The organism is Martelella mediterranea, assembly GCF_021021415.1.
Classification (GTDB): Bacteria; Pseudomonadota; Alphaproteobacteria; order Rhizobiales; family Rhizobiaceae; genus Martelella; species Martelella mediterranea_C.
In genome coordinates this window covers 1-47,601 of the sequence record NZ_JAINWJ010000056.1, presented here as the reverse complement: position 1 = coordinate 47,601, position 47,601 = coordinate 1, and the positions used below count along the sequence as shown (strand labels likewise).

Sequence of the window (47,601 nt, the reverse complement as noted above, 5' to 3'; positions counted from 1 at the left end):
TTTACGTGCGGCTTGCTCCGCTCAAACTTTGCTTTTGCCATTTTAGGCTCCTATTCCTGTCGAACCCGCGACGGGGTTGATCTCGTTATCTTTACGGCCGTGCTCCGGTCACTTCTGACCGGAGTATTTCGCCTGAATTTCCTGTGCAACGTTCGAAGGCACCGGCGCATTGTGGTCGAAGACCATCGAATACTGGGCGCGGCCCTGCGACATCGAGCGCAGCGTATCGACATACTTGAACATGTTGGCGAGCGGAACCTGGGCTTCGATCACCGTCGCGTTGCCGCGCGGTTCCTGACCCTGGATCTGACCGCGACGGGAGTTCAGGTCGCCGATGACATCGCCGACGTAATCCTCAGGCGTCACGACCTCGACCTTCATGATCGGCTCGAGAAGCTGTGCGCCGGCCTTGCGGGCGGCTTCACGGAAGCAGGCGCGCGATGCGATTTCGAAGGCGAGAACCGACGAGTCGACATCATGGTAGGCGCCGTCAACCAGCGTGGCCTTGATGCCGAGCATCGGGAAGCCTGCCAGCGGACCGGAGGACAGAACGCTTTCGATACCCTTCTGAACGCCAGGAATATATTCCTTCGGAACGGAACCGCCGACGATCTTGGATTCGAATACGAAATCCTCGCCATCCGGATTGGGTTCGAAAATGATCTTGACGCGGGCGAACTGGCCCGAACCACCCGACTGCTTCTTGTGGGTGTAGTCTTCCTCGTGGGCCTGCGTGATCGTTTCGCGGTAGGCCACCTGCGGCGCGCCGACATTGGCCTCGACCTTGAACTCGCGCTTCATGCGGTCGACGAGGATGTCGAGGTGAAGCTCGCCCATGCCGGCGATGATGGTCTGGCCGGATTCTTCGTCGGTGGCAACGCGGAAGGACGGATCCTCGGCGGCCAGACGGTTGAGGGCAAGACCCATCTTTTCCTGGTCGGCCTTGGTCTTCGGCTCGATCGCGATCCGGATAACCGGCTCGGGGAATTCCATCCGCTCCAGGATAACAGGCTTCAGCGGGTCGCAGAGCGTGTCACCGGTGGTGGTCTCCTTGAGGCCGGCAAGCGCGACGATATCGCCGGCATAAGCCACGTCGATGTCCGAACGCGAGTTCGAGTGCATCTGCAGCATGCGGCCGACGCGCTCGCGCTTTTCCTTGACCGTGTTCATGACGCCCGAACCCTTTTCGAGCGTGCCGGAATAGACGCGGCAGAAGGTCAGCGAGCCGACGAAGGGGTCGTTCATGATTTTGAACGCCAGCATCGACAGCGGCTCGTTGTCATCGGCCTTACGCGAGATTTCGGCTTCGGTCTTGACGTCGATGCCCTTGATCGCGGGAATTTCGACCGGCGACGGCAGGAAGTCGACAACAGCGTCGAGCAGCGGCTGAACGCCCTTGTTCTTGAACGCCGAGCCGCACAGCATCGGGAAGAACTCGACGTTGATCGTACCCTTGCGGATGAGTGCGCGGATCTTGTCGTTATCGGGCATGTTGCCTTCGAGGTAGGCTTCCATGGCTTCCTCGTCGATATCGACGATCGTCTCGATCATCAGCTCACGGTACTCTTCGGCCTTTTCCTTCATGTCAGCCGGGATGTCGGTGACCTCCCACTGCGCGCCAAGATGTTCGCCGTCCCAGACCAGAGCCTTCATCTCGATCAGGTCGATCACGCCGGCGAAGTCGTTTTCAGCGCCGATCGGCAGCTGGATGACAACCGGGGTCGCGCCGAGACGGGACTTGACCATGGAGACCGAGCGATAGAAGTCGGCGCCGATCTTGTCCATCTTGTTGCAGAAGATCATGCGCGGAACATGATACTTGTCGGCCTGACGCCAGACGGTTTCCGTCTGCGGCTCAACGCCGGCATTGGCGTCGAGAAGCGCAACGGCGCCGTCGAGCACGCGCAGCGAACGCTCGACTTCAATGGTGAAGTCGACGTGGCCGGGGGTGTCGATGATGTTGAAGCGGCGCTTCTTGCCGTCGCGACCTTCCCAGAAGGTGGTCGTCGCAGCGGACGTGATCGTGATGCCGCGCTCCTGCTCCTGCTCCATCCAGTCCATGGTAGCAGCGCCGTCGTGGACTTCGCCGATCTTGTGAGACTTGCCGGTGTAGAACAGGATGCGCTCGGTCGTCGTGGTCTTGCCAGCGTCGATATGCGCCATGATCCCGAAATTGCGGTAGTCTTCGATTTTGTAGTCGCGAGCCATGATATCAGGCCTTCCTCGGTGTTCTAATTACCAGCGGTAATGCGAGAATGCGCGGTTGGCGTCGGCCATCTTGTGCGTGTCTTCACGCTTCTTGACAGCAGAGCCGCGATTGCTCGAAGCATCCATGAGCTCGCCGGACAGGCGCTCGATCATGGTGGTTTCGTTGCGCTTGCGCGCGGCAGCAATCAACCAGCGAATGGCGAGCGCCTGGCGGCGCTCGGGACGGACGTCGACCGGCACCTGGTAGGTGGCGCCGCCGACGCGACGGGAGCGAACCTCAACGTGCGGAGCAACGTTGTCGAGCGCCTGATGGAAAACCTCGACCGGGTTCTGCTTCAGCTTGCCCTCAACAGCGTCGAGCGCGCCGTAGACGATCGATTCGGCGACCGACTTCTTGCCGTGCAGCATGACGGCATTCATGAACTTGGTGATCACCAGATCGCCGAACTTGGGATCCGGGTTGATCTCACGCTTTTCTGCACTGTGGCGTCGTGACATGTTCTTTGTCTCTCAACAGTTGTGGCGCTTATAACGCGGAGAACCTCGCGCAGCGCCAGAGAAATGAAAACCGAATTACTTCGGACGCTTCGCACCGTACTTCGAACGACGCTGCTTACGATTCTTGACGCCCTGGGTATCGAGCACGCCACGGATGATGTGGTAGCGAACACCCGGCAAGTCCTTCACGCGGCCGCCGCGGATCATCACGACGGAGTGTTCCTGCAGGTTGTGGCCTTCGCCCGGAATATAGCCAATGACTTCAAAGCCGTTGGTCAGGCGGATCTTGGCAACCTTACGAAGCGCCGAGTTCGGCTTCTTCGGCGTCGTGGTGTAGACGCGGGTGCAAACGCCGCGCTTCTGCGGGTTCTGCTCCAGAGCCGGAACCTTATTCCGCTTCACCTGGGGCTGACGCGGCTTGCGGATCAATTGGTTTACGGTAGGCATTCAACCATCCCTTGATTTCGTGTCTCATCGCCCTTCTGGGGCATATTTTATGCCGTCGCCGGCGAAAAGAAGCACATCCAGCGCTATATGCGCACAAGCACGGCCCAAGCCGCCTTTCCGGCGGATGGACCTAAAAGCAGAGGACACAGGCGCTTTGCCGCGTCATGCGTGCAGCATTTTGATCTTCAACGTGCTGTATGAGAACCTAGTCTGAGGTGAACTCCGGGACATTTGGCTTCCCGAACGGCCAGACCTCACATGGGTTCCGTTGGCGCGGACATACTCGGTTCCCCGGCTACCGTCAAGCCTGAAGCCCGGAATTTCTTTACCAAAACCCTTGAGGGGCGGCGGTTTGCGGGCCGATATCGCCGAAGCGGCAAGTTTTGGCAACAACCGGACCGCCCGGCGCAATAAAATGACTCACCGCTCATGACGCCCGCCTGCCAAGGTCGATCGTGCGCGCGACGCCGATTCTCTCAAGGAACGTCGCATCGTGGCTGACCACCAGGATCGCACCGTCATAGGCATTGAGTCCCGCCTCCAGCGTGGCCAGGCTCTCAAGGTCGAGATGGTTGGTCGGCTCGTCGAGAATCAGCAGCTCGGTCGGCCGCGTACCGCCGATCGCGGCGGCGAGCCCTGCCCGCAACCGCTCGCCGCCGCTGAGCGTCGAGACGGACTGCAAGGCGGCATCAGCGCGGAACCGGAATCGCGCGAGCGCGGCCCGGCAGGCATTTTCATCATCATCGGGATTGAGGCGGCGGAAATTGTCGCGGACGGTCTGGTCCGGATCAAGCAGCGACACCGTCTGGTCGAACAGCGCATGGGTCACATGGATTTCGGCGCTGCCGCCAAGCGGCGCGAGTTCTTTCGTTAGGATGGCGATCAGCGTCGATTTGCCCGCCCCGTTGCGACCCGTGATCGCCACCCGTTCGGGGCCGGTCATCTCGAAGGACAGATCGCGAAACAGAGGCTGCTCCGGATGATAGCCGCCGGCAAGACGGTCCGCCGCAGCGACCCGCCTGCCCGATGCCAGCCCCGAATGCGCAAGCGTTACCGTGAACGGCGCGACCACGTCGATCCTGGCGCGGGCGCTCGCCAGTTCCGAAGCCGCCTCCTGCTGCTGGCGTTCGGACAAGGCCCTGTCACGCGCGCCGGTCCCCTCCGCTTGCGCCTTCATGCCGTCGAGCACCATTTTCGGCTGGTCGCGGCGTGCGCGTAGCCGGCGTCCCATGGCATCGCGGCGCGCCTTGCGCTCGGAACGCTCGCGCACGGTGCGTGCGACCTTGCGGACATCCTTGCGCGCATCACGCAGCTCATGCTCCAGCGCCAGCCGCTCGGCCTCCTTCTCGGCTTCATAGAAACTGAAATTGCCGCCATAACGCGTCATGCCGAGCGATGTCAGCTCGACGATCGCGTCCATGTGTTCCAGAAGCGCACGGTCATGGCTCACCACCAGCGCGCCGCCGCCGAAGTCCAAGAGGAAGCGGACAAGGGCAGCCCGCCCGGCGACATCGAGATTGTTGGTGGGTTCGTCGAGCAGGATGAAGTCCGGCGCTTCGAAAGCCAACGCCGCCAGCCGGGCGCGGGTGATCTCGCCGCCGGAAAGCCTTGCCAGAGGCGTAGAGAGCGGCACGGCGAGGTCCAGCCGGGCAAGCGCGGCAACCGCCCTCTCCTCCGCCGTCCAGTCGATCGCGGCGAGCGTTTCGGCATCGGCCTCGCCGCGCTCCGCCCTGTCGATCGCCGCCAGCATGGCATGAATGCCGAAAAGCGTGGCGAGCGTCTCGCCTTCGCCGGCCGAAACCGCCTGGTCGAGTACGGCGATGCGCCCGGCAACCTCGACGCTGCCGGAGGACGGCGTCAGTGTGCCGGCAATCAGCTTGAGCAGGGTCGTCTTGCCAACGCCGTTGCGACCGACGAAGCCCGTCAGCCCGGCGTTGAAAACCGCGGAAATGTCTTTGAAAAGCGAGTGGCCGTCAGCAGTGCTGTAGGACAGGCCGGAAAGCGTGATGGTCGCATGCATGGATGGTATTCTCCCTCGAAGCCAGAATCTGTGCCGTCTTGAGGTGAGAAATCATCGTCCTGCGTGTCCCTTTCGATTGATGTGAGCCCTAGATACGCGCTTCTCCCGCCCGTTTCAAGGCCGTGACCGGTGGAACGGAACGGAGGATTTGCCGGATCAGGAAACCGGCCCGCTGCCAAGCGTAAACTGGCCGAAATTCGGAAATGCCGAGGAGGCGGTATTTCCGTCGTGAGGGAGAGGCTTGTTGATATCCATCTCGCTCTGGAACAGCGCCCATTTGTCGGTGGCAAGCATCTGCTCTGTGCCGGACCAGCCGGTCGAACCCGCGAGCCAGATCAGTTCGGCATGGCCCGCGCCCACCACGGCGGAGGCCACGGTTCCGGAGCCATAAACCCCGAGCCGGTATGCGCCCTTCAGCGCCTTGGAAACGGCGGCGAAATAGGATTCCACGGTCTGGAGATCGGCGCTCTCATAATAGTCATAGTCCACGGAGAAATAGATCGCGGACCCATGCGGCTGCCCGATCGCGGCCGCAAGCTTCAGCGCCTGCGCCGCATCACGGCTTCCGTTTGCCAGGTCGAGATCGCCGATCTTTCCGTCCGCGCCGCCGGTCTGCTCGAACACGACCGCCATCGTAAGACCGGCCGCGGCGAGCGCGCTGGCCTCTTCCGGCTGAAACTGCTTCTGCGGCAGGGACGAGGAATCCTCGAGATTGTAATAGCGGATGACGGTCTCGACGCCGCCGCTTTTCAGTTGGGGAATATAGGCCGTCGTGTTCCACGGCGTATCAATGATCCTGTACATAGCGCTCCATCCTCGCCAAACTCGATTACACAACCTATGGTATAGTAAATATCGAACAGCAACCAGATGGAAAATCTATGGTCGCATTCAAGGCCCGGATCGCGATATCATGTGACGAAGCAGGCTCCGCGCCATACCGGAAAGCGCCCCTTATCCCCGGCATCTGCTGATGCGGATCGGGAGCGACATCACAGAAAGGCCCGACATGATTGCCATACCCGGCTACACCAGCGACGGCGAGCGCATGGTCTTCATCATCACCGGCAAGGTCTACCATGAGTGGAACGGCGATACCGAGGTCCACGTCCTGATCGCCGCGCCGGACGAGGACACCGCCGTGCGCAACACGCTGAACGCGCTGGCAAACGAGGGCTATTCGGAGGCCGATCTCGACCAGATCGGCATGATCTCCGAAATCCCCGACGAGGAACCCCATGCGTCAGCCTATCAGACGGCGCTCGAAGGCGAAGTGGCGATCGTGAAGCTCGGCGGCAGCGACGACGCCGGCTTCTGAAGCTGGCGCTCGGACGCTTTCAATGGGTATTCGCGGGCAAGACAACGCAGATACGCCGCTCAGCCGGCGCTCTCGCTCGGCGATGGCGTCCATGCATGATGGTTGGCAGGAAAGGCGCGCGAGAACTGTCGGGCGGGCATTGGCCGGCTGATCAGGAACCCTTGAATGCAGATGTCGGGATAGATGGCGACGAGATGGTCGGCCTGGCCTTTGGTTTCCACCCCCTCGCAGATCAGGGTCACCTCGAGCGCGGCGGCAAGTTCACAGACCTTGCTGACGATCACCGCGCCGATCGCCTGCTGATCGAGCGCCTGGGTGAACATCCGGTCGATCTTGATGCCCGCGATCGGCATGCGGGCGATATAGGCGAGGTTCGAATAGCCGGTGCCGAAATCGTCGATGAGGATGCGATAGCCGCGTCTGCTGAAAGCCGCCATCGCCTGGGTCAGGCTGTCCTCGCTCGCCGTCGAACGCTCCGTCAGCTCCAGCGCGACCTGACCGGCGGAAAGCCCGTGGGTCCGGGTTTCGGTCTCGAGAAAATCCAGAAACTCCAGGCTCAGTATGTCCTCGGAGGCAACATTGATGCTGACATAGAAATTCGGATCGGCCGCAAAATGCGCCGCCATGTCCGTGAATGCCCGCCTGACGACGCTGCGGGTGATCCGCCCGATGAAACCGCAGGTCTCCGCCGCGGGAATGAAATGATCGGGCGGAATCAACGTCCCGTCGAAATCGACCAGCCGCGCAAGGGCCTCCGCCCCGCATATTCTATTGTCGGAAAGACTGACGATCGGCTGATAATGCGCCGTCAGTCGATCGTCGTTCAGCGCCCGCTCCAGCTTCTGCCGCCAGGACCGGCCTTCACGATAGAGATGGGCATGCCAGAGCCCGAGGCACGCGCCGGCAGAAACACCGCCGGCCAGGACAAGCAGGAAATCAAGCGGCGCCGTCTTCAAAAGGGCGGGCGCGTCATAGGTGGCGACGACGCAGACATCGGTCTTGTCATTGCAGCGCGAATAGACCCTGCGCTTCGCAATGCGATACCAATCACTGTTGCTTCCGAGCAAAGGCGCGAGCCCTTCGGTATCGCCGAAGGATTGATAGCTGTAGCTGGCGTCGCTGGTCAGCACCAGGGCGGCCAGGCGCTCGGCGGGGTCTTCGTAGCGCGCGAAGGCGGACGGCGCCGTCATCACCACGCTGTTGCCAAACGACGCCATGTCGGCCGCAAGCCCAGCCGGCGCGATGCCTCTTGTGCCCTTCCAGAGCGTGGCCCCGTTAACGCCCACGACCTGGGAACGCGACGGCATCTTCACCGGCATTGCCAGTTCGCCCCATATGCCGGTGCAGATCAGGTACCCGTCCCGCAAGCGACCGACATCGGTAAGATACGGAGCGGCGAACACGACGCCGCGCATCGCCTCCAGGTCCTCCGGTGAACAGGGCGCGTTGTCAGATCGATCGAGGGTGCGCAATACCGTCAGGCTTGTTTCGGCGACGGAGACCGCGTTTTGAAAGACATCGGAACCGTAATAGTCGACATACTCGTCGGCGTTATGGTTGCGGATGAACTCGGCGATCACCAGCGAACATATCCCGCCCAGAAAGACCCAGACAAGACAGATGATCCAGATACTCCGTCTACCCGCCTCCATAGCGCTTCCTTTCCGCCGCCGCGCTAATGAGGGGACCCGTCAGGTCTGCCCCTTTGAAGCGCAAATCGCCCCGACGATCCCTCCCAGATCGACCGTCGACGACAAGACCGCGTAACCAGCAAATGCTATCGCTAGCATTTTAGCAGTAAATGTTAAAGACCGCCAAAAGTCGGTAGCCTCTTACACAAAAGCTTGAAGACGGTCGGGCGGAAGTCCGAAGCCTGCTCGCCCGGCTGCGGCTCACTTTCCGGGTTCATCGCGGAGACCATCGGGGCCGCCTCGCCGGCGCGGAAAGCCTCGCGGCGGGCGTCGATGATGAGGTCGTCGCGGGCCGCGCCGCGACGACCATCCACCTCATGAACCTGGCGCCCCGTCCCGACTTTGTTATCAGAACGCACGAAGCGTTCCATTCTTCCGTGCGAAGCAAAGGCAGGAAACCCCTGATCGCCGCTCACCCCGCAACCACCTCAGTGTGTGCGTCTGCCTTTGATTTGGCTAATGATATTTCAGTTGGACCCAAAAATGGTCCAGCGCGGAAAGCCGAAGCGAAGGTACGGAACGCAGAAAGGCCCGCTGCTCCCACACAGGGCCTCCTTTCTGTCAACTCCGCAAGTGCCTACTCATCCAGCTTCGGCGAGTTCGACGCAATCGGCCGCGAGTTACGATCCTACCAGGTAAGGCTGTGAGGGTTAAGACACCGGGCCTGGCTGCGGGCCATCCAATATCTTGGTAGCAATCGCGGAGCAAGTGTTTCCCACAGCTGGCGGATCGTCGGCGACCAGGCTCCACTGCCCATCAACAACAATTGCCGACTTCATTGATACTTCAGAACCTTTGTTTCTATTGTAGACCATGACAGTGGTATCGGCCGTAGCCTCGGTCCCAAAAAGACATCATCCGAATAGCCGGTTATAACAGGAGGTGCCACGTGAGGAGTCTTTGACGACATTGGATCTCTCCATGAGCGTGGTTTCCACGTAGTTTTGCAGGCAGCGAACGCCCTGTCCTGCCTCTTTGAAAACCACTAAACACAACCCATAATTGCAAAACCTTTCCTTATAGTTGACCGTACTGCCCTTCGTGAAAGGCTGTCGAAACACTCGCCTTGGAAAGGGATGACACACCGATAGAACCCAGACGGAACGTCGCACACCTTCAAGAAACAACAAGGCCGCCGGCATTGCCACCGACGGCCTTGCGTTCACGACGCAGAAATCCCGTTCACCCAGATGCAGCAGATCATCTCAATCAACTGCGGATTTACGATCCTACCGGGTAAGGATTCGAGGGTTGAGATGTCGGGCTTAGCGAGCCAGCCGTTAACAGGGTAGCAATCGCGTAGCAGTTGCTCCCAACTACGGGCGGAAGGTCGGCAGTCAGGCTCCATTGTCCATCAACAACAATGGCCCACTTTTGCGACACCGTCTGCCCCGTGCTTGTAGTGTAGACCATGACGATGGTATCGGCCGTAGCCTCGGTCCCAGTGAAGACACCATCTGAGTAGCCGGTTATTACAGGCGCTGCGATGCTAAGAATGTTTGACGACATTAGATTTCTCCATGGGCGCGGTTCAATGTTATTTCACAGACAGAGAGCACCCCTTCCTGCCTGATAAAACACTAAACACTTCTACCATAGGTTGCAATAATCTCGTTATTGTCGCCTATACTGACATTGGTAAAGGGCTGCCGAAACAATCGCCTCGGAAATGGACGGTACGCCGAGGGAACCCGACTGAACGCGGCAAACCTTTCGAAAACAAAAAAGACCGCCGGCATCACTGCCGGCGGTCGAATATCTATCGAGCTATAGTAGGCTTATTCGCCCGGCTGCGGCTCGCTTTCCGGGTTCATCGCGGACAGCATCGGGGTCGCCTCGTCGGCGCCAGAAGCCTTGCGGCGGGCGTCGATGATCAGGTCGTCGCGGGTGGTCGCGATGCGACGAACCTGCGACATGGCGCGACCCGTACCGGCCGGGATCAGACGGCCGACGATGATGTTTTCCTTCAGGCCCTGCAGGGTATCGACCTTGCCGGCGATCGCCGCCTCGGTCAGCACCTTGGTGGTTTCCTGGAAGGACGCCGCCGAGAAGAAGGACGGCGTCTGCAGCGAGGCCTTGGTGATGCCGAGCAGCACCGGTTCGCCTTCCGCAGGCTTCTTGCCCTGCGCGACCAGTTCCTCGTTGAGATTGTCGAAGGCGATCGCCTCGACAATATCGCCGGAGATGTAGCCGCTGTCGCCCGAAGCCGTGATCTCGATCTTCTGCAGCATCTGGCGAACGATCACCTCGATGTGCTTGTCGTTGATCACAACGCCCTGCAGACGATAGACTTCCTGGATCTCGTTGACGAGGTAGGAGGCCAGCGCCTCGACGCCCTTGATCGCAAGAATGTCGTGCGGAGCGGGGTTGCCGTCGAGGATGTAGTCGCCCTTCTCGATGTAGTCGCCGTCCTGCAGATGGAACGGCTTCGACTTCGGAATGAGATATTCCACCGGCTCGACACCGTCTTCCGCAGGCTCGATCTGGATGCGGCGCTTGTTCTTGTAGTCGCGGCCGAAGCGGATCGTACCGTCGATCTCTGCGATCACGGCATGGTCCTTCGGACGGCGGGCTTCGAACAGTTCGGCCACGCGCGGCAGACCACCGGTAATGTCCTTGGTCTTGGCGCTTTCCAGCGGCGAACGCGCAAGCACGTCACCCTGGCTGACCTTCTGGCCGGGCTCGACCGAGAGGATCGCGTCAACCGAGAGCGGCAGGCGGGCTTCGCCGCCGCGCGGCAGCTTCAGCACTTCGCCGTCCTCGCCGCGAATGACGATGGCCGGCTTGAGGTCCGCACCGCGCGGGGTCGAGCGCCAGTCGATGACCGAACGCTTGGTGAAGCCGGTGGCCTCGTCCGTCGTTTCGGTAACCGAAAGACCTTCGACCAGATCCTCGAAATCGACCTTGCCTTCGACTTCCGTCATCATCGGGCGGGTATAGGGATCCCACTCGGCCAGACGCTGACCGCGCTTGACCGTGTCGCCATCGTCGACGAACAGCTTCGAACCGTAGGCGACCTTCTGCGAAGACCGCTCCTGATCGCGCTGGTCGAGGATCTGGATCGCCATGTTGCGGCCCATCGCCACCAGAACGCCGTCGGAATTGCGCAGAACATTGCGGTTCTTGATGCGCACCGTGCCCTCATAGGAGGATTCCAGGAACGACTGGTCGACCACCGTTGCCGTACCGCCAAGGTGGAAGGTACGCATGGTGAGCTGCGTGCCGGGCTCGCCGATCGACTGCGCGGCGATGACGCCGACAGCCTCGCCGAGATTGACCGGCGTACCGCGTGCAAGGTCGCGACCGTAGCAGACCTGGCAGACGCCCGTCTGGACTTCACAGGTCAGCGCCGAACGGATCTGCACCGACTGGATGCCGGAGGCTTCGATCCGCGCCACATCCGCCTCGTTGATCTGACGCCCGGCCTCGACGATCAGTTCGCCGGTGGTCGGGTCCTCGATGTCAACAAGGGCGGCACGGCCGAGAACGCGCTGACCGATGGAGGCCACAACCTGACCGGCATCGACGATGGCGGTCATGGTCAGGCCCTTGTCGGTCCCGCAATCGGCCGTGTTGACGATGCAATCCTGCGCAACGTCGACCAGACGACGGGTCAGGTAACCCGAGTTCGCGGTCTTCAAGGCGGTATCGGCCAGACCCTTACGGGCGCCGTGCGACGAGTTGAAGTACTCGTTCACGGTCAGGCCTTCCTTGAAGTTCGAGATGATCGGCGTCTCGATGATTTCGCCCGACGGCTTGGCCATCAGGCCGCGCATCCCGCCCAGCTGACGCATCTGGTTCACCGAACCACGCGCGCCGGAATGGCTCATCATGTAGATCGAGTTCATCTGCTTCTGGCGGCCGGTTTCCGGATCGAATTCGACCGCGCGAATGCGGGCCATCATCTCTTCGGTAACCTTCTCGGTCGCCTTGCCCCAGGCGTCGACGACCTTGTTGTACTTTTCGCCCTGGGTGATCAGGCCGTCATTGTACTGCTGCTCGTATTCCTTCACGAGCGCTTCGGTCTCGGCAACGATGGTGTGCTTGGCGTCCGGAATGACCATGTCGTCCTTGCCGAACGAAATGCCGGCCTTGCAGGCGTGGCTGAAGCCGAGCTGCATGATCCGGTCGCAGAAGATCACCGTGTCCTTCTGGCCGCAATGACGGTAGACCGTGTCGATCATCTTGGAGATGTTCTTCTTGGTCATTTCCTGGTTGCAGGTGTCGAACGGCACGTTGACGTTCTTCGGCAAAAGCTCGCCGATGATCATCCGGCCCGGCGTGGTTTCGTGGATCTTGGAAACGACATTGCCGTCCTCGTCCACGGTCTTGAACCGGCCCTTGATCTTGGCATGCAGCGTGACGACCTTGTTTTCCAGCGCGTGATGCAGTTCGCCCATATCGGCAAACACCATGCCCTCGCCCGGCTCCTTGTCGTTCATGATCGACAGGTAATAGAGGCCGAGAACCATGTCCTGCGACGGCACGATGATCGGCAGACCGTTGGCCGGGTGCAGAATGTTGTTGGTCGACATCATCAGGACGCGCGCTTCCAGCTGGGCTTCCAGCGACAGCGGAATGTGAACGGCCATCTGGTCGCCGTCGAAGTCGGCGTTGAAGGCGGTGCAGACCAGCGGATGAAGCTGGATCGCCTTGCCCTCGACCAGGATCGGTTCGAACGCCTGGATGCCGAGACGGTGCAGCGTCGGCGCGCGGTTCAGCAGAACCGGATGCTCGCGGATGACCTCGTCGAGGATATCCCAGACTTCCGGACGCTCCTTCTCGACCAGCTTCTTCGCCTGCTTGACGGTAGACGAGTAACCCTTGGCGTCGAGACGGGCGTAGATGAACGGCTTGAACAGTTCCAGCGCCATCTTCTTCGGCAGGCCGCACTGGTGCAGCTTCAGCTCGGGACCGGTCACGATGACCGAACGGCCGGAATAGTCGACGCGCTTGCCGAGCAGGTTCTGACGGAACCGGCCCTGCTTGCCCTTCAGCATGTCGGAGAGCGACTTCAGCGGACGCTTGTTGGCGCCAGTGATGACGCGGCCGCGACGGCCATTGTCGAACAGGGCATCGACGGATTCCTGCAGCATCCGCTTTTCGTTACGGATAATGATGCCCGGCGCGCGCAGCTCGATCAGCCGCTTCAGACGGTTGTTACGGTTGATCACGCGACGATAGAGGTCGTTGAGGTCCGACGTCGCGAACCGGCCGCCATCGAGCGGCACGAGCGGACGCAGATCCGGCGGGATCACCGGAACGATCTTCATGATCATCCATTCCGGACGGTTGCCGGAATCGAGGAAGTTCTCAACGATTTTGAGACGCTTCATCAGCTTCTTCTGCTTCAGGTCCGACGTGGTGTCGGCAAGCTCGGCGCGCAGGTCGCCCGCGATCTTTTCGAGATCCATGCTGGCAAGCATCTCGTAGATCGCTTCCGCGCCGATATTGGCCGAGAACTGGTCCTCGCCGAACTCATCGACGGCCATCATGTATTCTTCTTCCGAAAGGAGCTGGTTCTCCTTCAGGTCGGTCAGGCCCGGTTCGGTGACGATGTAGTTCTCGAAATAGAGAACGCGCTCGACATCCTTCAGCGTCATGTCGAGCAGCGTGGAAATGCGGCTCGGCAGCGACTTCAGGAACCAGATATGGGCTACGGGCGCGGCGAGCTCGATATGGCCCATGCGCTCGCGGCGAACGCGCGACAGCGTGACTTCAACGCCGCACTTTTCGCAGATAATGCCCTTGTATTTCATGCGCTTGTACTTGCCGCACAGGCACTCATAATCCTTCATCGGGCCGAAGATGCGCGAGCAGAACAGGCCGTCGCGCTCCGGCTTGAAGGTGCGGTAGTTGATCGTTTCCGGCTTCTTGATTTCGCCATAAGACCAGGAAAGGATCTTCTCCGGGCTGGCGATCGAGATCCGGATCGAATCGAAGACCTGCGCCGGCGCCTGCGGATTGAAAAGATTCATGACCTCTTGGTTCATGCCTGTCTCCTTGACTGGGCGGCATCGCCCTTGCTGGCAGTCGATCCGGTCAAAACCCCGATACCGGACGACCTGCCTTTAAAACGGTTGTGGCCGCGAAATGCGGCGAAACTGACACTTGAGGCTTACTTTCTAAGCATCGAGCGCCGGCGACGCGCCCGCCCTTGAAGGGGGCGCGTCGGCTCTCAACTTTATTCCGCGGCGTCCGGAAGCTCGACGTCCGGCTGCGGCTCCTCGGCGGAGTTCTCCAGTTCGACCGAAAGACCGAGCGAGCGCATTTCCTTGACGAGAACGTTGAAACTCTCCGGAATACCGGCCTCAAACGTATCATCGCCGCGGACGATGGCCTCATAGACCTTGGTACGACCGGCAACGTCATCCGACTTCACGGTCAGCATTTCCTGCAGCGTGTAGGCGGCGCCGTAGGCTTCGAGCGCCCAGACCTCCATTTCGCCGAAGCGCTGACCGCCGAACTGCGCCTTGCCGCCCAGCGGCTGCTGGGTAACGAGCGAGTACGGACCGATCGAGCGTGCATGGATCTTGTCGTCAACCAGGTGGTTGAGCTTGATCATGTACATATAGCCGACCGTGACCTTGCGGTCGAACTGCTCGCCGGTACGCCCGTCGTAAAGCACGGACTGGCCGGACGGGTCGAAGCCCGCACGCTCCAGCATTTCCGAAACGTCGCCCTCATGGGCGCCGTCGAAGACCGGCGTTGCGATCGAGACGCCGCGCTTGGCCTCTTCGGCCAGACGCACCAGACCGTCATCGTCGAAATATTCGACCTCGTTACGGGCTTCCGACGAATAGACCTCGCTCAGCGTTTCCTTCAGCGGACCGATGTCGTTGGTCTCTTTATAGGCCTCGAGCATCTCGCCGATGCGCTTGCCCATGCCGGCACAACCCCAGGCCAGATGCGTTTCCAGAATCTGACCGACATTCATGCGGCTCGGCACGCCAAGCGGGTTCAGCACGACATCGACATGGGTTCCGTCTTCCAGGAACGGCATGTCTTCGGCGGGCAGAATGCGGGAAACCACGCCCTTGTTGCCGTGACGGCCGGCCATCTTGTCGCCGGGCTGGATCTTGCGCTTCACAGCCACGAAGACCTTGACCATCTTCATCACGCCCGGAGGCATTTCGTCGCCGCGCTGGACCTTTTCGACCTTGTCCATGAAGCGCTGTTCAAGGCGGTTCTTGGAGTCGTCATACTGGCCGCGAAGCGCTTCGAGCTCGCCCTGAAGGTTCTCGTCCTCGACGGCGAACATCCACCACTGCGAACGCGGATAGGCCGAGATAACCTCATCGGTCAGCACAGCGCCCTTCTTGAAGCCCTTGGGGCCTGCAATCGAGGTCTGGTCGCGCAGCATGTCGGCAAGACGCGCGTAGACGTTGCGGTCCAGAATGGCCTGCTCGTCGTCACGGTCCTTGGCGAGGCGTTCGATTTCCTCACGCTCGATCGCCATGGCGCGCTCGTCCTTTTCGACGCCGTGACGGTTGAAGACGCGGACTTCAACCACGGTGCCGAACGTGCCGGGCGGCATGCGCATCGAGGTGTCGCGAACGTCCGAAGCCTTCTCGCCGAAAATCGCGCGCAGAAGCTTTTCTTCCGGCGTCATCGGGCTTTCGCCCTTCGGCGTGATCTTGCCGACGAGAATATCGCCCGGATGCACTTCGGCGCCGATATAGACGATGCCGGCTTCATCGAGGTTCTTCAGCGCTTCTTCCGAAACGTTCGGAATGTCGCGGGTGATTTCTTCCGGGCCGAGCTTGGTGTCGCGGGCCATGACCTCGAATTCTTCCAGATGGATCGAGGTGAAGACGTCATCCGAAACGATCCGCTCGGACAGCAGGATCGAGTCCTCGTAGTTGTAGCCGTTCCACGGCATGAACGCGACCAGCGCGTTGCGGCCGAGCGCCAGGTCGCCGAGGTCGGTCGACGGACCATCGGCAATGATGTCGCCCTTGTTCAGAACGTCGCCGACGCGCACCAGCGGACGCTGGTTGACGCAGGTGTTCTGGTTCGAACGCTGGAACTTCATCAGCCGGTAGATATCGACGCCCGACTTCGAGGCATCGAGATCTTCGGTGGCGCGGATAACGATACGGGTCGCATCCACCTGGTCGACGATCCCGCCGCGCTTGGCGGCGATCGCGGCGCCCGAGTCACGGGCAACGATCGGCTCCATGCCGGTGCCGACGAACGGCGCCTCGGCGCGCAGAAGCGGCACGGCCTGACGTTGCATGTTCGAGCCCATCAGCGCGCGGTTGGCGTCGTCGTTTTCCAGGAACGGAATCAGAGCGGCGGCAACGGATACGAGCTGCTTCGGCGAAACGTCCATCAGGTTGATGTTTTCACGCGGGGCCAGCATGACCTCGCCGGCGTGACGGCAGACGACAAACTCATCCTCGAACTTGCCATCCTCGGTCATCACCGAATTGGCCTGGGCGATATAGTACTTCGCCTCTTCCATGGCGGACAGGTAGATCACCTCGTCGGTGAGCTTGCCCTCGTCCGAAATCTTGCGATACGGGCTTTCGATGAAGCCGTACTTGTTGACGCGGGCGAAGGTCGCGAGCGAGTTGATCAGGCCGATGTTCGGGCCTTCCGGCGTCTCGATCGGGCAGATACGGCCGTAATGGGTCGGATGCACGTCGCGGACTTCGAAGCCCGCCCGTTCACGCGTCAGACCGCCCGGACCCAGCGCCGAAAGACGACGCTTGTGGGTGATTTCCGACAGCGGATTGATCTGGTCCATGAACTGCGAAAGCTGCGACGAACCGAAGAACTCGCGCACGGCGGCGGCCGCCGGCTTGGCGTTGATCAGGTCCTGCGGCATCACGGTGTCGATCTCGATCGAGGACATGCGTTCCTTGATCGCGCGCTCCATGCGCAGGAGACCCAGACGATACTGGTTCTCCATCAGCTCGCCGACGGAGCGGACGCGACGGTTGCCGAGATTGTCGATGTCGTCGATCTCGCCCTTGCCGTCACGCAGGTCCACCAGCGTCTTGACGACAGCCAGGATGTCTTCCTTGCGCAGCACGCGAACCGTATCCTCGGCATCGAGATCCAGACGCATGTTCATCTTGACGCGGCCGACGGCCGACAGGTCATAGCGCTCGCTGTCGAAGAACAGCGAGTTGAACATGGCCTCGGCCGATTCCATGGTCGGCGGCTCGCCCGGACGCATCACGCGGTAGATATCGAACAGCGCGTCCTGACGGTTCTCGTTCTTGTCTGCGACCAGCGTATTGCGGATATAGGCGCCGACATTGACGTGGTCGATGTTGAGGATCGCGATCTCGTCGATGCCCTGATCGATGATGCCGGCGAGATTCTTCTCGTCCAGCTCTTCGCCGGCCTCGAGATAGATTTCGCCGGTTTCCATGTTGACGAGGTCTTCGGCGAGGAAGGTGCCGTAAAGCTCCTCATCGCTCACCTTGAGCGCCTTGAGGCCGCCTTCCGACAGCTTCTTCAGCATGCGCGGGGTCAGCTTCTTGCCGGCCTCGACCACCACTTCGCCGCTGTCGGCGTCGATCAGATCGGAAACCACCTTCTGGCCGCGCAGACGCTCGGGCGAGAACGGCACTTTCCAGCCCTCGCCATCACGCTCATACGTAGCCTTCTCGTAGAAGGTCTCGAGAATTTCCTCGGTGTCCATGCCAAGCGCCATCAACAGCGACGTCGCCGGGATTTTGCGGCGGCGGTCGATACGGGCGTGGACGATGTCCTTGGCGTCGAATTCGATATCGAGCCAGGAACCGCGATAGGGGATCACGCGGGCGGCAAACAACAGCTTGCCCGACGAATGGCTCTTGCCCTTGTCGTGATCGAAGAACACGCCCGGCGAACGGTGCATCTGCGAAACGATGACGCGCTCGGTACCATTGACGATGAAGGTCGCGTTGTTGGTCATCAGCGGCATGTCGCCCATATAGACCGACTGCTCCTTGATGTCCTTGATCGACTTCGCGCCCGTGTCCTCATCGATATCAAACACGATCAGGCGCAGCTTCACCTTCAGCGGCGCGGCATAGGTCAGGTCGCGCTGGCGGCATTCCTCGACGTCGAACTTCGGCTGTTCGAACTCGTAGGACACGAATTCGAGCATCGAAGCGCCGGAGAAATCGGTCATCGGGAAGACGGACTTGAACACCGCCTGCAGCCCCTCGTCGGGACGTCCGCCCTTGGGCTCGTCAACCATGAGGAACTGGTCATAGGAGGCCTTCTGAACCTCGATCAGGTTCGGCATCTCCGCGACTTCCGGGATCTTTCCGAAAAACTTGCGTACGCGCCTGCGACCGTTAAAGGAAAGGGTCTGAGCCATTCAGGTAGCTCCTTCAATCTGCATCCGGGCCTGCAACAGACGGTCACCGATGGCCAATTGGCTCCGTCATCATTTAAGGGTCTTCTTGAGAACCCATTACCCAAAGGCCCGAAAAGGGCCTTTGGGTAATGGTTTCGGGTCAGTTGTCGTTGCGCGGGCGGTCCAACCGCCCGCGCAACAAAAAGCAAAGCTTACTTGAGCTCAACCTTGGCGCCGGCTGCTTCCAGCTTGCCCTTGAGTTCTTCGGCTTCGGCCTTGGAAACGGCTTCCTTGACCGGCTTCGGAGCGCCTTCGACGAGGTCCTTGGCTTCCTTGAGGCCGAGACCGGTGATGGCGCGGACTTCCTTGATGACGCCGATCTTGTTGCCGCCGGCTTCCGCCAGGATGACATCAAATTCGGTCTTTTCTTCAACGGCTTCAGCAGCAGCGCCAGCGCCGCCGGCAGCAGCAACGGCTACCGGTGCAGCGGCGGAAACGCCCCACTTTTCTTCGAGCATCTTGGAAAGCTCGGCGGCTTCGAGAACCGTCAGCTCAGAGAGTTCTTCTACGATTTTGGCGAGATCAGCCATGTTCATATTCCTTCAGTGTTGGTTCGAACTGGTTCGAAATTTTGTAAACAGCGAAAAACCGCATCAGGCGGCTTCGTCCTTCGTGGCGTAGGCGTTGAGCACGCGCGCAAGCTGGCTTGCGGGTGCCGAAGCAATCGTCGCGATACGGGTAGCCGGGGTCTGGATCATACCAACCAGCTTCGCACGCAGCTCGTCCAGCGAAGGCATCGTCGCAAGCGACTTCACACCTTCCGCGTCGAGCACGGTTGCCCCCATGGCGCCGCCGATGACAACGAGCTTGTCGTTGGTCTTGGCGAAGTCCATGCAGACCTTCGGAGCCGTCACCGGGTCATCGCAAAATGCGATGAGCGTCTGACCTTTGAAAAGGTCGGACATTCCCTCGGACTCCGTACCCTGAAGGGCAATTTTGGCCAGGCGGTTCTTCGCGACTCTGACAGTGCCGCCCGCTTCACGCATCTTCGAACGAAATTCGTTCATCTGCGCAACGGTGACACCGGCATAGTGGGCCACGACAACCGAACCGGAAGCCTTGAAGACTTCGTTCAGTTCCGTGACGAATTCGCGTTTTTCCGCTCTTTCCACTGCCTATCTCCAGTTGACAGATCCATTCTCGGACCTGTCGGTTTGCCTTTGCCGCAAGGGGCTTCTTGTTTTTATCCAAGATCCCAAGCGACGCTCGAGGATCCTGCCCCCATCGGCGCGCGATTTCTCAAGCGCCTAGGCACAACCAGGTTCGAACCAGTTAAACCGCCAAAGGTGACTTGCGTCGCCAACGGAAAAATTGGTCTCACCCGTCTCATGCAGGCATAATTAAGGTTGCCCACCTGCAATCTCGGACAGGAAACCGGGTTTTATCCCGGGTTTTTCCGGGCCCTGGAGCCCGGAAACTTGTCACCGGAAGCGCACTTCCGGAAATTCTTTACTACGCGCTCAGGCGTTGACCGACGAGAAGTCGATCTTGACGCCCGGACCCATGGTCGACGACAGCGCCAGGCGCTTGACGTAATTGCCCTTGGCGCCGGCCGGCTTTGCCTTGATGACGGCATCGGCGAAAGCGCGGATGTTTTCTTCCAGCGCGCTCGCGTCGAACGAGGCCTTGCCAACGCCGGCGTGAACGATACCGGCCTTCTCGACGCGGAACTCGACGGCGCCGCCCTTGGAGGCTTCAACAGCCGCCTTGACGTCCATCGTGACGGTGCCAACCTTCGGGTTCGGCATCATGCCGCGGGGCCCAAGCACCTTGCCGAGACGACCGACGAGCGGCATCATGTCCGGCGTGGCGATGCAACGATCGAAATCGATGTTGCCGCCCTGGACGGCTTCGACCAGCTCTTCGGCGCCAACGACGTCCGCGCCGGCTTCCTTGGCTTCATCGGCCTTGGCGCCACGGGCGAACACGGCAACGCGCACGGTGCGGCCCGTGCCGTTCGGCAGGTTGACGACGCCGCGGACCATCTGGTCGGCGTGACGCGGATCAACGCCGAGGTTCATCGCGATCTCGATGGTTTCATCGAACTTCGCGGTGGCGCGTTCCTTGACCATCTTCACGGCTTCCGACAGGGCGTAGAGCTTGTTGACGTCTACGCCTTCGCGGTTCTTCTGAATACGCTTTGCAATCTTGGTCATGGCAATCAACCCGTCACTTCCAGGCCCATGGCGCGGGCGGAGCCCTCGACCATGCGCATTGCGCCTTCGATATCGGCGGCGTTCAGATCGCTCATCTTGGCTTCCGCGATCTTGCGGACCTGCTCAGAGGTGATCTTGCCTGCCGATGCGCGACCCGGAGTCTTCGAACCGGACTTCAGCTTCGCTTCCCGCTTCAGGAAGTAGGAAACCGGCGGCTGCTTCATCACAAAGGTGAAGGACTTGTCCTGGAAATAGGTAATGATGACCGGGATCGGCATACCCTTTTCCATTTCCTGCGAGGCGGCGTTGAACGCCTTGCAGAATTCCATGATATTGATGCCACGCTGACCAAGCGCGGGACCGATCGGCGGGGACGGATTTGCCGAACCTGCCGGGACCTGCAGCTTGAGCTGGCCTGCAACTTTCTTAGCCATTACTCTGCCTTTCACGTTGTGGACCGGAACCCCGGCCCGACTGCCGGTGCATCACCGGCGGCTGCGGTTGCGTGGTGCGAACATCCGGGCGCCGGCTAAGCGTCCTGTTCTTCCACGCGCAATGCCCCCGAAGGGGCAAATCATCAAACTTTCTCGACCTGGGCGTATTCCAGCTCGACCGGGGTGGCGCGACCGAAGATCGAGACCTCGACCTTCAGGCGGGAGCGCTCCTCATCGACGTCCTGCACCACACCGTTGAACGATGCGAACGGACCATCGGAAACCCGAACCTGCTCGCCGATTTCGAAAAGCACGGTCGCCTTCGGACGCTCGACGCCTTCCTGCACCTGACCGAGAATGTGCTCGGCCTCGGAATCCGGAATCGGAACCGGCTTCTGGTCGCTGCCGAGGAAGCCCGTCACGCGGGGCGTGTTCTTGATAAGGTGAAACACCTCGTCATTGAGCTCGGCCCTCACCAGCACGTAGCCGGGAAAGAACTTCCGCTCCGAATCGACCTTGCGGCCGCGACGCACCTCGACGACCTTTTCGGTCGGCACGAGAATGCGGTCGAAATACTGGTCGAGACCCTTCTGGCGGGCCTTCTCCTCGATCGCCTCTGCCACCTTCTTTTCGAAGTTGGAATAGGCGTGAACGATATACCAACGCATAGCCATCTGCTTCCCCTTCCCCGATCAGGCGCCGAGATTGAGGATGAAATTCATCAACAAGCTCATCAACTGGTCCGCAGCAAAAAAGAAAAACGCCGCGATCACGACCATCACGATCACCATGAGGGTCGAAATCACAGTTTCGCGCCGGGAAGGCCAAACGACTTTGGCCGTCTCAGCGCGCACTTGCTGCAGAAACGTGAATGGATTGGTTTTAGATGCCATAAATGCCCACGCCTTTACGGCACGTAAAGCGGAAGATCCAGCTCCACGCGCCGCGAGTCTGTTTTTCACTACATATCATCGTTTTTCGTTGACACAAGAGAAAAACGTATTTTTGTTTTCACATTCACGCGAGCCGACCACTGATTTGCGTGGCAGGATCGCCGTGCTGGCAGGGGCAGAGGGGCTCGAACCCCCGACCTGCGGTTTTGGAGACCGCCGCTCTACCAACTGAGCTATACCCCTTCATCCTCAACAGGCGACAGGCGTTTCCGCGCGCCAGCATCAGACATGGCGCTCATTTACGGGGATGAGGCGCGCTTTGCAAGAGTGTTTTTCATGAATGCCTGTGAACATTGCGCAATCTGGCCCGTTGCCCGGTTGGTGGCGGCGTGACTCGCTCTACCCCCTGTCGCCGCAAAGTCATGGCGCGCGAAAACCTGCCACGTTTTCCGCGCTGCCCTGCATGCCGGTTCAAGTCCGGCATAACGTAGAAAGAGAGGTGCGGCGGGTCTACGCCCGCAGCGCCTCGTTTTCCGGATCGAACGGGCTCTCCTCCACGACGGTCGCGTCATAAAGGTCGCCGAGGATCCTGATCTTCAGCTTTGTGCCCGGCGTCGCGTAGTCCGGCTTCAGCATCGCAAGCGCGATCGACTTGCCGATTCGCCAGCCGAAACCGCCCTGGGTGGCGCGGCCGGCGAGGTTGCCGTCGCCGTCATAGATCGCCTCCGAGCCGCGCGCGTCACAATCGGTGACGCCCTCGACGATCAGCGTTGCGAACACCGAGCCAAGCCCCGCCTCCTTCTTCGAAAGCAATGCCTCCTTGCCGATAAAATCCTTCTTCGGCTTGATGAAGCGGTCGAGGCCCGATTCGTAGGCGGTATATTCGATCGACATTTCCCGCTGCATGGCGCGGTAGGATTTTTCGAGCGCCATGGCGCCCATCGCGCGAATGCCGAACGGTTTTATGTCGAATTCGGCACCGGCTTCCATCAGCTTGTCGAAGATGTAGGTCTGCATCGCGATCGGGTGATGCAGTTCCCAACCGAGTTCGCCGACGAAATTAACGCGCAGCGCATGGCAACTTGCCGCCCCGATCGAGATCGGCTGACCGGTGAGCCAGCCGAAATCCTCGTTTGCAAGCGAGGCGCGCGTCAGCTTCTTCAGAAGTTCGCGCGACCTAGGCCCGGCAACCACGAGTACGCCCATTTCCATGGTCAACGGCCGGAGCGTGACCGAGCCGTCGGTCGGCGCAAGTTTCATCAGCAGGTCATGGTCGTGGCTTTCCAGCCCCGCGCCCGAGACCAGATAGAAGCGGTCGGGCGCCCATTCGTAAAGCGTGAACTCCGCCCTCACCCCGCCTTCCTGGCCCAGCAGGTGGCAGAGCGCGATCCGGCCGCGCTTCTTCGGGATTGCATTGGCGAAAATCGAGTCGAGGAAGGCGCGCGCGCCAGGGCCGGAGACTTCCATCTTTGCAAACGGCGTCATGTCAAGCACGCCAACCTTTTCGTGGACGTGCTTCACCTCGTTGCCGACATGCTCGAAATAGTTCGAGCGCCGGAACGACCATTTTTCCACGATCCGGCCGTCTTCCAGCGGCGGAGCGTGGTTATGGCTGGTCAGCACATCCGCGCCGACGCCAAGTTCGCTCTCGTCCAGCGCATAGCCGTCCGGCGCATACCAGTTGGCCCGCTCCCAGCCATAGACCGACCCGAATACGCCGCCAAGCGCCTTCAGCCGTTCATAGACCGGGGATGTCTTCAGCGGCCGCGCCGCACCACGCTCCTCGTCGGGATAATGCATGGTGAAGACATTGGCATAGGCCTCTTCGTTCTTGGCGATCAGGTAGCCTTCGGTGGCGTAGGGGCCAAAGCGGCGCGGATCGACGCCGGCGAGATCGACGGTCGGCTCGCCATTGACGATCCATTCGGCCAACTGCCATCCGGCCCCGCCGGCCGCCGTGATGCCGAAGGAATGACCTTCGTTCAGCCAGAAATTCTTCAGCCCCGGCGCGGGCCCGACGATCGGGTTGCCATCGGGCGTATAGGCGATCGCGCCATTATAGACCTTCTTGATGCCGACTTCCGCGAAGGCCGGAACGCGCGCCATCGCAGTCTCGATATGCGGCATCAGCCGGTCGAGCTCTTCCTGGAACAGCTCGTATTCGCTGTCGTCGGAAGGCCCGTCGACATAACAGACCGGCGCGCCGGTCTCATACGGCCCGAGGATCAGCCCGCCGGCCTCCTCGCGCATGTACCACGCGCTGTCGGATTCGCGAAGCACGCCCATTTCCGGCAGGCCCTGCTTCTTGCGCTCCAGAATGGCCGGATGCGGCTCGGTGACGATATACTGATGCTCGACCGGGATCACGGGAATGTTGAGCCCGACCATCGCGCCGGTCCTGCGGGCAAAATTGCCGGTGCAGGAGATCACGTGGTCGGCGGTGAACGCCTCCTTGTCGGTCTCCACATGCCAGGTGCCATCCGTGTTCTGGCGGATTTCGGTAACCGTGGTGTTGCGCATGATCCGCGCGCCGTTGTCGCGCGCGCCCTTGGCCAGCGCCTGCGTCAGATCGGCCGGCTGGATGTAGCCGTCGCCGAGGTGCTGGATCGCGCCGAGCAGGCCGTCGGTTTCGCACAGCGGCCAGACCTCCTTGACTTCTTCGGGCGTCAGGAACCTGAAATCGACCCCGATGGTCTCGGCGATGCCGGAATAATAGAGATATTCATCCATCCGGTCCTTGGTCATCGCGAGGCGGATGTTCGACACCTTCGAGAAGCCGACATTCAGCCCGGTCTCTTCCTCCAGCGCGGAATAGAGATCGACCGAATATTTGTGCAGCTGTCCGACGGAATAGCTCATGTTGAACAGCGGCAGCAGGCCGGCGGCATGCCAGGTGGAGCCGGAGGTCAGTTCCTTGCGCTCGATCAGAACCGCGTCCGACCAGCCCTTTTTCGCCAGATGATAAAGCGTCGATACGCCAACAACGCCGCCGCCGATCACCAGTGCCCGAGTTTTCGTTGTCATCCGTTCCGCCTCTAAGGATAGCGTGTGTGCCCGCCTTCGGCGCATCAGTCTGATGACAAGGTTCCAATCCCTTTATGCGTCATGCTCGGGCTTGACCCGAGCATCCAGGCCCCACGGAGAAGGCTGCCTGGACCCTCGGATCAAGCCCGAGGGTGACCCCAAGAAGGTGGAGTCTGTCCGCAAACTGGCTCGCTTGTCTACGGGCCGTTCTTCACCTGACTATGCAACGCGCGCAGCCCCGCCAACAGCCCGTTTGCGACATGCAGTCTTGTGGCCGCGACGCGCTGAAAATCATGCGCTCGCGCGCCGGTCAGCGCTCGCCGCCGTCGTCGTTTCCGGCATCGGGATGGTCGAAGGATGGGGCGGTTTCGCTTTCGACCGGCGCGGGCGTTGCCTTGCGCATCTGCTTGCGGATCGAGTTGGCCAGTTCGTCGTGGCGCTCTTTCTGCGGAATGATGTGCAGGTCGCGCTGGGGATAGGGGATGGTGATGCCCTCATCGCGGAAGCGCTCGAAGATCGCCACTCTTATATCGTTGCGCACGGAAATGCCGTTGAAGACGTCGGCGAGATAGACGCGCAGCTCGAAATCGAGTGTCGATTCGCCGAATCCCATGAAGATCACCATCGGTTCCGGGTTTTGCAGCACCAGCGGGTGCGAGGTTCCGATCTCCATCAGGATGTTCATCACGGTGCGGGGATCGCTGTCATAGGAGACGCCGACAGCCACCTCGGAACGTCCCATCTGGTTGTGGTGCATCCAGTTGCCGACCGAGGCGTTGATCAGCTCCGAATTCGGCACGATGATCGACTGGCGCTGGAAGGTCTCGATCTCGGTGGCGCGCACCGAGATGCGCTTGACGAAGCCCTCCGTGGTGCCGGACACGATCCAGTCGCCCACCTTGAACGGCCGCTCCGCCAGCAGGATAAGGCCCGAGACGAAGTTGGAGACGATCGTCTGCAGCCCGAAGCCGATGCCGATGGAGAGCGCCGAGGCGACAAGCGCAAGGCTCGACAGATTGACACCGGCGGCCGAAATCGCCAGCAGGCCGGCAAGCACGATGCCGAGATAGCTGATGCCGGTCTTGACTGAATTTCTGACGCCTGCGTCGGCCTTGGAGCGCAGCAGCACATTGTTGTCGAACCAGCCCTGGAACCAGCGGGTGCCGAGATAGCCGCCGACAAACAGCAACACGCCGATCAGGATGCCGCCAAGCGAGATGGTGATCGATCCGACGGTGACGGAGGTCAGATTGTTGCCCGCCCAGAGCTTGATCTCCTCCCAGCGCACGCCCCATGACAACAGGATCATCGGAATGCCGAGAAAAAGCGTCGCCGCGTAGGTCACAAGTCCGAGAACGAGCGAGATCTGGTCGCTGCGCACACTCGATATGCCAAAGCGGTTGACGAAATGCCTGCCATAGCCGGTTCTCGCGAAACTGCCCGGCTGCGACACGGCCTGCCCGAGCAGCATGCCGAGATACATCGTTATCAGTACCCCGCCCGTCAGCACCACCTGATTGGCGGCGAAACGAGCGAGCGCCACATAGCCGATCAGCGCCGCCAGCACGATGAAAATGCCGACGAGCCGGGTCAAAGCGGCGATGATGGAAGGAAACAGAATCTTGAACGAACGCTTCTGCGCCGTCTTGCCGCCCATCGGCGCGCGGGGCCGGATAAACGACACCGCAATGAGTATGCCGCCGATCAGCACCGAGGAGACCAGGCTGCGCGCGACATCGAGGCGCAGGTCGGCATCGAGCGTGTCGTTCAGGACGTCGAGCAGGATATCGATCCAGTTGATCGCGGCAAGCGCGGTGAAGGCCAGCGTCAGGTTGCGCGCGGCCGGGTTGCTGACCGGCACCAGCCGCCATTGCGGGCGAAGCGGCGTCAGCACGTTGCGCGACAGCAGGAACACGAAAATGATGATGGCGGCCGAAACATAGGCCGCGCGCACGAAGCGCTCCACATCTGGCAGGAAGATGTTCAGACTGATGAACAGGACATAGGAAACGATAAGAAAGGCAAGCAGCGCCAGGCTCGGGATCGCCGTGGTCCAGAAACTCGCCAGAAGCCGGGCCACGTAATCGGGTTCCTGCTCCTCCAAATCAAGCTTGGTGCGCTCCAGGTAGCGGCTGGAGATGCGATAGGAGAACACCGCCGCCAGCAGCGAAAGGAACATGGCGGCCAGGAAAGGCAGCCGCTTCGCGTTCCAGATATAGTTCAGCCATCCGCCGTATGAGACCCTGAAAGCCGTGATCTCGGCGGCCAGCAGACGGCTGAAATCGGAGGAGAACAACTGCGTCAGTTCGGTGTGGGCAAACAGTGTTTCGGCGAATTGCTCGCGCCTTATGCGACTGATATCGGCAGAAGCCTGATTGGCGGCGGTGCTCAGCTTCTGGGCCTGATCGGACAGCGCATTGATTTCCGAACGCTGGGCCAAAAGCTTGTTGCGCTCGTCCGTGGTGACCGCCGGTTCCGGGGTCTCGCCCGGCCCTGGCGCGGAGCCGAGTTCGGCAAGCTGCGCGCGCACTTCCGTCAGCCGGTCCGAGGTCGCGCTCAGCGTTTTGGCAAGTTCGATCTGGAGCTGGTCCACCTCGGTCTGCAGTTTCACAAGCGCATCGGTGCCCGGTGGTCGACCGCTAAGCGAGTTGGTGACTGTCGAGAGCGTCTGCGAAAACCCGCTCAGCCGGTCCTGCATGTCCTGAACGAACGGATCGGTCGGCGTCGCGTCCGCCGCCGCTGGGCTGCTTGCTTGCGGCGCTCCCGCAGCCGGCGCAGCGGAAGCGTCGCTTGCCGTCGGCGTTGCGGTCTGCTGCCCCGTCGCAGGGGCGGCAGCCTGGCCGGTTTCCTGGGCATAAGCGCCCACCGCCGGCAATGCGAAGACGAGCGCCAGCGCCAGATACAGAATGCCGAAAGTCACCGTCCTTGCGCCGCCTCGCCAAATCAAACTGCTGGCCCTTTCACGTGTCCTGCACCGGTGCTCTTGACGAGCAGCGCGTCAATTTCAAGGCAGCGACCCTTGCCGCCGCCCCGGTTTTGTCACTTCTGGCCCCAGCCGGTGTTTTCATCGCTCGAAAGATAGGTCCGCTCGGCAGGGGTGGAGCGGCGCTTCAGGATCGCGTTGCGGTGGGGAAAACGGCCGAATTCGGCGATCACATCGCGATGGCTTTCGGCAAAGCGGGAGTATTCCTCATTGCCGAGCGCCTTGAACAGTTCGACCGAGCGTTTCTGGTCCTTCAGCTTTTCGGAATGTTCGAACGGCATGTAGAAGAAGGCACGCCGGTCCGCCGGCACCGCCTGGTCCGCGCCGCTGGCCACCGCGAACTTGGCTTCCCTGAGCGCAAGCCGGTCTGTGGCAAAGGCCATCGGCGTCGCGCGGTAGATATTGCGGGGAAACTGATCGAGCACGATCACGGCGGCAAGCTGCGCCTCGGGCGTTGCCCGCCACGGACCTTCAATCTTCTGCGCCAGAGCCCGGTGGGTGGAAAAGAAGCGGTAGAGGATTGTGCGGTCGAGCGCCGCCACATCGTCGGGCTGGAACCAGTCCTTGGGGGTCACCTCCTCGAACCAGAATGCAAGCACCTGTTCAGGGCTCGCCGCCTCGTCGATGAATTCGCTCATGTCGCCTCTCCTCGGCTTATGCAGTTCTGCTTGCGCATGACAGACGGGGACGATACATTTTCATATAGCTCCGCTCAAGCAAGACATTTGCGAGACATATATGCCTGAACCAGCCGGATCGCGGCGCGGCGTCACCGTCGTCACATCGTTGATCTTCGTGATCCTGTTGTTGCTGGCGATCCGCGGGGCGGCGGGATTCCTCAAGCCGGTGGCGCTGGCGCTGTTCATCATCGCCGTCACCTGGCCGATCAAGAACGCGCTGCAGAGATTCATGCCGGCGCTGGCGGCGCTGGCGCTTACCGTCATTTCCACGATCGTCGTGTTCGTGATCTTCGCCACGCTGGTGATCTGGGGCTTCTCCCGCGTCGCGACGTCGTTCATCGAAGCCGCGTGGCAATTGCAGGCCGCCTATCAGGACGCCGTCGCCTGGTTCGACGGTCAAGGAATTGCGGTTGCTAGTTCCCTGTCGGACGTCTTCAATGTCGGGCTCGTGGTTCGCACTGTCAGGCAAATTACCGGGCAGGCCAGCACCACGCTCAGCTTCTGGCTGATTGTTCTCGCCTATGTCGTGCTCGGCCTGACCGAGGTGGACAAGCTGCGCACCAAGCTCGATGCGATCAACCAGCCCGGTTTCGCGACTTCAGCCGTCAGAATTGCCCATGAAACGGCTCGTAAATTCGGCCGCTATATGCTCGTCAGAACCGAAATGAGCGCGATCACCGGCTTCCTGTTCTGGGGCGCGGCAACCGTTACCGGGCTCGACTTCCCCATCGAATGGGGCGTGATCGCCTTCGCGCTAAACTACATCCCGTTCATCGGCTCGGTGATCGCCACCGTGTTTCCCTCGCTCTATGGCGTCATTCAGTTCGAGTATTGGGAAACGGCGCTGGTTCTGTTTGTCTCGCTCAACCTCATCCAGTTCATCATCGGCAATTATGTCGAGCCGATGGTCTCGGGATCGACGCTTTCGATCTCACCCTTCGTGGTGGTGTTCTCGATCTTCTTCTGGACCTTCATGTGGGGCCTGTTCGGCACCTTCCTTGGCGTGCCGATCACGATCGCGCTCCTGACCGTGTGCGAGAACATTCCTTCACTGCACTGGATCGCCGACATTCTCGGCGGCAAATCGAGACCGAAAAAAGCCAGGGCGCTGCTGGCCGCGCCGCGCCAGGAATAAGGCTTCAGCGCGGCCGCTCGGCCCGGTCGCGGGTCATGCCCTTTGCGGCAAGCTCCGCCTCGTAGTCGGCGAACATGCGCGCGCCGTCCTCGCCCAACTCACGCAGATAGGTCCAGGTATAGATGCCGCTGTCGTGCATATCGTCGAAGCCGATGCGGATCGCGTAATTGCCGGCGGCCGCGACCGTCATGATCTCGACATTGCGCTTGCCCGGCACCGTCACCGCCTGGCCGGGACCATGACCCTTGACCTCGGCGGAAGGCGACAGGACCCGCAGCATCTCGGCCGGCAGCGCGTAGCGGGCGCCGTCGTCAAACGTCACGGTCAGGCTTTTGCGGTCCTTCGAGACCCTGATCTCCGTCGGTGTCGCTGTCAAAACCGGCTCCCTTTTCCGTCCAATTCACAGAGCTTTGTTTGACACCGGACTTGACGCTTGCCAACCCGAAGAACATCTTCCCGGCAAGGAGATTTTGCGTGAACCGGCATTTCAGCGAGATAGCGGACGAAAAACCCGCGCCGATGATCGACCCTTTCGGGCGCGCGATCACCTATCTGCGCGTCTCGGTGACCGACCGCTGCGATTTCCGCTGCACCTATTGCATGGCGGAAAACATGACCTTCCTGCCGAAACGCGACCTGCTGACGCTGGAGGAACTCGAACGCCTCTGCAACGCCTTCATCGACAAGGGCGTGCGCAAGCTGCGGCTCACTGGCGGCGAACCGCTGATGCGCAAGAATGTGATGCATCTGATCGAGGCGCTCGGCCGCCGCATTGAGGACGGCGCGCTTGACGCGTTGACGCTGACCACCAACGGTTCGCAGCTTTCGCGCTTTGCCGACGATCTCTATGCCGCCGGCGTGCGCCGCATCAACGTCTCGCTCGACACGCTCGACCCGCAGAAATTCCGCGAGATCACCCGCTGGGGTGATTTTCACAAGGTGATGGCGGGGCTTGAGGCCGCGCGCGCCGCCGGGCTGAAGGTCAAGCTCAACGCCGTGGCGCTCGCCGGCTTCAACGAGGCCGAAATCCCCGACCTGCTGCGCTTTGCCCATGGCGAGGGCATGGACCTGACCCTGATCGAAGCGATGCCGCTCGGCGAGGTCGATACCGATCGCTCCGCGCAATATCTGCCGCTGTCGAAGGTCCGCCGCGACCTTGAGGAGCGCTTCACGCTCACCGACATCCCGCTCGACACCGGCGGGCCGGCACGGTTCGTCAATGTGGCCGAGACCGGCGGCAAGCTTGGCTTCATCACCCCGCTCAGCCACAATTTCTGCGCAAGCTGCAACCGGGTGCGCCTCACCTGCACCGGCATGCTCTATATGTGCCTCGGCCAGGACGACAATGCCGATTTCCGCGCCGTGCTGCGCGATAATCCGGATGATGACGCAGCGCTCCACCGCGCCATCGACAATGCCATCGCCCGCAAGCCGAAAGAACACAATTTCGAGCTCGACGAGAAAACCTCCCGCGTCGCCGTCGCCCGCCACATGAGCATGACCGGCGGCTGAAAATATAAAGCATCAACGCGTCTTCCCCCACACTCGGTTCGGCGATATGAACCGAATGATCAAAATATGGGCGAATGATGCGTATTTCCTCAAATCTTTCCGGCGCGCTGTTCATGATCGCGGGCATGGCCAGCTTTTCGATCAACGACGCGATCGTGAAAAAGCTGACCGAGGAGATCGGCGTCGGGCAGATCATGTTCTTCCGCGGCCTGATCGTCATGTTCATCGCACTGATCATCGCCTGGCGGGCGGGCGTGTTTTCGCACATGCGGGCGGTGTTCGAGCCGCGGGTTCTGATCCGCAGCGCATGCGAGCTTGTCGCCGCCATCGCCTATCTCGAGGCGCTGAAGGCGATGCCGCTTGCCAATGCGGCGGCGATCCTGCAATGCCTGCCGCTCGCCGTAACGCTCGGCGCGGCGCTGTTCATGGGCGAGCCCGTCGGCTGGCGACGGTGGAGCGCGATCATCGCCGGCTTCATCGGGGTGATGATCATCATCAAGCCAGGACCCGCGGGCTTTGAGAGCGGCGCGCTCTACGTCGTGATCGCCATGCTTTTCGCCACCGCCCGCGACCTGCTCACCAAGGCGATCCGCACCGATGTGCCGGCGATCGTGATCACCCTGTCGACCTCCGCTTTGCTCACCATCGGCGGCGCCGGGCTTGGCACCATCGAACAGGACTGGGACCTGATGCGCTGGCCGCTCGTCGGCCTGCTGGTCCTTGCGGCAGGCTTTCTGCTGATCGGCTACCAGTTCATCGTGTTTGCCGTGCGCAAGGCCGATATCTCCTATGTCGCGCCGTTCCGCTACACCGGGCTGTTGTGGTCGACCATCCTCGGCATGATCATGTTTGCGACCTATCCGGGCGTGAACGTGCTGATCGGCGGCGCGATCGTCGTCGGCGCGGGCCTTTACTCGTTCTACCGCGAACGCCAAAAGGGTATCGAGCCGCTCAGCGAAACCACCCAGCCCGGCGGCCCGCAGGGCGGCGGATTGCTGGCGCGCGCCGAAGAGGAGGTCTTGCGCGATTGACGAAACCTGACCGCATTCCGGCCGTCATTCTCGCCGGTGGCGCCTCGCGGCGCATGGGCGAAGACAAGGCGATGCTCGCCTTCGGCGGTGGCACGCTGCTTTCCCATGCCCTTGCCCGTATTTCCGCACAAAGCGGACCGGTGGTCATCAGCCGCCATGATGGGGCGATGGCGGAATTCGCCGGCGCTCCCGTCGTCACCGATGGCGTCGGCGAGCACAAAGGTCCGCTCTCCGGCATCCTTTCGGCGCTTCGCCATTTCGAGGGCGGGTCGGCATCCCATATCGCCTCGATCGCCGTCGACACGCCGTTTTTCCCGGCGGATTTCGTCGAGCGGCTAGCCGCAGCAGCCCCCACCCCCAGCGAAATCATTGCCGCGCGCTCGAACGGCCGCGTCCATCCCGTTTTCGCCCTCTGGCCGCGCCTGCTTGCCGATGATCTTGCCGCCTGGCTTGCGGGCGGCAACAGGAGGCTGATGGGCTTTCTGGAGCGCCACCCGCACCGGTTCGTGGATTTCGAAATGACCGGCGATAGCGATCCGTTCTTCAACATCAACACCCCGGAAGAGCTCGAACAGGCCCGAATACAGTTCGGTTCGCTGTAAATCGGCTGTTGCGCCATCCCGCGACCCGGCATAGAGCGTAGGCCGAAAGACACGAGGCTGAGGCGATGGCGCGCAAGATCGACGAGAAGAAGCTGGCAAAGGCCTATAACCGGGCGCTGGCGCTGGAAAAGGAAGGCAGGCTTGCCGAGGCCGCCGAGGCCTATCGCGAGGTGCTGGCGATCGACCCGGAAGACCATGGCGGCGCTGCGGTGCGCCTTGCCGCAACCGGCTTCGGCGATACGCCGCTGAAAGCGCCCGGCGCCTATGTCGAGACGCTGTTCGACCAGCATGCCGATGATTTCGAGGATATTCTGGTGGAACAGCTTGGCTATTGCGTGCCGATGACCATCCGCCAGCGGTTCCAGGCGCTTGCGCTCGGCCCGTTCCGGCGGATGCTGGACCTCGGTTGCGGCACGGGCCTTGGCGCGGACGCGCTCAACGATATGGCTGACGATATCACTGGCCTCGATATTTCCGAGAACATGGTCGAGATCGCCTACGAAAAGGGGCTCTACGACACCCTGTTCGTTGCCGAGGTCGAGGAATTCCTCGAGGAAAGCGACGAGACGCCGTTCGATCTGGTGATCGCAGCCGACGTGCTGCCCTATCTCGGCACGCTCGATGCGCTGTTTCAGGGCGCTGCCGCCAATATGGAGACCGGCGGCATCTTCGCCTTTTCCGCCGAGACCCTGCCGGAGGAACGGCTGAAGGGTGCCGGCTATGCCGTCGGCCCGCATCACCGCTTCGGCCACAGCCTTGCCTATATCGAGACCGGCCTGAAGAACGCCGGTTTTGAAACGGTCGAAGTCACCGACATCAATGTCCGGATGGAAAACGGTCAGCCGACGCCCGGCTATCTGGTCATCGCCCGGCTTCAGGAGGCGTGACGGCGTCCCGCCTGATAAAACCGCCAGGGCGTATACCAGTGCCAGCGCGGGTCCAGCTTTTCCGGCACCGGGTCGAAGCCGCAAGTGCCGCCCGGCCCGCAGCGCCCGACGCGAAACAGGGTGAGAAACCCGCCCGTCCACAGCCCGTGGCGGGCGATCGCCTCATAGCCATATTCCGAACATGTCGGCAGATGCCGGCAGGACTGGCCGATCAGGCTTGAAAAGGTGAGCTGGTAGAACCGGATCAGGCCGAGACCCAGAAGCCGGCCCGGCGTCTTCGGAAAGGGTCCGCTGTAATTGCGCGAATGCCCGCTACCCATCGCGCCCGACGGCCTCGGCCAGAGCGGGGCCGCGTTCCAGCGCATCGAGCGCCTTGACGGTGGCCTCGAAGGTGAGCATCACCGAGCCGTGACGGGCGGGATAATCCTTCACCGGTAAGAGACAGCGCATCTCGGCAAAGCGGCCGTCCGGCCCCTCCCCGCCTTCCTTCAGCATGGCGCGCATCTTGTCCCGGGCATCGCGGATTTCCGCCGGCGTCGCGCCGATGATGGTCTCGGCCATGATCGCGGACGACGCCTGACCGAGCGCGCAGGCCTTCAACTCGTGGGAAAAGCCGCTGACGCGGCCATCCGCGAGGTCGAGATAGACCGTCAGTTTCGAACCGCACAGTCGCGAATGCGCCGAGGCCGATGCGTCGGCACCCTCGATAATGCCAAGCCGGGTCACATTGCCGGCATGCTGCAATATTTTCGCGGAATAGATATCGTCCATCGGTCACCCTGCGGCGCGTCTTTTCAATGCTTCATCCGGAAGATGGGTTTTCGGCGCTGTCGCAACAAGCCCGCAGCACACGATTGCCAAGGTTCCGATCCGGGTCTATTTAAACCGCCGGAAACGGGAAAAGCCATGCTGAATTTCGAAAAGCCGCCGCAGGACAAGGCCCTGCTCGATGAATCGCGCGACTTCACCCCGCGTTTTGATGAAAACGGTCTCGTCACCGCCGTGGTCACCGACGCGCGCGACAACGCCGTGCTGATGCTCGCCCATATGAATGCCGAGGCGTTGGCGCTGACGCTCGAGACCGGCTTTGCCCACTATTACAGCCGCTCACGCAAGGCGATCTGGAAGAAGGGCGAGACCTCGGGCAATCTTCAACGCGTCGAGACGGTGCTTACCGATTGCGACCAGGACGCGGTTCTGATCAAGGTGACCATGGCCGGCCACGCCGCCGCCTGCCACACCGGCCGCCGCTCCTGCTTCTACCGCTCCGCCTCGATCGAGGGCGGCAAGGCCGTGCTGACCAGCATCGACGATGACAGGGCGTTCGATCCGAAGGACGTGTATGGCGGGGAATAGGGATTTTCGGGAGGGAGATGTTCACCTCCCATTTCCGCGAATCTCAGTACATTGAAGCGTCCGGTTTTACCGCAGCCTCGCAGCCCACAATCTCCCCCCTTGAGGGGGAGATGTCGCGAAAGCGACAGAGAGGGGTAAAGGGCGCAAGCCCTAAAAGCCGAGTTCGCAGAAAGGGTTCACCCCTCTCGGGGCATCTCTCCCTCAAGGGGAGAGATTATTGGCTGAAAGGCCCGAGAAAGAAGGCGTTCCCCTCATCCGGCAATATACGACTTGATGTGCTCGGCTTCCTGCTCGACCTCGCGGATGCGGGATTTGACGACGTCGCCGATCGAGATGATTCCGGCGAGACGGCCGTCGACTTCGACGGGAACGTGACGGAAGTGGCGCTTGGTCATCACCTCCATCAATTCGTTGACGCTCACGCCCTCGTCGCAGCGATAGACATTCTCGGTCATTTCCGTCGAAACCGGTTGGGAAAGACATCCCGCGCCGTGCTTGCTGATCGCGCCGACCAGATCGCGCTCGGTGAAAATGCCGACAATGCTGTCATTTTTGCCGACGATCACGACCGCGCCGATGCGGTTTTGATGCAGGATCGTCGCGACTTCCGAAATCGACGTATCGCCCTTCGCGGTCACGACCGCGCGGCCCTTCTCGGCAAGTATCATTCTCACGGTAATGGACATCGAAACCTCCTCGTTTACGGCGCCGACGCGTGTCCGCCTCCGGCCGGCCACGCAAAGTCGAATGGTGCATGAGGTTTAGGGCGATTGCAAGGAAACCGTGACCGGGTCAGAAAACCAGGGTGCGCGGCCGCTTGACGTCGAACAGCGGGAAGGTGAGGAAACCGAACAGAAAGCCGCCGATATGGGCCTGCCAGGCGATTTCGCCGGCACTGACGCCTGCAAAGCTGACGCCGATCGCGATCAGCAGATTGCCAGCCAGCCAGACCAGCACGAAGGCGCGCGCGGTGCGATCGCGGAACACATCGGTAATGGCAAGCCGCGGCCCCAGATGCGCCTGCGGCAAGAACCGGCCGCCGGCGAACACGAAGCGGCAGGCCGCCCCCATATAGGCCGAGACCACGCCGGACGCGCCGATCAGCACGGTGACCGCGCCCCAATCCGTGGCGGCGAAGAAAAACGCAGAAGCCGCCGCGCTCGCTACCCACAGGATCAGGAACCGCACGGCCCCGATGCGCCGGGCGACGGGCGCACCGAAGATCGCCAGCCAGATGGCGTTGAAAACGATATGCGTCCAGCCGCCATGCAGCAGCGAATAGGTAAGCGGCGACCACAGCCACGCCCAGCCCTGTTGCGAAAGACTGTGGGCATAGCGCACCGGCAGGAACCCGAATTCCTGCCAGATCATCACATTGGTGCGATAGGAAAGCAGGAATTCCTGCACCAGGAAGATCGCAAACAGAACGGCCAGCGCGCCGACCACCACCGGCGGCAGGTTGATGGCTGGCTCGCGATGCCGTTCATGATCCATCCGGCCGCCGCCCGTTCGCGGTGTCTGCATGATCGCACTCCTGTTTGCGGGTGTGATATCCGATCGGCCGGGACTTGGAAAGAAGGCTTTGCATATGCGTGCCTTCTTAAATAAACCACGCCAATCGCCCGCGGATTTAATGGGATATTAACCCCGATTTGCGCACACTCACCGACAGTCTAGCAATGTGCTTTCCGGGCCGGTATCATCCGGCCACGGAACCGCCAGCAAACATCAACCGCCAGAATTCGCAAGAGTTTTTCGTATGCAGAGACAGGCAACAAGCCGATTCCCCAAGAGCCGGTTTTCAGCGGCCGCGATCCTTCTCGCGGCCTTCACGATTCTGCTGACCGGTTTTGCCCCAGCGCGCGCCGACAGCAATGACGCCGCCATCGTCATCGACGTCAACACCGGCAAGGTGCTTTACGGCGAAAACCCCGACGCGCCGCGCTATCCGGCCTCGCTGACGAAGATGATGACGCTCTACCTGACCTTCGAGGCGCTGGACGACGGCCGCATCACGCTCGACACCAGAGTGCCGTTCTCCAAGAACGCAGCCGCGGAGCCGCCGACCAAGCTCGGCATCGGCGCCGGCAATTCGATCAGTGTCGAGACGGCCATCTATTCGCTGGTGACCCGCTCCGCCAATGACGCGGCGACCGCGCTTGGCGAACTCCTCGGCGGTTCGGAATCCAATTTCACCAAGATGATGACCAACAAGGCGCATGCGCTGGGCATGACGAAGACGACCTACCGCAATGCCCACGGCCTGCCGAACAGCGCGCAGAAGACCACGGCGCGCGACCAGGCCCGTCTCGGCATCGCGCTGCGCCAGCATTTTCCGCAGTACTACAAATATTTCGGCACCCGCAGCTTCAAGTTCGGCAAGACCACGATCGGCAATCACAATCGCCTTCTCGGCAATGTTCAGGGCGTCGACGGCATCAAGACCGGCTACACCAATGCTTCCGGCTTCAACATCGCGACCTCGGCCATTTCCGGCAATCGTTCGATCGTTGCCGTCGTCATGGGCGGCGCGACCGGCGCCAGCCGCGACAAGTGGGCGACCCGGCTGATCACCACCTACCTGCCGAAGGCCTCCAATGGCCGCAAGCAGTTCGTGATCGCCCGCACCAAGAGCAGCGGCGGCCCGATCGTCGCAGCCGCCATGGTGTTCCCCAAGACCGGACCGATCCCCTATGCACGGCCCACGAGCCAGACCGGCGGCGTCGCGCTTGCCTATGCCAACGACAACACAGCGGCCGCCGCCCCGGCAGTCCTCTCCGGCCCCCAGGCCGAGCTGATCGCCAATGTTCCGGTGCCGAGCGCGCGTAGGGCGGCCGACAATGACGATGGTCTGAGCGTCGAGGACATTCTCGAAACCGCCGACGGCGTTGCCGATGCGGTGGGCGAAGCGATCGTTCCGGCCGCCGAGGCTTCGCAGCCCGACACCTCGATCAAGACCGGTTCGGTGCGTGCGTCGCGCGGCTGGGTGGTTCAGGTCGGCACCGCCGCCACGCCGGAAGCCGCCAGGGCGCTTCTCGCCAACACCAAGGGCAAGGCCGGCGGCGCGCTCGACAGCACCGAGCCCTTCGCGCTCGCCTACAATACCGGCGGCCAGTCGGTCTACCGCGCCCGTTTCGGCGGCTTCTCCGATCAGGAAGAGGCCGTGCGCGCCTGCCGGACGTTGAAGCAGAACGGCGTGAGCTGCTGGGCCAGCCTCCAGTAGACGCCATGAATTGACGGCATATTTCGGCTGTTTACGACAATAAAACGCCGGCCCCGATAACGGGCCGGCGTTTTTCGTAAAGGCTTTTGAAAGGTTTCCGCCTTACGCTCCAGAGTAAGGTTTTGGAAAGCAAGAACAGCGAAAGTTCGAATAGCCGCACCTCGCCCCAACGCGCTCCAAACCGCCGGTAAATCCTTGAGTGTCTTGCGTATGAGGATAGACGTGACCAGGAAACAGCGTTTAGGTATGATGTCAGGCCAATCATCTCTCTCCATCGATCGCCGCAGCAGCCTCAACCCGCTGCAGGAAGCCGCCCAGAAGCTCGCCGACTACGCCCGCTTCCAGGGGCGCTACAAGGCCCGCGAACTGGTCGGACTGCTCTCCAGCCAGAGCGAACGCGCCGCCCGCTCGATCGCGCCCGCCGTGAAGATCCATATCTATATCGCCGGCGAGCCCGAAGGCAGAATGCCCGTCAATCTCAGGCTGCGGTAAAATACAAAAAAAGGCCGCGCCGGGCGCGACCTTTTCTCATGACATGCAAAGCCAGGAAGGCGGCCCGACGGCCGCCTTTTGCCGTTACATCTTGACGGCGGAGATCTGAACCTCGACGCGGCGGTTCTGGGCGCGGCCTTCCGGCGTCGCATTCGAGGCGACGGGGTTGGACGGGCCGAAGCCGACGGCGGAAATGCGGTTGCCGCCAACACCGGACCGGATCAGGTAATTCGCCACGCTGTTGGCGCGCTCTTGCGAAAGCCGCTGGTTATATTCGAGCGAGCCGGTCGAATCGGTGTAGCCGTTGACGTTGACAGCGGTGCGGTCATATTTGCGCAGCACCGTCGAAACCGCATTCAGCGTCGAGTAGAAATTCGGCAGGATCGAATACTCGTCGGTCGGGAAGGTGACGTTCCCGGGCATGATCAGCGTCAGCATGTCGCCGTTGCGAACAACGGAAACGCCGGTGCCGGCGAGCGCCTGGCGGAATTCGCGTTCCTGGTTGTCCATATAGGCGCCGATGCCGCCGCCGGCGATTGCGCCGAGCGCGCCGCCGATCGCGGCCCCCTTGGCATCGCCACCCACGGCAAGCCCCGCCAGCGCGCCGAGCGCGCCGCCGGCGAGCGCGCCGGTGCCGGTGTTGTTGTTGACGGTCTGGCCCGAATACGGGTCGGTCGTCGTGCAGCCGGCAAGAAAGGCAAGGCCTACGGCTGCAATCGTGATTTTCTTCAGCATGGTGTCCCTCAGAGTTGAAAGCTTCGCCAATGTTGAAGCCGTTTCTTTGCGGCAATCATATGGCGCGAATGTGCGGCTTCTCGGGGGTAATCCCACAATCAGCCGCACCTGTTGTCAAGATAGCGCAGCCGCCTCAATTGGCCATGGGCGCCGCGGTCACGGGCGCGGCAGCCGTGGTGGCGGCGGCCGGCGGCGCGATCCGGATTTCGACACGGCGGTTCTGGGCGCGGCCATCTGCGGTATCGTTGCTCGCCACCGGATCGGCCTTGCCATAACCAACCGGCAGGATGCGCTGCGGGCTGACGCCGCGCTGGATAATGGCGCCGGCGACCGCATTGGCGCGCTGCTGCGACAGCTTCAGGTTATAGGCATCCGAGCCGGTGGAATCGGTATAGCCGTTCACGTCGATATCGGTGGCGCTGTACTTGCGCAGCAGCGCGGCAATGGTATCGAGCGCCGGCGTGAATTCGGGAACGATGTCGTATTTGTCGGTCTCGAAGGTGATCGAGGACGGGAACACCAGCGCGATATATTTCGGCGTCCGGATGATCGTCACGCCGGTGTCCTTGAGCTGATCACGGAACGCCTGCTCCTGGCTGTCCATATAGGCGCCCGGATCGGAAACGGAAATATTCGTCACCGACACTTCCTGCGGCGCGACGTCTTCGCCGCCGGTCGAAGAGCATCCGGCAAGCAGCAGCAAGCCTGAAAGAGCAATAGCGATGGTCCTGATCATGGTGTTCCCCTCTGTTCGCAAAATGCCGGAGCTTCCGGCTGGTCTCCATAACAACAGCATGGCGGATGATTCCGCAAGCTGCGCCCGACGGATTTCCCGGTAGCGCTAATGATGCCCCAGCAATGTCGCGTCGTGCATCTCGGCGTTCAGGCGGCGCTCCTCATCGACCTTCGGCTTGGAGAAGCGGGCGAGGATCAGATAGGCGACCGGGGTGATGTAGAGCGTCACGATGGTCGCGAAACCGAGCCCGCCGACGATCACCCAGCCGAGCGCGATGCGCGCTTCCGCCCCCGCACCTGAGGCCAGCACCAGCGGGATGCCGCCGAGCACGGTGGAGATCATCGTCATCATCACTGGCCTCAGCCGCAGAAGCGTGGCATGCTCGATCGCATCGCGCACCCCCTCGCCCCGGTCGCGAAGCTGGTTGGCGAATTCGACGATCAGAATGCCGTTCTTGGCCATTACCCCGATCAGCAGTACAAGGCCGATCTGGGAGTAAATGTTGAGACTGGTGCCGGTCAGAAGCATCGCGATCACAGCGCAGCCGATGCCGAACGGCACGGTCGCCAGAATGATCAGCGCGCTCCAGACGCTTTCGAACTGGGCCGACAGCACCAGGAACACGATGATGATCGCGAAGCCGAACACCATGGTCATGCCCGAGGCGTTCTCATCGAGCGCGGCGGCTTCCGCCTGTGCCTCGACATGGGCGCCGGGGGGCAGAAGCGGTTCCGCGATCTCGACCAGCCGCTGATAGGCCTCGCCCAGCGCGACGCCTTCCCCGAGGCTGGATGACAGCGAAACCGAAGGCTGCTGGTTTTCGCGCTCCAGCGTCGGCGCGATCGATTTTTCCTCCAGCGTGGCGATGGTGGACAGCGGCACGATGCGGCCGTCGCCTGCCTTCAGGAATATATTCCTGAGATCGGTCGGGTCATCGACCTTGCGGGTGTCGGAGCGAAGCTGCACGTCATAGGATTCGCCGTCGATAAACACCTCACCGACCGAGCGTCCGTCGAGCAGCGCCCTCAGCGCCTGCGACAATCCGGCGATATCGATGCCGAGATCATCGGCCCTGCGGCGGTCGAGCGTGAGGGCTAGCTGCGCCTGCGAGGCGTCATTGCTGAGACGCGGCGCGGAAAACATCGGATCCGCCTCCATCGCCGCCACGATTTCGGACGCTGCAACCGCGAGCTTCTCATGGGTCGAGCCGACCAGCGCGACGCTGAGCCCGTTGCCACCGCCCCTGATATTGAGCGAATTGGGCTGGAAGGCGAAGGCGCGCACGGCCGGTATCTGGCCGGCGGCCATGTTGACATCGCCGGCAATCGCGCTCTGCACCCGCTCGCGCTCGCCCCATGGGGCGAGCGTCATCACCATGAAGCCGCTGTTTGTGTTGCTGCCGAAGCCGGAGATCGAGAACACGCTTTCAATCTCGCCGCTGTCGAGCAGCGGCTGCAGGCGCTCTTCCACCTGCTGGATGCGGTCGCGGGTATAGTCCAGGCTGACGCCCTCCGGCGCCGATACCCGCATCATCAGCATCGAGCGGTCCTCGCTCGGCAGGAGTTCGTTGGTGATGTTGGCATAGGCGAGATAGGCGCCGAACATCAGCAACGCGCCGAAGGAGAGCACGACCAGCGGGGCGGCGAGCGCGAAGCGCAGCGTATGCGCATAGAAGCGATTGAAGCCGTTGCCGAGACGCGTCGCAAGCCCGGGCTTACCCTCCTTGTGCTGGACCAGGATGCGCGAAGCCAGCATCGGGCACAGCGTCAGCGCCACGAAGGACGACAGCATCACCGCGAAGGCGAGCACGAAGCCGAATTCGCGGAACAGGCCGCCCGCCTGTCCCGGCAGGAAGGACAGCGGCACGAACACGGCGGCAAGGGTGGCCGTGGTGGTGATCACCGCGAAGAAGACCTGTCGCGTGCCGAGCACGGCCGCCGCACGCGGACCCATGCCGAGCGCGCGCAAGCGCACGATGTTTTCGAGCACCACGATCGCGTCATCGACCACCATGCCGGTGGCGAGCACGATTGCGAGCAGCGTCAGGATATTGACCGAGAAGCCGGCGAGATAGATCGCGGCGAGCGTGCCGACGAGGGCCACCGGTAGCGTGATCGCCGGAATGATGGTCGCCCGCCAATCGCGCAGGAACAGGAAGATGATCGCCACCACGATCAGCGCGGCAAGCGTCAGCGAGCGGACCACCTCCTCGATCGAGCCCGAGATGAACACCGCATCGTCGCTCGAAACCTTGATCGTTGTGCCTTCCGGCAGGTTGGGCCTGATCTCGTCGATGACCCTGTGCACACCCTCTGATATTTCCAGCGTATTGGATTTGGCCTGGCGCACGATGCCGAGACCGATGCCCGGCTGGCCATTGTAGCGCAGCGCCGTCGCAGCCGTATCCGGACCGAAGACGACGGTCGCCACATCGCCGAGGCGGACATTGTCGGCGACCTTCAGATCGGCGAATTGTTCCGGCGTGGTGAGGTCGGCGGTGGCGCGCACGCCGAGCGCCTGGGTAGTGCTGGTGAGTGAGCCGGCCGGCACGTCCCACGACATGTCGGAAAGCGCATTGGCGAGATCGGCGACCGTCAGGCCGCGGCTGGCAAGCGCTGCCTGATTGAGGTCGATGCGGAAGATCTTGTCCCGGTCGCCATAGACCGCGACATCGGCGACGCCGGAAACGGCGGCAAGCCTGTCCTCGATATTGTCCGATACATATTTGGTCAGGTCATCGATATCGAGCGTGGACGAGGTGACCGCCAACCGCAGGATCGGCTGCGCGTCCGAATCCGCCTTGACGATGCGCGGTTCGTCGGCGTCGTCCGGCAATTGCCCCTCGACCCGGCCGACCGCGTCGCGCACATCCATCGAGGCGACGTTGATATCGGTGTCCTTGCTGAACTCCAGCGTCACCCGGCTGGAGCCGGTCTGCGACTGCGACGACATCGATTGAAGGCCGGAAACCCGTGCGACCGCGCCTTCGATGACATCGGTCACCTCGCGGTCAACGGTTTCCGGCGAGGCGCCGGTGAAGGTGGTGCGCACGGTGATCACCGGCTGGTCGACATCCGGCAATTCACGCACCTCGACGCCGAAATAGGCGGCAAGGCCGGCGACCACGATCAGCGCGTTGAACACCAGCGCCATGATCGGCCGGCGCACGAAGAGCGCGGTGAAGCCGTGCTCGGTCGAATGATCTACAGCGATCTCGTCGCGCTTTTCGCCGGGCGGGGTCTCCTCGCTCATGACGACGCCTCCGCGTTCGCCTCACGCACCGCGCCACCCTCGCGCAGGCGCTGGATGCCTTCGATGATCACGGGGTCGCCTTCCTCCAGCGCTGCATCAACCAGCACCACATCCGGGTCGCGCTGGATCACGCGGACCCGGACCTTCTCGGACGCGCCGTCGACGATACGCCACACGAAGGCGCCTTCCGAATCCCACTGGATCGCCAGCGGATCGACGCCCGGATATTCATCGCCGGGAAACCGCATGGTCACGTCGAAGGACATGCCCGCTCTCAGCGCATCATTTTCATTATCGAGGCGTGCGCGCACGGTGAAGGTACGGCTTGCGGAATCGATCCGGTTGTCGACCGCCTCGACCACGCCGTCAAAGCGCTTCTGGGGGGCTGCGACCAGGCTTGCCTCCACCGGCGTGCCGGGCGCCACCGCCGTTGCAAAGCGCTCCGGAACGTCGAAATCGACGAGGATCGCCGAGCGGTCGTCAATGGTGACGATCTCTGAAGAGGTGGTGACATAGTCGCCGACATTGACGCCGACGATGCCGGCGACGCCCGAGATCGGCGCGACGATCTGCCGGCGGGCAAGGTTCAATTCCGCCGTCTCGAGATCGAGTTGAGCGGATTTCTCGGCGATCTCGGCGTTGTAGACTTCGAGATTGGAGATCGAGGAACTGATCTTGCGATTGATCTCGGCCTGCCGGGCGGCGCTTTCGAGCGCGACCTCGGCCAGGTTGCGCGCCAGTACCTGCTCGCGGTCATCGAGCTGGACGATGACGTCGCCCTTCTCCACCCTGTCGCCGGAGGATATGCTGATCTCCGTGATCGTGCCGGCCTGCTCGGGCAGCAGCGTCACCGACTGGATCGCAGCACTGCTGCCGATCGCCGTGAGCTGATCATTGACCGTGCCGATCGTGACCGGCGCGGTAACGACCTGAACGGCGCCGCCGAAACCGCCGCCGCGGCCGCCGGACGGGGCGCTGGCCGTCTCGTTATTGCCGGCAATGCCCATCGAGGCCAGAAGTGCGCGGCCATCCGGCGCGAAATAGAGCCAGGCCGCGGCCCCGACTGCCAGAACGCCGAGACTGACGGCAAGCTGTTGATAAAGACGCATTCATGACCTCGGACTGGCAACTGGGGCGGGATTCCTGTCACCGAAGTATCGTTATCGGTTCCGCCTCCGCAAGTCGCCAGATCAAACCTCACCAAATTGTAATGTTACCTCCGTCTGGCGGCACATAATCGGTGGCCGGCATTGCCGGGGATGTGCTTTTTTTGTTCTCATTTCCCGCGCCGCCTTCACCTTTGGCATGCAAGCCACTAGATTGGCCTCATGAATCAAGGTGACGACAATATTCCGTTTTTCGACGAAGACGACGCGCCGCAGCCCGCGGCACCCGCCCGCTCCGGCCTTGCCGCGCGAGCGATGGCCGCGCGCCGCGCGCCGGATGCGCCCGATTATCTTTCTGGCCTCAACCCCGAGCAGCGCGATGCCGTGGAAACCACGGAGGGGCCGCTTCTGGTGCTCGCCGGCGCGGGCACCGGCAAGACCCGGGTTCTGACCACCCGCATTGCCCATATTCTTGCTTCCGGAAGGGCCTATCCCAGCCAGATCCTCGCCGTGACCTTTACCAACAAGGCCGCGCGCGAGATGAAGGAACGGATCGGCGCGCTGGTGGGCGGCGCGGTCGAGGGCATGCCCTGGCTCGGCACGTTTCACTCGATCGGCGTCAAGCTCCTGCGCCGCCATGCCGAGCTTGCCGGGCTGCGCTCCGACTTCACCATTCTCGATACCGATGACGTGCTCAGGCTGCTCAAGCAGTTGATCCAGGCCGAGGGTCTCGATGACAAGCGCTGGCCGGCGCGCCAATTCGCCGGCATGATCGACAACTGGAAGAACAAGGGCCTGACGCCGAAGACGATTGCCGAGGGCGATGCCCGCGCCTTTGCCAATGGCCGCGGCCGCGAACTCTATCAGGCCTATCAGGACCGGCTGAAGACGCTCAACGCCTGCGATTTCGGCGACCTGCTGCTGCACCCGATCGAACTGTTCCGTCAGCATCCGGATATCCTGAAGGAATACCACAAGCGCTTCCGCTACATTCTGGTGGACGAGTATCAGGACACCAACACCGCGCAATATATGTGGCTCAGGCTCCTGGCCCAACGCCCCGCCGGCGACGAAGGACCGATCAATATCTGCTGCGTGGGCGATGACGACCAGTCGATCTATGGCTGGCGCGGCGCGGAGGTCGACAATATCCTGCGCTTCGAGAAGGATTTCCGGGGCGCGAAGGTGATCCGGCTGGAGCGCAACTATCGCTCGACCGCGCATATTCTGGGCGCCGCCGGCAATCTGATCGCGCACAACGAAGGCCGCCTCGGCAAGACGCTGTTCACCGAACGCACCGATCCCGACGACAGCAAGGTGCAGGTCCATGCCGCCTGGGATTCCGAGGAGGAAGCCCGCGCGGTCGGCGAGGAGATCGAGCAGTACCAGAAAAGGGGCGAGGCGCTGAACGATATGGCGATCCTGGTGCGCGCCTCGTTCCAGATGCGCGAATTCGAGGACCGCTTCGTCACGCTCGGCCTCAACTACCGCGTCATCGGCGGCCCGCGCTTTTACGAGCGCCTCGAAATCCGCGATGCCATGGCGTTTTTCCGCCTCACCTGCCAGCCGGCCGACGATCTGGCGCTGGAGCGGATCATCAACACGCCGAAGCGCGGCCTTGGCGATGCCAGCGTGCGCAAGGTCCACGACTATGCCCGCGAGCGCAACATTCCGATGCTGGCGGCCGCCCGCGAACTGATCGACACCGACGAGCTGAAGCCGAAGCCGCGCAAGGCGCTGTTCGACGTCGTCACCCAGTTCGACCGCTGGCAGGATCTTCTGGAAACAACGCCGCATACCGAGCTTGCCGAGCAGATCCTCGACGAGAGCGGCTATACCGAGATGTGGCAGAACGACCGGTCGGCGGAAGCGCCGGGCCGGCTCGAAAACCTGAAGGAGCTGATCCGCTCCATGGAAGGTTTCGAGAGCATGCGCGGCTTTCTCGAGCATGTCTCGCTAGTGATGGACACCGAAAACAACGAAGATCTCGATGCCGTCTCGATCATGACGCTGCATTCGGCCAAGGGGCTGGAGTTCAAGACCGTGTTCCTGCCCGGCTGGGAGGAAGGCCTGTTTCCGCACCAGCGCGCGCTCGACGAAAGCGGCCGGGCGGGGCTCGAGGAAGAGCGCCGGCTTGCCTATGTCGGCATCACCCGCGCCAAGCGCCACTGCCATATCTGGTTCGTCTCCAACCGCCGGATCCACGGGCTATGGCAATCCACCATGCCGTCGCGCTTTCTCGATGAGCTGCCGGAAGACCATGTCGAGGTCGGCGAGACCGAGGTGTCCTATGGCGGCTACGGCCAGTCGCGTTTCGACCGCGCCGAGCCGTTTTCCAACACCTATGCCACGCCCGGCTGGAAGCGCGCGCAGGGCAACCGCTCTGACGCCACCCGCGACAATTGGGGCACCCGCTCAGGCCACGCGGTGGAGCGGATCGGCTACGGCGAAAGCGGGCCGCGCGGGCGCACGATCGAGGGCGAACTGGTGGCGCGCTCGACCGGCGAGGAGGACTCGGCCTACGCCATCGGCGACCGCGTCTTCCACATGAAATTCGGCAATGGCAACATCACCTCGATCGAAGGCAACAAGCTGACCATCGATTTCGACAAGGCCGGCCGCAAGCGCGTGCTCGACGGATTCGTAAAACCCGTCTGAACGCCGGAAGACAGTAATCGGACTGCCGAAGGGTCCTCCGTCATGCTGCTTTCCGGTTTAACCACTAGCATCCACGTTTCCTTGGGATTTTGGTTCCTTGATGGTCGCTCAGCCACCCACCTGCGTCATCAACTCTGTTTGATGGTTTGGTCTCTGATCCT

Annotated in this window: 37 protein-coding genes and 1 tRNA gene; 10 read left to right on the top strand and 28 right to left on the bottom strand. The window is 61.9% G+C overall.

Annotated features, from left to right (window positions below):
• Nucleotides 1-108 precede the first annotated feature (108 nt).
• From fusA to K7H91_RS22760, 5 genes are all read right to left on the bottom strand, one after another.
• Entirely contained in the window at nucleotides 109-2,208 is a 2,100-nt protein-coding gene (gene fusA / locus K7H91_RS22780) for an elongation factor G (protein ID WP_230722484.1), read from the bottom strand.
• A gap of 27 nt (nucleotides 2,209-2,235) precedes the next feature.
• Nucleotides 2,236-2,706: a 30S ribosomal protein S7 gene (gene rpsG / locus K7H91_RS22775; protein WP_018065616.1), complete on the bottom strand. Its 471-nt coding sequence runs from the start codon at nucleotides 2,704-2,706 to the stop codon at nucleotides 2,236-2,238.
• A gap of 75 nt (nucleotides 2,707-2,781) precedes the next feature.
• Nucleotides 2,782-3,153 carry a 30S ribosomal protein S12 gene (gene rpsL / locus K7H91_RS22770; RefSeq protein WP_018065617.1) on the bottom strand — a complete coding sequence of 124 codons (372 nt, stop codon included), beginning with the start codon at nucleotides 3,151-3,153 and terminating at the stop codon, nucleotides 2,782-2,784.
• Between the two features lie 427 nt (nucleotides 3,154-3,580).
• Nucleotides 3,581-5,173, bottom strand: a complete 1,593-nt coding sequence (locus tag K7H91_RS22765; protein WP_230722483.1) for an ABC-F family ATP-binding cassette domain-containing protein — start codon at nucleotides 5,171-5,173, stop codon at nucleotides 3,581-3,583.
• A 156-nt stretch (nucleotides 5,174-5,329) separates the two neighbouring features.
• Entirely contained in the window at nucleotides 5,330-5,977 is a 648-nt protein-coding gene (locus K7H91_RS22760; protein WP_230722482.1) for a glycoside hydrolase domain-containing protein, read from the bottom strand.
• 205 nt (nucleotides 5,978-6,182) lie between these two features.
• Between K7H91_RS22760 and K7H91_RS22755 the strand changes: the two genes are divergently transcribed.
• Entirely contained in the window at nucleotides 6,183-6,491 is a 309-nt protein-coding gene (locus tag K7H91_RS22755; protein ID WP_230722481.1) for a transcriptional regulator, read from the top strand.
• Between the two features lie 59 nt (nucleotides 6,492-6,550).
• On the opposite strand, the gene K7H91_RS22750 is transcribed toward K7H91_RS22755, so the two are convergent.
• The 14 genes from K7H91_RS22750 to K7H91_RS22685 form a co-directional block, all read right to left on the bottom strand.
• A complete protein-coding gene (locus K7H91_RS22750) occupies nucleotides 6,551-8,143 on the bottom strand; it encodes an EAL domain-containing protein (protein ID WP_230722480.1) in 1,593 nt (530 codons plus the stop codon).
• Between the two features lie 152 nt (nucleotides 8,144-8,295).
• Nucleotides 8,296-8,553 (bottom strand): hypothetical protein, encoded by a 258-nt coding sequence (locus tag K7H91_RS22745; RefSeq protein ID WP_230722479.1) that lies wholly within the window; start codon nucleotides 8,551-8,553, stop codon nucleotides 8,296-8,298.
• 1,407 nt (nucleotides 8,554-9,960) lie between these two features.
• Nucleotides 9,961-14,175, bottom strand: coding sequence for a DNA-directed RNA polymerase subunit beta' (rpoC, locus tag K7H91_RS22740; protein ID WP_230722478.1), 4,215 nt, complete (start codon nucleotides 14,173-14,175; stop codon nucleotides 9,961-9,963).
• Nucleotides 14,176-14,366: 191 nt separating this feature from the next.
• Nucleotides 14,367-18,506 carry a DNA-directed RNA polymerase subunit beta gene (gene rpoB / locus K7H91_RS22735; RefSeq protein ID WP_230722477.1) on the bottom strand — a complete coding sequence of 1,380 codons (4,140 nt, stop codon included), beginning with the start codon at nucleotides 18,504-18,506 and terminating at the stop codon, nucleotides 14,367-14,369.
• Nucleotides 18,507-18,697: 191 nt separating this feature from the next.
• Entirely contained in the window at nucleotides 18,698-19,075 is a 378-nt protein-coding gene (gene rplL / locus K7H91_RS22730) for a 50S ribosomal protein L7/L12 (RefSeq protein ID WP_026173615.1), read from the bottom strand.
• A gap of 63 nt (nucleotides 19,076-19,138) precedes the next feature.
• Entirely contained in the window at nucleotides 19,139-19,657 is a 519-nt protein-coding gene (rplJ, locus tag K7H91_RS22725; RefSeq protein ID WP_230722476.1) for a 50S ribosomal protein L10, read from the bottom strand.
• Between the two features lie 348 nt (nucleotides 19,658-20,005).
• Nucleotides 20,006-20,701: a 50S ribosomal protein L1 gene (gene rplA, locus K7H91_RS22720; RefSeq protein ID WP_230722475.1), complete on the bottom strand. Its 696-nt coding sequence runs from the start codon at nucleotides 20,699-20,701 to the stop codon at nucleotides 20,006-20,008.
• Between the two features lie 5 nt (nucleotides 20,702-20,706).
• Complete coding sequence (gene rplK / locus K7H91_RS22715) at nucleotides 20,707-21,135, bottom strand: 50S ribosomal protein L11 (protein ID WP_018065629.1); 429 nt, start codon at nucleotides 21,133-21,135, stop codon at nucleotides 20,707-20,709.
• A 143-nt stretch (nucleotides 21,136-21,278) separates the two neighbouring features.
• On the bottom strand, nucleotides 21,279-21,809 hold the full coding sequence (gene nusG / locus K7H91_RS22710) for a transcription termination/antitermination protein NusG (protein ID WP_026173617.1): 531 nt from the start codon (nucleotides 21,807-21,809) through the stop codon (nucleotides 21,279-21,281).
• An 18-nt stretch (nucleotides 21,810-21,827) separates the two neighbouring features.
• The gene (gene secE / locus K7H91_RS22705; protein ID WP_026173618.1) at nucleotides 21,828-22,028 is read right to left on the bottom strand and encodes a preprotein translocase subunit SecE; all 201 of its coding nucleotides are present in this window, start codon (nucleotides 22,026-22,028) and stop codon (nucleotides 21,828-21,830) included.
• Nucleotides 22,029-22,195: 167 nt separating this feature from the next.
• Nucleotides 22,196-22,271, bottom strand: a tRNA-Trp gene (locus K7H91_RS22700).
• A 267-nt stretch (nucleotides 22,272-22,538) separates the two neighbouring features.
• On the bottom strand, nucleotides 22,539-25,052 hold the full coding sequence (locus K7H91_RS22695) for a GcvT family protein (RefSeq protein ID WP_230722474.1): 2,514 nt from the start codon (nucleotides 25,050-25,052) through the stop codon (nucleotides 22,539-22,541).
• A gap of 310 nt (nucleotides 25,053-25,362) precedes the next feature.
• Complete coding sequence (locus K7H91_RS25775) at nucleotides 25,363-27,972, bottom strand: mechanosensitive ion channel family protein (RefSeq protein ID WP_230722473.1); 2,610 nt, start codon at nucleotides 27,970-27,972, stop codon at nucleotides 25,363-25,365.
• A 119-nt stretch (nucleotides 27,973-28,091) separates the two neighbouring features.
• Nucleotides 28,092-28,673, bottom strand: a complete 582-nt coding sequence (locus tag K7H91_RS22685) for a DUF924 family protein (protein ID WP_230722472.1) — start codon at nucleotides 28,671-28,673, stop codon at nucleotides 28,092-28,094.
• Nucleotides 28,674-28,773: 100 nt separating this feature from the next.
• Here K7H91_RS22685 and K7H91_RS22680 point away from each other — a divergent pair, with 100 nt between their 5' ends.
• Entirely contained in the window at nucleotides 28,774-29,850 is a 1,077-nt protein-coding gene (locus K7H91_RS22680; RefSeq protein WP_230722471.1) for an AI-2E family transporter, read from the top strand.
• A gap of 4 nt (nucleotides 29,851-29,854) precedes the next feature.
• Here K7H91_RS22680 and K7H91_RS22675 read toward each other — a convergent pair whose 3' ends face one another.
• Nucleotides 29,855-30,226, bottom strand: coding sequence for a gamma-butyrobetaine hydroxylase-like domain-containing protein (locus tag K7H91_RS22675; RefSeq protein WP_230722470.1), 372 nt, complete (start codon nucleotides 30,224-30,226; stop codon nucleotides 29,855-29,857).
• A gap of 143 nt (nucleotides 30,227-30,369) precedes the next feature.
• Between K7H91_RS22675 and moaA the strand changes: the two genes are divergently transcribed.
• From moaA to K7H91_RS22655, 4 genes are all read left to right on the top strand, one after another.
• Nucleotides 30,370-31,362: a GTP 3',8-cyclase MoaA gene (gene moaA / locus K7H91_RS22670; RefSeq protein WP_230722485.1), complete on the top strand. Its 993-nt coding sequence runs from the start codon at nucleotides 30,370-30,372 to the stop codon at nucleotides 31,360-31,362.
• 77 nt (nucleotides 31,363-31,439) lie between these two features.
• Nucleotides 31,440-32,393, top strand: a complete 954-nt coding sequence (locus tag K7H91_RS22665; RefSeq protein ID WP_230722469.1) for a DMT family transporter — start codon at nucleotides 31,440-31,442, stop codon at nucleotides 32,391-32,393.
• A complete protein-coding gene (mobA, locus tag K7H91_RS22660; RefSeq protein ID WP_230722468.1) occupies nucleotides 32,390-32,995 on the top strand; it encodes a molybdenum cofactor guanylyltransferase MobA in 606 nt (201 codons plus the stop codon). Before K7H91_RS22665 ends, mobA begins: the two co-directional genes overlap by 4 nt.
• Before the next feature lie 65 nt (nucleotides 32,996-33,060).
• A complete protein-coding gene (locus K7H91_RS22655) occupies nucleotides 33,061-33,882 on the top strand; it encodes a methyltransferase domain-containing protein (protein ID WP_230722467.1) in 822 nt (273 codons plus the stop codon).
• Here K7H91_RS22655 and yidD read toward each other — a convergent pair.
• Both yidD and K7H91_RS22645 read right to left on the bottom strand, forming a co-directional pair.
• On the bottom strand, nucleotides 33,870-34,202 hold the full coding sequence (gene yidD / locus K7H91_RS22650; RefSeq protein WP_230722466.1) for a membrane protein insertion efficiency factor YidD: 333 nt from the start codon (nucleotides 34,200-34,202) through the stop codon (nucleotides 33,870-33,872). The genes K7H91_RS22655 and yidD overlap by 13 nt on opposite strands.
• Nucleotides 34,195-34,653, bottom strand: a complete 459-nt coding sequence (locus K7H91_RS22645) for an iron-sulfur cluster assembly scaffold protein (protein WP_230722465.1) — start codon at nucleotides 34,651-34,653, stop codon at nucleotides 34,195-34,197. The genes yidD and K7H91_RS22645 overlap by 8 nt, the downstream gene beginning before the upstream one ends.
• Before the next feature lie 135 nt (nucleotides 34,654-34,788).
• Here K7H91_RS22645 and hisI point away from each other — a divergent pair, with 135 nt between their 5' ends.
• Nucleotides 34,789-35,238: a phosphoribosyl-AMP cyclohydrolase gene (hisI, locus tag K7H91_RS22640; protein WP_230722464.1), complete on the top strand. Its 450-nt coding sequence runs from the start codon at nucleotides 34,789-34,791 to the stop codon at nucleotides 35,236-35,238.
• A 251-nt stretch (nucleotides 35,239-35,489) separates the two neighbouring features.
• Here hisI and K7H91_RS22635 read toward each other — a convergent pair whose 3' ends face one another.
• Both K7H91_RS22635 and K7H91_RS22630 read right to left on the bottom strand, forming a co-directional pair.
• On the bottom strand, nucleotides 35,490-35,924 hold the full coding sequence (locus K7H91_RS22635; protein ID WP_230722463.1) for a CBS domain-containing protein: 435 nt from the start codon (nucleotides 35,922-35,924) through the stop codon (nucleotides 35,490-35,492).
• A 106-nt stretch (nucleotides 35,925-36,030) separates the two neighbouring features.
• Entirely contained in the window at nucleotides 36,031-36,762 is a 732-nt protein-coding gene (locus K7H91_RS22630) for a rhomboid family intramembrane serine protease (protein ID WP_230722462.1), read from the bottom strand.
• A gap of 235 nt (nucleotides 36,763-36,997) precedes the next feature.
• Here K7H91_RS22630 and K7H91_RS22625 point away from each other — a divergent pair, with 235 nt between their 5' ends.
• Nucleotides 36,998-38,461: a D-alanyl-D-alanine carboxypeptidase gene (locus tag K7H91_RS22625; protein WP_230722461.1), complete on the top strand. Its 1,464-nt coding sequence runs from the start codon at nucleotides 36,998-37,000 to the stop codon at nucleotides 38,459-38,461.
• Between the two features lie 246 nt (nucleotides 38,462-38,707).
• A complete protein-coding gene (locus K7H91_RS22620) occupies nucleotides 38,708-38,953 on the top strand; it encodes a hypothetical protein (RefSeq protein WP_230722460.1) in 246 nt (81 codons plus the stop codon).
• Between the two features lie 84 nt (nucleotides 38,954-39,037).
• Here the strand turns inward: K7H91_RS22620 and K7H91_RS22615 are convergent, their stop codons facing one another.
• The 4 genes from K7H91_RS22615 to K7H91_RS22600 all read right to left on the bottom strand — a co-directional run bounded on the left by K7H91_RS22615 (nucleotide 39,038) and on the right by K7H91_RS22600 (nucleotide 44,785).
• On the bottom strand, nucleotides 39,038-39,688 hold the full coding sequence (locus tag K7H91_RS22615) for an OmpA family protein (RefSeq protein ID WP_230722459.1): 651 nt from the start codon (nucleotides 39,686-39,688) through the stop codon (nucleotides 39,038-39,040).
• A 133-nt stretch (nucleotides 39,689-39,821) separates the two neighbouring features.
• Nucleotides 39,822-40,424, bottom strand: coding sequence for an OmpA family protein (locus tag K7H91_RS22610; RefSeq protein WP_230722458.1), 603 nt, complete (start codon nucleotides 40,422-40,424; stop codon nucleotides 39,822-39,824).
• 105 nt (nucleotides 40,425-40,529) lie between these two features.
• Nucleotides 40,530-43,676, bottom strand: coding sequence for an efflux RND transporter permease subunit (locus K7H91_RS22605; RefSeq protein ID WP_230722457.1), 3,147 nt, complete (start codon nucleotides 43,674-43,676; stop codon nucleotides 40,530-40,532).
• The gene (locus K7H91_RS22600) at nucleotides 43,673-44,785 is read right to left on the bottom strand and encodes an efflux RND transporter periplasmic adaptor subunit (protein WP_230722456.1); all 1,113 of its coding nucleotides are present in this window, start codon (nucleotides 44,783-44,785) and stop codon (nucleotides 43,673-43,675) included. Before K7H91_RS22600 ends, K7H91_RS22605 begins: the two co-directional genes overlap by 4 nt.
• Nucleotides 44,786-45,004: 219 nt before the next feature.
• Between K7H91_RS22600 and K7H91_RS22595 the strand changes: the two genes are divergently transcribed.
• Nucleotides 45,005-47,440 carry an ATP-dependent helicase gene (locus tag K7H91_RS22595; protein ID WP_230722455.1) on the top strand — a complete coding sequence of 812 codons (2,436 nt, stop codon included), beginning with the start codon at nucleotides 45,005-45,007 and terminating at the stop codon, nucleotides 47,438-47,440.
• Nucleotides 47,441-47,601 lie beyond the last annotated feature (161 nt).

Bases quoted from the DNA above. Each gene is read 5' to 3' on its own strand.
- fusA (WP_230722484.1), bottom strand. From the start codon at position 2,208: ATGGCTCGCGACTACAAAATCGAAGACTACCGCAATTTCGGGATCATG.
- rpsG (WP_018065616.1), bottom strand. From the start codon at position 2,706: ATGTCACGACGCCACAGTGCAGAAAAGCGTGAGATCAACCCGGATCCC.
- rpsL (WP_018065617.1), bottom strand. From the start codon at position 3,153: ATGCCTACCGTAAACCAATTGATCCGCAAGCCGCGTCAGCCCCAGGTG.
- K7H91_RS22765 (WP_230722483.1), bottom strand. From the start codon at position 5,173: ATGCATGCGACCATCACGCTTTCCGGCCTGTCCTACAGCACTGCTGAC.
- K7H91_RS22760 (WP_230722482.1), bottom strand. From the start codon at position 5,977: ATGTACAGGATCATTGATACGCCGTGGAACACGACGGCCTATATTCCC.
- K7H91_RS22755 (WP_230722481.1), top strand. From the start codon at position 6,183: ATGATTGCCATACCCGGCTACACCAGCGACGGCGAGCGCATGGTCTTC.
- K7H91_RS22750 (WP_230722480.1), bottom strand. From the start codon at position 8,143: ATGGAGGCGGGTAGACGGAGTATCTGGATCATCTGTCTTGTCTGGGTC.
- K7H91_RS22745 (WP_230722479.1), bottom strand. From the start codon at position 8,553: ATGGAACGCTTCGTGCGTTCTGATAACAAAGTCGGGACGGGGCGCCAG.
- rpoC (WP_230722478.1), bottom strand. From the start codon at position 14,175: ATGAACCAAGAGGTCATGAATCTTTTCAATCCGCAGGCGCCGGCGCAG.
- rpoB (WP_230722477.1), bottom strand. From the start codon at position 18,506: ATGGCTCAGACCCTTTCCTTTAACGGTCGCAGGCGCGTACGCAAGTTT.
- rplL (WP_026173615.1), bottom strand. From the start codon at position 19,075: ATGGCTGATCTCGCCAAAATCGTAGAAGAACTCTCTGAGCTGACGGTT.
- rplA (WP_230722475.1), bottom strand. From the start codon at position 20,701: ATGACCAAGATTGCAAAGCGTATTCAGAAGAACCGCGAAGGCGTAGAC.
- rplK (WP_018065629.1), bottom strand. From the start codon at position 21,135: ATGGCTAAGAAAGTTGCAGGCCAGCTCAAGCTGCAGGTCCCGGCAGGT.
- nusG (WP_026173617.1), bottom strand. From the start codon at position 21,809: ATGGCTATGCGTTGGTATATCGTTCACGCCTATTCCAACTTCGAAAAG.
- secE (WP_026173618.1), bottom strand. From the start codon at position 22,028: ATGGCATCTAAAACCAATCCATTCACGTTTCTGCAGCAAGTGCGCGCT.
- K7H91_RS22695 (WP_230722474.1), bottom strand. From the start codon at position 25,052: ATGACAACGAAAACTCGGGCACTGGTGATCGGCGGCGGCGTTGTTGGC.
- K7H91_RS22685 (WP_230722472.1), bottom strand. From the start codon at position 28,673: ATGAGCGAATTCATCGACGAGGCGGCGAGCCCTGAACAGGTGCTTGCA.
- K7H91_RS22680 (WP_230722471.1), top strand. From the start codon at position 28,774: ATGCCTGAACCAGCCGGATCGCGGCGCGGCGTCACCGTCGTCACATCG.
- moaA (WP_230722485.1), top strand. From the start codon at position 30,370: ATGATCGACCCTTTCGGGCGCGCGATCACCTATCTGCGCGTCTCGGTG.
- K7H91_RS22665 (WP_230722469.1), top strand. From the start codon at position 31,440: ATGCGTATTTCCTCAAATCTTTCCGGCGCGCTGTTCATGATCGCGGGC.
- K7H91_RS22655 (WP_230722467.1), top strand. From the start codon at position 33,061: ATGGCGCGCAAGATCGACGAGAAGAAGCTGGCAAAGGCCTATAACCGG.
- yidD (WP_230722466.1), bottom strand. From the start codon at position 34,202: ATGGGTAGCGGGCATTCGCGCAATTACAGCGGACCCTTTCCGAAGACG.
- K7H91_RS22645 (WP_230722465.1), bottom strand. From the start codon at position 34,653: ATGGACGATATCTATTCCGCGAAAATATTGCAGCATGCCGGCAATGTG.
- hisI (WP_230722464.1), top strand. From the start codon at position 34,789: ATGCTGAATTTCGAAAAGCCGCCGCAGGACAAGGCCCTGCTCGATGAA.
- K7H91_RS22635 (WP_230722463.1), bottom strand. From the start codon at position 35,924: ATGTCCATTACCGTGAGAATGATACTTGCCGAGAAGGGCCGCGCGGTC.
- K7H91_RS22630 (WP_230722462.1), bottom strand. From the start codon at position 36,762: ATGCAGACACCGCGAACGGGCGGCGGCCGGATGGATCATGAACGGCAT.
- K7H91_RS22625 (WP_230722461.1), top strand. From the start codon at position 36,998: ATGCAGAGACAGGCAACAAGCCGATTCCCCAAGAGCCGGTTTTCAGCG.
- K7H91_RS22620 (WP_230722460.1), top strand. From the start codon at position 38,708: ATGATGTCAGGCCAATCATCTCTCTCCATCGATCGCCGCAGCAGCCTC.
- K7H91_RS22615 (WP_230722459.1), bottom strand. From the start codon at position 39,688: ATGCTGAAGAAAATCACGATTGCAGCCGTAGGCCTTGCCTTTCTTGCC.
- K7H91_RS22610 (WP_230722458.1), bottom strand. From the start codon at position 40,424: ATGATCAGGACCATCGCTATTGCTCTTTCAGGCTTGCTGCTGCTTGCC.
- K7H91_RS22605 (WP_230722457.1), bottom strand. From the start codon at position 43,676: ATGAGCGAGGAGACCCCGCCCGGCGAAAAGCGCGACGAGATCGCTGTA.
- K7H91_RS22600 (WP_230722456.1), bottom strand. From the start codon at position 44,785: ATGCGTCTTTATCAACAGCTTGCCGTCAGTCTCGGCGTTCTGGCAGTC.
- K7H91_RS22595 (WP_230722455.1), top strand. From the start codon at position 45,005: ATGAATCAAGGTGACGACAATATTCCGTTTTTCGACGAAGACGACGCG.